Source organism: Legionella sp., assembly GCF_965140895.1.
GTDB lineage: Bacteria > Pseudomonadota > Gammaproteobacteria > Legionellales > Legionellaceae > Legionella.
This window is the reverse complement of sequence record NZ_CBCSKT010000063.1, coordinates 1-57,671: the sequence shown is the minus strand read 5'-3', so window position 1 is coordinate 57,671 and position 57,671 is coordinate 1. Positions and strand designations below refer to the sequence as shown.

Below are 57,671 nucleotides of genomic sequence, written 5' to 3'. Positions count from 1 at the left end.
TGACATATCACGTGAAATGCTTTTTTCATGGCGATTTCTTGCAAAATCCTTCCAGGAGGATTTATATTTTTGAAACCATTGATCAGCTATTAAGCCCAAAGTTAATTGTGCTTGCTCTGCTCCATCATGATTTGCTCTTGGGTCAATTCCCTTATTAACCAAATTTCGATAAGACAAAGCGATGTCACGAGCTTCAGCAAGACTAATACTTTGATAATTTCCAATAGTGATAGTCTGAGGCTTTTTATCCCACTGGAAACGAAAAATGAAGACTTTATTGAGTTTTTTCTTGCTGGGTCTAAGTTCTAACACTAATCCATCACGATCAGTATGACGTTTTCCATCTTCTATCTTTAAAGATCTGATTTGAGTATCTGATAACATTGTAATCACCTCAACAAAGCGGTGACCTTGGAGCAAAGGGATAAAAAAGTTTACCCAAAATCTTACCCAAAGTACGCGCGGTTAAATACGAAAATTAACGAATCGTTGAGAAAGATTTGATAGAGAAAAATCGATGTTATTTTATTATTAATCAATCAGTTAGATACTGATTTGAACTCTTGCGAACCATTACAAAATATGTAATTGGTGCCCAGGGCCGGAATCGAACCGGCATGGTGTTACCACCGAGGGATTTTAAGTCCCTTGCGTCTACCTGTTTCGCCACCTGGGCTTTTTTTCTTGTTTGGAGGCTGAGGCCGGAATCGAACCGGCGTCCACGGCTTTGCAGGCCGCTGCATAACCACTCTGCCACACAGCCAACTGATACTGCGATGCATGTACCACTTGTATGCTGCTCTAAAAAAAAAGCGACTTTTTTGTCGCTTTAAATTTGGAGCGGGAAACGAGACTCGAACTCGCGACCCCAACCTTGGCAAGGTTGTGCTCTACCAACTGAGCTATTCCCGCGTCTCCATGGGTGTGCATTTTACAGGATTATCGGATCCTGTCAACAAATAATTTAATTTTTTTTCGATAATTCTGGCCATGCTATAGAGAGGTAAATAACCATAGACCAAATGGTTAAAATCGCGGCCACATATAACAAAATAAACCCAAATATTCCCCACCAGGAATTTACAGGATTAAAAGCTAATAACAAAAACAATGCCGCCATTTGTAAAAATGTTTTTACTTTTCCAACATAACCCACCGCAACACTGGCTCGTTTACCAATTTCTGCCATCCATTCTCTTAATGCTGAAATTACAATTTCTCTGCCCACAATGATTATTGCAGGAATAGTGATGTAATTAAGATCCTTAACACCGACTAAAAGCAATAAACTGGTTGAAACCAGAAGTTTATCAGCCACCGGATCTAAAAAAGCCCCTAGCGGTGACATCATGTGTAACTTACGTGCCAAATAACCGTCGAGCCAATCCGTAAAACTGGCTGCAGCAAAAATACCTGCAGATACAGTGCCTGCCCATTTAACAGGTAAATAAAAAATAACTATCAACACCGGAATCAATACGATACGAAGTAAGGTTAATAAATTAGGTAAACTGGTTAATGTACTCAATGTTTGATACTCCCTTTGCAGACATAATCCTAGTAAACATCAGCAGATGTATTAAGGATGATATTAACGAAAAAATATAGTGCTCTCTCTGTCTTTCAATAATTTAAAACTTTATCTACTGACGCCTGGATAAAGCGCAGCGTAATCCGGGATGGGGATCAGGCCTCCCCCATTACGCCTCGCTAATACGGGCTACACTCCTGCAATCATCCCTTAATTTTCGGGCAATAACCTAAATAATCCGTTATATTTTATAAATGTAAATAGTCAGCAAATAATTTATAGTCATCAAATACGGCCAAAGCACCTGCTGCTTTTAATGCGCTTTCTTGTTGATGATAAAAATCAACGCCGATGGCATTAACCTGGATGCTTTTTGCCATTTCTACATCAGTAATGGAATCACCTATCATTAAGGTAGTCGCTGCACACCCACCCACTTCATCAATAATTTCTTCTAGCATCTGCGGGTGTGGTTTTGCTGGCACCTGCCCTGCGGAACGCGTAACCTTAATGAATTCATCAAGACCTGTAGTTTGTAATGCACGCGTTAATGACTGATGCCCCTTGTTGGTGGCAACAGCCATCTTTATATGTGCATCATGTAGTTGCTGAATAAATTCGCGGACTCCGGGAATTAAAAAAACATCCAACGACCGTGTATGCATTGAGCGGTGTACCGCATGTATTAACTGCTCATGTTCCAAAGCAGACAAATGCGGGTATGCTTTTACTAATGCGCGTTCTAAACCAAGGTCCACATGTTTCCTTGCCTCTTCAGGCTCAAAAGTTCCAAAACCGAGTAAATCTGCTTCTACAGCAACAGTATGAAATACTGCGCCTAAAGTGTCTGCAATAGTGCCTTCCCAATCAAACACTACCAAATCATAATGATTGCTCATTGCTCACTACACTCCTCGCACGCAATTGTTTTAGTGTGTTAGAAAAGACTTCATCTGCATCAGCTTGAAAGAAATGTTTAGTTCCATTCAATTCAAATTGGATGGAACGTGCATGCAAATAAAGACGATGATGTCGATTATCTATGCCTTCTACCTCTCCTGCAATAGATCCATACTTTTCATCACCAACAATAACATGTCCTAAATGTGCACTATGAACTCGAATTTGATGAGTACGTCCTGTTTTTGGACTTGCCTCAACCCAACATGCCTGTTGGTAATTCTCGAGTAATTTAAATCCGGTTTCTGAAGCTTTACCCTCATCGCTTACCGAAACTACACGCTCGCCGGATTTCAACGTATTTTTTTCTAGGGCTGCGCGCACGGTTAATTGTTTTTTTCCTTCCCAACGATGGGTTAATAATGCCCAATAAGTCTTCTGTACTTCACGGGCTTCCAGCAAAGCATGCATGGCTCTTAGAGTACTTCTCTTTTTAGCCAGCAAAAGACAGCCTGAAGTTTCTCTATCCAAGCGATGAATTAATTCTAAATACGCCAGATCGGGTCTGGTTTTTCTTAGTGCTTCAATAACACCTAGGCTTAAACCACTACCACCGTGTACGGCAATGCCCGAAGGCTTGTTAATCACTAAAAAACATGCGTCTTCATAAATAACGCATTCTTTAAGGCGTTTTGCCATGGCATCACCAACGAATACCTCTTTGGATTCTGAAATACGAATTGGTGGAATACGAACCATATCTCCCGCATGCAAACGAGAGCTAACCTGGGCTCTCTTCTTATTAACACGAACCTCGCCACCTCGAATAATTCGGTAGATGTGGCTTTTAGGTACGCCCTTTAAAATTCGGATTAAGTAATTATCCAGACGTTGTCCTTCTTCTTCATTACTTATTTCTCTATAACTTACTTCATTCATTGTCAATAAACCTGTTTTCTGGGCGTGTTTTTTTTGATATGATCGCCTGTAGCATGGGAATAATCCCATGCAACCGAATTATAACGCATAAATATAAAAAAAGCGTAACTATTTACCGCACTGCCAGGGTATCTGTTTATAATTCACTATTAGAGCCATTTGGCTTAGAACGTGAATTTATCATCAGGCCCAATTTTGAGTCTGCAAACACAACGCAGCACAAGGATAACAGGGTATAAGGCAATTAGTTACAGAAAAATCGCGCTTCCATTTAAGCTTAAAGATATAAGGAAGCGAACCAATATGCCAGAGACAAATTGATCACATACTTGACAGAAACCTACGCATGCCAGACATGCTTTATACCGACTGCGAATTATATTAAGACGTTTACACGTCTCCTTTTTACGTGTTTGATTCGTATTCAGTATATTATCCAGTATGCACCTCCGATGATTCAGGGAACATGCGTAAATTCTGTCCACTCGGCTGCGGATTCGCTTAAAGATCACATTTCTTACTGTTCAAAAAGTGAACCTCTAAGATATATAGAGCCTTACACTATCGGAACTTAAATGAAAGCGCCCTAAACATGGGGTTACAGATGGAAAAAATGTTAATTAATGCCACGCAAACTGAAGAAGTCCGCGTTGCACTTATTAAAGACAATCGTTTGTTTGACCTGGACATTGAATGCCCAGGAGAAGTAAAGAAAAAGGGTAATATTTATAAAGCAACCGTTACTCGTCGAGAGCCAAGTCTTGATGCTGTTTTTGTAGAGTACGGTTCAAAACGTCAAGGTTTCTTGCCGCTTAAGGAAATTGCACCTGAATATTTAAGCCGAAATCCTGATGATTTTGGTGATGATAAACCACCAATTACTTCGTTAATTCGCGAAGGCCAGGAATTATTAATCCAGGTAGACAAAGAAGAGCGCGGTAACAAAGGTGCGGCCTTAACCACGTTTATTACCTTGGCTGGATGCTATTTGGTGTTGATGCCGAATAATCCTCGTTCAGGCGGTATTTCCCGACGTATTGAAGGAGATGAGCGTGATGAATTACGTGAAACCTTGAATGCATTGACGCTTCCTGAAGATATGGGTCTTATTATCCGTACAGCAGGCGTGGGCAAAAGCCAAGAAGAATTGCAAGACGACTTGGATATGTTATGTAATCAATGGCAATCCATCAAACAAGCCTACAATAGCGAATTATCACCCTGCCTAATCCATCAGGAAGGTGATGTAATTATCCGTTCTATTCGCGATAATCTGCGTAAATCAATCAGTGAAATTATCATTGATGATCAGATTTCTTACATCAAAGCGAAGCAATATATTGAGCGCGTAAAACCTGAGTTTTTACCTAATTTGAAGCTATATAATAGTAGTATTCCACTGTTTAATTTCTATCAAATTGAAAGCCAAATAGAAACAGCTTATCAACGCCAGGTAATGCTACCTTCTGGTGGTGCCTTAGTTATCGATAGAACTGAAGCTCTGGTTTCAATTGACGTTAACTCAGCTAAAGCTACTGGTGGTTCTGATATTGAAGCAACTGCATTTAACACGAATATCGAAGCAGCAGATGAAATTGCACGTCAATTACGTCTACGTGACTTAGGCGGTTTAGTGGTTATCGATTTCATCGATATGAGCTCAAGCAAGAACCAGCGTGATGTTGAAAATCGCTTAAAAGAAGCATTACAAGCCGATAGAGCACGCATCCAGGTTGGTCGTATTTCTCGCTTTGGTTTATTAGAAATGTCGCGTCAACGCCTAAGATTATCATTAGGTGAAACAGCTCAAGAAGTTTGCCCACGCTGTGAAGGCCGCGGCACAGTTCGCAATATTCAATCACACGGGCTTTCCATTACCCGTCTTATTGAAGAAGAAGCATTAAAGGAGAAGACCGCTGAAATACAAGTGCAGCTTCCTCCCGAAATGGCTACCTACATCATGAATGAAAAACGTAACTTTATTCGCGAAATTGAAAAAAGACATAGCGTTTCAGTAATGATTATCGCTAATCCTTATCTACATTCACCACAGTATACGATTACTCGTTTGAAAGAAGATAACGTAGGTAAGACTAAAAAACCAAGTTACAGCCTAATTCAGCAACCTGAATTACAAGTCACAAGTAATGATCAAGAGGCGGCTGTTCGTGATGAACCTGCAGTAAAACCATTTGCAGGCCACCCTACTCCTAAAAACCTACATAACGGCTTTATTAAGCGTTTATGGTCAAGTTTGTTTGGTGGACATACGGATACGACAACAACTGCAGCACCTAGCCATGCGAAAAAAACGCATAACCGTAATCCAAACCAAGGGAAATCAACCTCCCGTGGAGCTGGTGGTGAGCGCAAACCCCAACAAAACCGCAGACGTCGTTCCGGTAGCAACCAACAACAACGTACTGGAAATACAGCTGCCAATGCAGGCAACGCAAGCAATGCGAACCCAGGCCAGCAACAACAACGCCGAAGATCGAATACCAACCAACAGGGTTCTCGTTCTTCCGCACCACGTGAAGGTAATAAAAAAAGGGAAGCCCCCCCTAAAGAACAAATTGAAAAGTAATCTTCTGTAGCCTGGTTGCTGGCAACTAGTGGCACTGGCTTAAAGTAGTTATCTTACCAATAATACTCTCGAATTACCGCGGTCAAGCTGCGGTAATTCGACTTTCTATAAGCTATGCGACACTTAAATCAGCACCATTAACCAGCATTCTCCCTTAGTCAAGACAGCATTTTTTTTAGGAACTCCAGGTGACACACGCCCCCTTTTCACCTAAAATCACAAGGCTTGACGATAAGATCAAAGCACCCTATCTTTAGATCCACTCTCACATCTTAAAGGACTAAAAATGATACCTGTCAAAGGATATGCAGCCCATGATACCAAATCACCATTAATACCTTATGAATTCAATCGTCGTGAAGTAGGAAAAAACGATGTCTTAATCGATATTCAATTTTGTGGCATTTGCCACTCAGACATTCACCAAGTTCGTGATGAGTGGGGTGGTTCTGCTTTTCCAATGGTCCCAGGACATGAAATCATTGGCACGGTAAGCAAGGTTGGTTCAGGAGTAACCAAGTTTAAAGAAGGAGATCGGGTTGGTGTGGGTTGCTTTGTTGATTCATGTCGTAAGTGTGTTAATTGCAAAGAAGATTTAGAGCAATATTGCGATGAGGGAGCAACACTAACCTATAACAGTAGAACGCGTGATGGTAGTGAGGCTACTCAAGGTGGGTACTCCACTAAAATCGTTGTGGATGAAAATTATGTGTTACGAGTCCCTGAAAATTTACCGATGGATGCCGCAGCTCCTCTTCTCTGTGCTGGTATTACCTTATATTCACCGCTTAGACATTGGAATACAGGCACTGGAAAACGGGTCGCCATCTTAGGTTTAGGTGGCTTAGGGCACATGGGAGTAAAGCTCGCCCATGCCATGGGGGCTGATGTGTCTGTGTTGAGCCATTCAATGAACAAAGAAGCAGATGCGAAACGTTTAGGGGCAGATCACTTTTATGCAACCTCTAATCCCGAAACATTTACTAAATTAAATAACTCTTTTGATCTTATCATTTGCACTGTTTCGGCTAAATTAGATTGGACTCAATACCTAGGCCTGCTCAAACGTGATGGGGCAATGGTTGTGGTTGGCGTGCCCTCAGATGAAATCCCAATACACGCATTTGCTCTTATTGGCAAGCGTTTAACTTTGGCTGGTTCAATGATTGGCGGTATAAAAGAAACCCAGGAAATGCTCGATTTTTGTGGGAAACATAATATCGTTTCTGATATTGAATTAATCCCCATGCAGAAAGTAAATGAGGCCTATGAACGCGTAATACAAAGTGATGTACGTTATCGTTTTGTGATTGATATGGCTTCGTTATAAGCGTTGTAGCCCGTATTAGCGCAGCATAATACGGGCTACATGCCCTTAAGGTACAACGTTCGGACTAGCGCCAAATAAACTCATAACCAGCATAACAATAAATATCACAATAAATAAAAAGAATAAGATCTTAGCTATGTTTGTAGCAGTTGAAGCAACACCTCTAAAACCGAATAAGCCTGCAACAATCGCAACTAGTAAAAATATGACCGCCCACTGTAACATAAAAATCTCCTTATTAATTTCACAACAGGAGTAAAAGGCTCACCACCTATTGTTTAATATAGCGTCATAATGTTCTTTTTAAGTATAGATTATTTTGAGCATTGGGTGACTAAAACTACCCAGCAGCAATTGGATTAACGCCGATGTTGGGATTAATACCGCAATCATCAAGAATCTTGAGTAAATTGTTCCCTTTTTTAGTGAAACGATTAATACAATACTCCGTCAGATAACTTTTTAAAATATAGTAATATTCATCCAAAGTTAAAATTCGTAGTATTTTCTCTGCTCGTTCTAAGTGCTTGATTTGACTGAATTCGCAAGCTTGAAATAAGACTCCACCCAACATCGCAGCGATACTTGCCTTTCGTTGAGGACTTGCCAAATAAAAACGCTGTATGCATTCATCCAACGCACGATCTTTATCCCATTCCACCCATTCATCATAGAGTTTCATAGCAGGTACTGGATTAAAGGCATTTTGCGTGATAATACCTTGGATGGCATATGCGACAGGGATTATCGCCTGTATGTTGGCCCAAGAACAGTTACCCGCAATTTGAGGACTAATTGGCATACGCGCTACGGGAATTAAGCCCAACTGCTGATTAATTTGCTGATGAAAATAACGCCGGCTTTGTTTCTTATACATAAAATTTTGTAAAAAACTTAGGTTAATGGCTTCAGGGCGGGTAATTTGGTAGATATTAACTGTGCCTTCTTTAGTGCTATTTTCACCCCGATCTATTTTTGCCCACCATTGCCCAAAGCGAATAAAACCCATGGCGTGTCCACGGCTTGCCGCAGGAAGAATCAACATGGGTGCCTGTAATATTTGCTGCATGCGGGAAAAATGTTGATCTTGTAACATGGGTATGTGTTGCAATTGTAATAATTCAGCTGCATCATTAAAAGCATCAATAATTACGTGCAACAGGGGAAAATAGTCGCGTAAATGACGTGTTGAATAACTACTGGTAAATCGTCTTAAAGAGTCCTTCAGTACGGCGACAGTAAACTCCAGCATAAAGCCTTCATAATCTAACTCAATAAATTCGCCTTGAGCATTGACTATATCGACGTCACCTTGTAATTCAAAACGATGGCCCAAAAGTTTGCCATTAATAAAGTCTAAAGCAAAATCGAGTCGTGCCCCATATTGATATAATAAATGTTTTAAGGGATCTTGGCCGCGCAATACGGGATAAACCAATATGGAAAGCCCATTGCGTGTGTAGGCATTCGCATCAGCGCCATGCTCTAATAATAATCGCACCATATCGATGTCATTATTATCGACAGCCCAGTGTAGCGGTGTATGCCCGGTCACGTCTTGTCCATTCACATCAACTTTACGCGCAAGCAATTGTGCGGCAATTTTAGGTTGACGGGTAATCGCGCATTCAATAAGCGGGGTAAAACCATATTCATCAATATCGTCTAAAGATTCGCCTGCACGTACATAGGCATCAAAATCAGGCATGCGATGACTGATAATGTCATTAGCAATGGTCATTAGTAAGGCCCTCTAGGTGTAGGTGCCTTATTAAATTTGGGCATATTACCCAAACGCAATTGCTTCTCCATTTCTTGCTCACGACGCTGATTATCGTATTCACGACGAGCGGCTGAATTTAAAGGAGGCTCGGGATTAACGTTCGGGTCAATACCATCAAAACGCTGATTATCTAGATAAGGGTGTTGAAGCATACCATTATCAGCGGCTTCTTCAGGAGTATCTCCAATATTATCCGAGGTGTTATGTTCACGCGCATTCACACGAGCTATTCGGCGCTCCCCATCTTGCTCCATGAGGCGTCGTCTGCGCTCCATATCTTTGGTTTCAGCAGCAAAATAGCTACCATCAGCCCCACGGGCTGTTGGCAAATTGGTATCTGGAATCGTTACTTTAGTGCTCATAATTACTGAGTATATACCTAAAAAAACTTTATGGCTAATTGCAGTACATTCTGTTAAATGTATCTGGGGTTAAACAAAATGTCACTATTAATTTAATGTGGGCATGGGGAATATTTTTCAAGGGACTGCTGGTAATTAAATTCCTCACTACGTTGCCTTGGGTTGCGTCACTACGCTCGCAATGACGATGTAGCGAGACAGAAGCAATGTGACAATAAGGACGGCACATTATGTATGCAACCATTCGTTGTCATTGCGACTGTAGTGACGCAACAGGGTGACAGGGTGAGGAATTACCAAATGCTACAAATATTCCCGCTGCAAAATCTCCGCTATTTGCACCGCATTTAATGCAGCGCCCTTACGGATATTGTCAGCAACTACCCACAAATTTAATCCATTAGGGTGAGAAAGGTCTTCACGGATACGACCAACAAATACATTGTCATTCCCTACTGCATTTTTTATCACCGTGGGATAGCTCGGTTTCGCAGTGTTATCGACTACTTGTACTCCAGGGGCTTTAGAAAGAAGAGTACGTGCTTCAGTAGCCGACATGGGACGTTTTAATTCCACATGAATTGCTTCTGAATGCCCATAGATGGCTGGTATACGCACCGCAGTTGGATTAACTAAAAGCTCTGCATCTTCCATAATTTTACGTGTTTCCCAGACCATCTTCATTTCTTCACGGGTGTAGCCGTTCTCTTCAAATTGATCAATGTGAGGAATCGCATTAAAAGCGATCTGCTGAGGATAAACATCAACTTTCGCAGGTCTGCCATTGAGCAAATCACCTACTTGTGAAATCAACTCACTAATTGCTTTTTTGCCTGTACCCGAAACTGATTGATACGTAGCCACATTAATTCGTGAAATCCCTGCTGTATCATAAAGCGGTTTTAGTGCAACCACCATTTGAATCGTGGAACAATTAGGATTCGCAATAATGTTTCTATTTCTATAGTCTGCAATACGATGCGGATTAACCTCTGGAACCACTAAAGGAATGTCATCTTCATAACGAAAGCAAGAACTGTTATCAATAACAATACAACCGGCTGCTGCAGCTTTAGGAGCATACTCTTTAGATACTGCGCCACCTGCAGAAAACAAAGCAATATCTGCCTGGCTAAAATCGAACTCAGCTAAATCCATAACGTCGAATTGTCGATTATTAAACGCAATGGTCTTACCCACTGAACGAGAACTGGCTAAAGGATAAAGATTCTTAATTGGAAACTGACGCTCTTCTAAAACAGTTAGAAAAGCTTCGCCAACAGCCCCTGTCACGCCTACTATAGCTACATTTAATTCTATGCTCATTATGCCCTCGTTTTATTGTATTGCCTTTTGCCGTAGATAATGATCCATCAGCACTATTGCCATCATCGCCTCAGCTATAGGCACTGCTCTAATTCCCACGCAGGGATCATGGCGACCTTTAGTCACAACAGTCACCTCTTCGCCAAAAACATTCATTGTTTTGCCAGGAGTAGTAATACTCGAGGTGGGTTTTAAAGCCATACTGACTTCGATATTTTGCCCAGTAGAAATCCCACCTAAAATTCCACCGGCATTATTACTTAAAAAACCTTCTTGTGACATTTGATCGCGATGAACCGAACCTAGCTGGTTAACCGCGGCAAAACCTGCCCCTATTTCAACACCTTTGACTGCATTAATCGACATCATTGCAAAAGCTAAGGTCGCATCCAGTTTATCAAATACCGGCTCCCCCAAGCCTATAGGTACATTTTTGGCAACAACTTTAACTCGAGCACCGACTGAATCACCTTGTCGACGTAAACTATCAACATATTCGGCCAGTGCGTCAACCTGCTGATTATTCGGACAAAAAAATGGGTTATTATTAATTTCCTGCTCATCATCAAAATGCAAGACTAAATCACCCATCTGTTCCAGATAACCAATAATTTCCACTTGCAAATGACGCTGTAAATACAAACGAGCGATCGCTCCGGCAGCGACTCGAGCCGCTGTTTCACGCGCCGAGGAGCGTCCCCCGCCCCTATAGTCGCGATGGCCGTATTTATGGTGATACGTAAAATCCGCATGGCCAGGACGAAACAAATTCTTTATTTCCTCATAATCACGCGAACGTTGATCCATATTCGGGATCAATAACGCAATTGGTGTTCCTGTCGTTTTTCCTTCAAAAACGCCAGAAAGAATTTGTACCTTATCGTCTTCTCTTCGTTGCGTGGTGTATTTAGATTGGCCTGGTTTACGCTTATCTAAAAAAGGCTGGATATCCTCTTCACGCAGCGCTAAGCCTGGAGGACAACCATCAACAATACAACCAATAGCCGGACCATGGCTTTCCCCGAAGGTAGTGACGGTAAATAAGGTTCCAAGGGTATTACCTGACATTGAAGTATTCGTCCAATTGCTGTTTCGTTAACAAGAACACACCTTGCCCGCCATGACTCATATCCAACCAGGTAAATGGTACATGAGGATAAGCATCATTTAGTGCTTCTTCACTATTACCCACTTCCACAACTAAAATCCCATGGTCACTGAGGTATTCATGAGCATTTCTTAATATGTCTTCCACAATGGCCAAACCATTATTGCCTGTTTCTAAAGCCAATACTGGTTCATGTCGGAATTCATCCGGCAACGTCTGCATTTCTTCCTTACCAACATAGGGAGGATTGCTCACAATTAAATCATAGCGGACCTTGGGCACGTTGGCGAAACAATCCGATTCAATTAAAGTAAGTTGCTCTTCAACACCAAGCTCTTCGCAATTAATGGCAGCAACAGCGAGTGCTTCGCTAGAAATATCTACCGCATCGACTTGGGCTTCTGGAAACGCATAGCAACAAGCGATAGCAATACAACCACTTCCGGTGCATAAATCCAATACACGCTCAACTTTACCCGCCTCAATCCAGGGAGCAAATTGCTGATTAATCAATTCAGCGATAGGTGAACGGGGAATCAACACGCGCTCATCCACGTAAAATGGTAAATCACAAAAATAAGCTTCTTTAATTAAGTAAGGAACCGGAACACGTTGATTAATCCGTTTCTCTAATTGCTCGCATAAGAATTTCTTTTCACTAGTCGTCAGACGACCATTTAGAAGCATAGGATCAATATCGTAAGGAAGGGACAGACTTCTTAGGATTAAAGAGCGCATGTCGTCCAAAGCATTGTCCGTACCATGACCATAATACAATTGTGCATCAATAGCACAAGACAAACTAAAACGTAAAAAATCTAAAACTGTAGATAATTCTTCCGTTTCTTTAAGAATATAGTTACTCATTCCTACTCCATGTTACCAGGATGTGGCTGTTATACAGAAAAGATACAGATTGTACCTCGTAAACCTGGCATTTTGAAGGATCTTAAGTATACTTCGAGCATAACTCTTAAATATTGATAAAAATGGTTGATGACTTTCTGTCTGATGAAGACAAAGCTTTGTTTCGCGAACACATGCGTAGCGTCAAACCATTAAATGAAAACAACAAACGGATAAAGACCGAATCCCCCCCCAAGCCCCCTATTCCACGAAGGAAAAGAATAGAACCCATTATTGAAGAAAGAACCGAATATTATTTATCCGATACCATTCAAGAAACAGTTTTGTCGCAAACCACATTGTCCTATGTGCAATCAGGCTTGACTAATCAGCGTTTCAAAGAGTTGAAACATGGCAAAATTCCCTGGGAGGGTCGTTTAGACTTGCATGGATTAAAAGCTGATAATGCGTGCGACTTATTATGTCGATTTATTCATAGCCAGGCAGAAAATGGCAAACGCTGTCTTTTGATTATTCATGGTAAAGGGGGGCACTTGGGTGCACCTCCTGTTATCAAAAATTTAGTAAACCGCTGGTTACCCCAATTAGATGATGTACTTGCCTATCATAGTGCCCTGCCCAAAGATGGCGGAACTGGGGCTGTTTATGTTTTATTGAAAAGAAACCGGCTCTAAATACTTGAATTGTTTATATGCATCCCCATTAATTGGCTATAAATTCGCGAAAAAAACTCCTTTACTTGCGTTAATACCGTATTCTGAGGATAATTCGCTTCATTATTAAAAATCATGAGTACAACATGGAACAATTAGGTCAATTTATAACAAATCACTGGCAACTGTGGCTACTTTTCATCGTCGTGTTATTTCTAACATTCCTTAATGAATTAATAACGCAAAAGAAAAAAGCAAAACAACTATCACCACAAGCTGCGGTTGATCTAATCAATAACGAAAATGCCGTAGTAATTGACTTGCGTGACAAAGAAGCCTTTAAGAAAGGACATATCATTGACGCAATCAATGCTAAAAATGACGATTTTGAACAAAAAAAAATGGATAAATACAAAAATCAACCCATTATTTTAGTTTGTGAGCGCGGCTTACAATCCCCTGGCTTTGCAACTAAAATAAGCGCCCAAGGTTACAAACCTTCTGTGCTCAACGGTGGAATGAACGCTTGGCTAAACGCTGATTTGCCCATCGTAAAAGGGAAGTAATTATGGCTGAGGTTATTATTTATACCACCGGTTATTGTCCTTACTGTGTCAGAGCGAAGGATCTGTTAAACAGAGAAAATGCTGTGTTTACAGAAATTCGTGTGGATTTACAGCCCGAACTCCGTGAGGAAATGATGCAAAAAAGTAACAGGCATACTGTACCTCAGATATTCATTAATGGTCATCATGTTGGTGGCTGCGATGATTTGCATGCCCTGAAAGCTCAGGGAAAATTAGATCAATTACTAAGAGGATAGAAACATCATGGCTGAACAAGCAAACCAAGAACAACAAAACCTTGAAACTCAATTCATGATCCAACGCGTTTATGTTAAAGATTTATCATTTGAAACGCCAAATACTCCTGCAGTATTCCAACAACAATGGGAGCCTGAGTTAACTCTTGATATTAATACTACATCAACCCAATTAGAAGCTGGTGTTTTCGAAGTGGTTTTAACCGTAACTGCTACTGTAAACAACCAAAAAGAAGTCGCATTCCTGGTTGAAGTGAAACAAGCTGGTATTTTCACTATTCAAGGCGCTCCAACTGAACAATTAGATCATTTGCTTAATAGTTTCTGCCCAAGCATTCTATTCCCTTATGCTCGTGAAGCAATTACATCACAAGTTATTCGTGGCAGCTTCCCGCAGTTGGTATTAGCACCAATTAATTTTGATGCTTTATACATGCAACAACTTGCAGAAAAGCAACAAAGCGCCCAAACTGAAGAAGAAACTACTACTCACTAAGACATATGGATAAAAAAACTATTGCCATATTAGGTGCAGGTTCATGGGGCACCGCTGTTGCAATTCATTTATCCCAGATAGGGCATCGTGTTTTGCTGTGGGCGCATAACCCTGCGCACGTTGCCCTTATGGTTAAAGAAAAATCGAACTCTCGTTATTTACCAGATATCAGTTTCCCTGAGACTTTAATTCCGACAGAGGATTTACATCACTGCATGCGTGAAGCCGATCATGTCATTATTGCAGTGCCTTCTCATGCCTTTGCAGAGATTATTTCCAAGATAGATAAACCGACAGCAACCCAAGGCCTAGCCTGGATAACGAAGGGAATTGACCCGCAAAGTCATTTACTACTTAGCCGATTAGTAGAGCAACGTTTTGGCCCAGATTTACCGGTTGCCATGATTAGCGGCCCCTCGTTTGCCAAAGAGGTAGCTGGCTTTTTGCCAACAGCCTTGACTCTTGCGGGGAATAATTTAGCGTTCCAAAAAAATATTCGCGAATTACTCCATCATAATAATATTCGAGTTTATCTCAGCGATGACTTAATTGGTTTACAAGTCTGTGGTGCCGTTAAAAACGTCTTAGCTATTGGTTGTGGGATTAGCGATGGTTTAGGTTATGGGGCTAATGCTAAAGCCGCGATTATTACTCGAGGTTTAGCGGAAATGAGTCGTTTAGGCCTAAGCTTAGGTGCTAATGCCGATACCTTCCTGGGCTTAGCAGGGGTAGGCGACCTGGTATTAACCTGTACAGACGATCAGTCTCGTAATCGCCGGTTTGGCTTGCTTTTGGGCAAAAATACCAGTATGAGTGAAGCAGAGAAACAAATTGGTCAAGTTGTGGAAGGAAAAAGTAACGCAGCACAAGTGTGTTTTCTTGCCCAACAGAACCGAATTGAAATGCCCATTTGTGAGCATATAAATGCACTGTTACAAGGGAATGTTAGTGTCAAAGAGGCGGTTCATAGTTTAATGAGCAGGCCCCCCAAGGAAGAATAACTCCTTATTGATTTGATGTAATAGGAAGTCCTGGTTGCACGCAACCAGGACACCACGCCAACGGCTTAACGCACATCAACTAATTCAATGTCTGCTACATTCAGGGCCTCTCCTAAAAAGATTTCACCGACAGACTGAAAGCGTTTAATTGAATCTGTTACTAAATAATTAACGGTTGCAACTGCAGATGAATCATTGAGTAATTGTTTCTGCTCGAGCAAGGTGCACAATGAATGGGCTGTTGCATGGGCCGAATCAACTATAGTAACCCCTTTAGGCAATAAATCAGTTAATAAGGATTTAAATACTGGGAAATGCGTACAGCCTAGCAATACAGTGTCTTCATCCTTAAATCCATCCAAATAATGCTTTAGAGCCTCACGAGCTACCTGGTTATTAATCATCCCTTCTTCTGCCAATGCCACTAAGACACTACATGCACGTGTACTAATTACCGCTTCAGGCAACTGTTGCACGATAAGCTCTTGGTATGCTTTAGAAGCAATCGTCGTTTCAGTAGCTAAAACAGCAACACGATGATTTTTGGTTGCAGCAACAACAGCTTGGGCGCCAGGCGTAACCACCCCGAGTACGGGCATATCTGGCAACATGGATTGCAAATAAGGTAATGCGGCAGTGGTTGCGGTATTGCAAGCAATTACCAAGGCTTTAATCCGCCGTTCTACAAGAAGCTTCGCCATTTGCATCGCATACTGCTTTACGGTATCCGGACTTTTGGTGCCATAAGGAAGACGAGCTGTATCACCTAAATAAATAAATGATTCTTGAGGTAAGCATTCTTTCAATACACGTAAAACGGTTAGCCCTCCCATCCCTGAATCAAATACCCCAATAGCTAATTGATTAGAATCCAATTATATCCCCTTTATTATTTAGGCCAAAATAAATCCATTCTAGCTAGAATAGAAGAAATAGCAACTCACGCTAGAACTCACAACAATTACGGCATTTACGGCTGGACGTTAAGATCCCGCGGTCAAACCGCGGGAAATTCCATAAATAGAATTACGGCTCAAGACGTCGGTCCTGTTCGGCTTTCGTCTCTGCTGCCACAGGCTGTGGGACGGATTGTTCTCTATTAGTATTTATAGTACTTCTATATAGCTGGCTTGTTTCTTTCATTTGCTCTTCAGACTTAGGGGTTCCTTTTCTATCTAATCGCTCACTAGCCTGTTCTTTTGATGCCTCAATTGCCGTAGTGACGCCGGCACTATGTTTTTTAAATACTTTTTCATAAAGAGAGTCTTTAGAAAAATTACTCCATCCCCAACCTAATTGAGCTTTCGGATTAAAAATATGCTCATTAACTACTCTAATTGCCTCAGGGCCAAATTTCATATTGGGTGTCTTTTCACCAAGAACAACCAAAGCAGTCCATATATATTTTAATTGCTCCTCATTTTTCCCACGCAAACGAATAGGACTGTCTTTGCTTGGTGGTCGGTCCATGGTAGCAAGAAGCTGAGTGGCCACTACCATAGCATAATCTACTTTTGCTTTTTCAAGTAATACAGGATCTTTTTCGCTTCCTGCTTGATAGTCCGGGAATTTATCGACAGCAATACGTCCAGCATTCATTCTATGTATGCCTCTATCCGTAGCTGTTGTAGGGACGCTTTTACTCGTATCATAAGTAAAACGGCTTTCAATAGTAACCATCTTGCTCGAATCACTTGTATGAGGGCGTTTCTGAACTATATCGAAATAACGAACTTCCGTACTTGCTAGTTTATCTGCAAGATTAAAGTTAGCTACCTTTCCTGGATCATGAGCATCAGCAACGACCATATCATCATCCGGATTGGCCTCTGCGCTCTGAATAGACCGTGCCTTTAATTCCTCTCGAGTTACCACCCCGCTGGTAATATCTGCGCGATTATAATACCAATAAGGCTGCTGCTTTACTCGATCAGCCTTAACGAGGATTCCTTCCGGGCCGTTAATACACTCTTTTATTTGCGCATATTGCATCAATTGTTGATCAATTTTATCGAGTTGGGCCTGCAATTTCGCCTTCAATGTCTCAATTTGAGGTCCTACTTTATCTTTAGTCTTACTAACCACTATGTCATCAGCAGTCCGAGGTAAGGCATTAATCAAGCTTTGCAAACGCGCATGCTCATGCCTTAATTCATTCATATTAGCATCGCAATCCTTTGCCAAAGCCCCATATTTCTCTCTGATGCGCTCCCCTGGTTTAGAAGCTTTCTCTTGCTCTCTAATAAGAAGATTATTTACATGTATTTCTTTGACATCAAAAACAAACTTTGCGCTATTAAGGTGTTTATCAATCTTTTCTTGAGATTGCTGCATCTGAACCAGAATTTTTTCTACACCGCGTACTGCTTTGTTTGCGTCCTCTGGACTGTATTTTGTGCTCGCTTGCTTTAAGAGTTCCGCCTGCATGTTATGAAAGACGGCAGGTGTTATGGCTCGCTCTAAAGATGCTTTAAATTCGCTTTTTCCTTTTTCGGATAATCTATTATTTCCAAAACTAGTAAAACACACACCAATAAATTCGTTTCGATCAGCGATGTTTAACACTGTATCTTGAAAAACCTTAAATTTACTTGGTGTATTAGGAATTGTCCCTTTTACAAGCGGTAGTGCGAGCATAGCCCCTAAAAAATCTTTATTAATAGTACTGTCAGTACTTTGGTATTCATCAAAGAGCTTTTGATATTTTTTATTATGATTATAAATTTCTGTGATAAACCCATCTGGATCTTTTATATTTTTCCCATCTGCTGTAAGTACAAAAGCCCCATCTGCTGCAAGTCCAAAAGCCTCATAAAATGCAGCCTTATTCTCTTCCGAAACCCCACAAACAACCCTTATCTCAGCAACCATTTGTATGTAACTAGCATACTGACTCCAATCTTTACCAGCCAAAGTCTCATTAATTAGCTTAACTTGCTCTGCGTTTAAAGCAATGGGAAACCGGCCCCCTAATGCTTTACATATTCCAGGGTTTTGAATTTTTTTCACTACATCAATTTGTTCTGAAAAGGCTAATACCGCTTGCAAATCGTTTTCGGCCGCACCTGGCATATAGTGTTTAAGCACACCAAGATCGCGCGCGTTCGCCAAGTATCGTAGATTCTGCATTCTTACCGCATCATTCCCATCCGCAGGCATTAATTTCTCTTGCGCTGCCACACTCATTTTGGAAAAAGCGTCAAACAAAGCCTTATGAGCTCCGCTTGGCAAATTAGTAACATTTGTAATAACTATTTCAAATGCTGCCATGCGCGCTTTTTGGCGTATTTCATCAAGCTGAACTCGATTTTCAGCAGTAAACAGAGCATCTACGATATCAGATACTTGCTGTTTTGCTTGCTGTATTGCCTCCTCTTTTTCCTCAGCTTTAGTCAAATTCTTGTCAGGAAAATGTGCGCGCAAATAATTATCATCAATCGTTATACTTGCCTTGATAGCATTTTTAGCTGCCGCATCAGATTGAGACGCAACCTGGAGCAACCACATATAATCTTTACTGGGATTAACTTTTTGAGCGATATTGGCAATCATATGTGGCGCCATTTGCGCTTTGTATTCTGTAAAGAATTTCGAAGAAACCGCTGGGTCAATATAGGTATGTGCTGGGTACAGCTTTTTTAATTCAGCTTCAAAGGCTTCCTTGGTGTCCGCCATAAATAGCTGATCCAAAGACTCACCATTTTTGAGACGGCGTGCTACATCCAATCTCAAATAACGTTCGCCTAACTGTTCTCTAAGCGCTTTAACATTTTCATCGCTTAAATCCTCTTTATGAGCGCTATGGGCCACTCCTGCATCAGGTAAGTTTGTGCGAAAATCAACATCATCTGCGGTTAAAAGACCACCCTTACTCAAAACTTCTGGGCCACTTAGGTCTTCAATATATTGGGCATATTCACTAAAGGCGACTTGCACCGATAACTCTTTTTGGCGTGCGAGAACTCGTTCTTTCACTAAATCCCAGATCTGCTCTCCTCCTATTAAATTTAAATCACCCGCTTCTTGAGGAAAGCCTGGCAAGTCGTTTATTGCGTCATCAAACGCATCACCATGCGTATCATTTAAGCGATTAAGCACCTCCAGATCAGCTGTTTCTACTACCATTAAAACCCAACGGGCTACCGCATTTTTTTGAATCTCTTCTAAGATCTCATCGGTTAAAATATTATCTTCTGATGGTTTTTGGAGATTCCAACCAGCACCAACAGCTATACTCGGCGCAATATGCTGTGCAATATACTCTCTTAGAGCCTCTTTATTGTTTTGCATAACATCTAACAAAACACTCTGATTCGCCACTTCACTCAAACCCAATTTAACGCGCTGCGCGGCCGCTTCCTGCTGGATGTTACGAAATGTAACATCATCATTCGCATCTAAAAAATCAGGCTTGGTATAGTAGTCGTTGGAATCATAGGTCAAAGGATTAAAGCGCGATGGAGTAGCCCACTTCTTGGCAGCCTCATCATCCAAAAGCCCCAATATTTCGGCATGTTCTTTTGCTACTTTTCTGAATTCGTCTGAGTCGCTAGAATCTACAGCTAATAAAGCATCACATGCTTTTACGAAGTTATCTTTATCAGTCTCATCGAGACTACTCCACTCCAAATTATGCAATACTTGCCATAAATATTCATTTTTAGCCATAGTCACACTCCAAAAAACATTATGTATTCATTTTAAACTTAAATTATTAATTTAACCTTAAATCGGTAGAAAATCCTCATTTTTATTGAATACTTGGTATAAGATGAATTAAGTTTATATATTAGTATAGCAAGTTTAGGGTCATTTAATGCGAATTGTTCTGTTGGGTTTATTAGTAATAGCAAATGTTGTTCACGCGCAAGGATGCATTGTTGGAAATACACCTTCACAGCCGCGTTATATTTGCTACGATGGTAGAACATTGGAACTCACTCCTCGAGGTTATGTCTGGAATGCCAAACGGGGTTGCTTTATCAGCTCCATCCCTTGTTGTGAATACAATGCAACCCATTATGCCTTTTACAATGACCCACGAAAAATAGGCGCAGGCTATGCGCGCTGTCGTCATACCTATCCATTCCGTTTAGGAGAGATGCAAACTCATTGAGGCAGATGGCAAAGTAGTTGCGTCACGTTGTGGTGCGACTCCCCTTTTACACCCGCTGAAAAATGAAAAATGACTCGTTCCTTGGGGATTAAGTTCATGCTTCGCCTGGTTAATAATTTGATTAATTTCCATCTGCGTTGAGGTCAAGCCATATAAGCCTCTTAACTGGCGCACAATCCACAACTGACTTCGTAATTGACGAATGTATTTTAATGGCGCAGCCTCAGCCTCAGACGACTGGCCATTAACATCCTGTTTTAACTGCGCTAATTCTTGCTGAAAATCAGGATGGGATTTTCTTACATCAATCCACTGCCGAATACAGTCAATGGCCATATTTTTTTTATACTTCAGACAAAACTGATGCGCCTCACCAATATCTCTTAAAGTCTGCTGCAAATCGGCATAAGAAAATGTGGCTATGATTCTCCCTTTAAACGGGTTTGCAAAAACATAAGTTTTAATTTCACGCACTAATGGATCAGGTTTAAATGCCGCGGTCTTTTGTGCCCCATTTTCCAGTAAATGCTTCATTACAAATCGCATGTCAACACCCACATCATTATCTGCGTCTGGAGCAAATCCACGAACTTGGGCCAAAGCCACATCCAAAGGTGTTTTTCCTTCTTTATTTTTTACATTAATAAATTGTCCAAACATGCGTATGGATTCTTCATAACGATACTCACCCAATTTAATCGCTGTATGCAATGGCGTATCTCCCTCGGAAAATCCATTTTCAGCACATAAGGTATGAAACCGCGCTAGAGTTTGCTTGATTTGTGGTTCTAAAGCATCATTGGTGGGAATAATTTCACGGAGCAGTTCCTCATTTTCCTCATCGCTCATACTCACAACAAACTCACGAAATTCTTTAATTGAGAATAATACGGCTCGTAAATGCGCCAGCCGAGTAACCATGACCTGGGTTAGTAGTGCAATATGGGCGCGATCCTCTGGATCTTGAATATTAGCGCATTCCTTTAAGGTCGTTTCAATTAACGTCCTTGGAATAGAGCAATGCTTAAAAAAGGTTTTCCATTTTGAGCGAATAAATGCAGGATTTGTTGCCAAGCGTGAAAAGGCCGCTATCTCAGCATAATTATGATATTCTTTATTATCAAAAGGATTGGCTACATAACCAAACTTTGTTGGCCAATAAGAATTGGCAGAGCGTTTCAAATTGGGAAATGATAATAGATCTTCCGCAAAAATATCAAAGGCGGAGGGGCCATGAAATAAATGAAACGGTCTACGTGTGTGGAACCCCATAATACTATCAACGAACATCAAATCATGGTCGATTTTAAAAAACACAACTTGAGGCTTGCCTGCTTTTTCTACCAGATAAAAACCAAAATTCCCTTTATGTAAATCATCCTCCTCCATGGTATAAGAGGTTGCCAGGATGCTTGCCAAAGAATCATAATCAATAGTTAACTGTTGCGCTTTTTCTGCTTTAAGCAATTGCGCATAAAAGCCCTGGGGTAACTTGTCTAGAAAATAGATGGGAATTTTTGCCAGATCAGAAATTCGATGTTTCGTAGTTTTGCAATTAGAGCTTGGGTTATTTAAGGTATAGAATGCATGTTCTAGCCCTTCTTTATTTTCAACAGCATAACAAAGATGTTGAACCGCTACCCCAACTACCTGGTTCTCATCATCCACAACGAGTCGTTGTGAAGGAGTTAAATCGGGAGATAAAAATAACTTAGCCAGCTGACTAAAGCTCTCTTCTAAGCGCGAAAAAGAAGCAATGCCATACTTGTTTTTTTTATAAACAATTTTTTGATTATCAACTTTATATTGGGCACCAAGATACGCCTCATGCCCAGAATGAGAAGGAAGACCTAAACTAATATCTTTAATGTTATAAAAAGCAGTACCCATTAAAAACCATCCGACAGCAGAATTTGTTCAATAATAACACAGACTTAAAAAAAAACAACTACCCTTGCCAATTATTTATCACATCAGAAAATAAATATAACACTTCACAATCCTGACACAATGACGCGTTTTTTGCAGCCCCTAACCACTTACAGTCCAGCGGCGGCAATACTAAGGGGGAATAAATAATATCTCAACTACTTCTATTCTATAATCACATTTTTTCTAAAACTTCATGTAAATATTTGACTGGTTCAATCACCATAGAATCACTTTGTTGTTTTGGAGCATTAGCGAAAGGAACAATAGCCCGCTTAAAACCATGTTTGGCAGCTTCCTTGAGTCGCTCTTGGCCGCTTTGCACCGGTCTAATCTCACCCGCTAAGCCAACCTCACCAAAAATAATGGTTTCGCTATCAAAAATCCGATTACGCAAACTGGAAACTACTGCTGCAAGTAGGGCTAAGTCGGAACCTGTTTCCGTAACTTTAACGCCTCCTACTACATTAATAAAAATATCCTGATCATAAGTTGCAATTCCGCCATGCCGATGCAAAACAGCAAGCAAAATGGCCAAACGGTTATGCTCAAGACCTACAGTGACCCGCTTGGATTGTTGACCATGCGCTTCATCGACCAAGGCTTGTACTTCCACAAGCATTGGTCGCGATCCTTCCCAAGTGACCATCACGGCACTACCCGGGGTTGGCTCTGGTTGACGCGATAAAAAAATGGCTGAGGGGTTAGCTACCTCTTTCAACCCCTTATCAGTCATAGCAAAAACACCTAACTCATTGACGGCTCCAAAACGATTTTTAATGGCACGGATGACGCGAAAACGACTATCACTTTGTCCTTCAAAATATAAAACACTATCAACCATGTGCTCTAAAACTCGCGGGCCTGCTAAAGCCCCCTCTTTGGTGACATGGCCTACTAGAAATACTGCAGTTTGAGTCATTTTGGCGAAACGTACTAATTGCGCGGCAGACTCACGTACCTGACTAACCCCTCCGGGAGCTGAGCTGATACTATCTGTAAAAATAGTCTGGATGGAATCAATAACAATAATCTTGGGATTTTCTTTCTGTGCGTGGGCAATAATTGACTCAACCTGAGTTTCCGCTAAAAGCCTTAAGCCCGCTAAAGGAAGGTTTAAACGCTTGGCACGCATGGCAACCTGTTGCAAAGACTCTTCACCGGTAACATACAATACTGTTTCTTGCCTGGAAAGATTCGCTAAGGTTTGCAGCAATAAGGTCGATTTTCCAATTCCAGGATCGCCCCCAATAAGTACTACCGAACCATAAACAAGACCGCCACCTAAAACACGATTTAATTCAGATAATCCACAGTCCATACGGACTTCTTTATCCATCACCACATCTTCTACGGCCGTAATAACTGAACGCTGATTGACCCAAGAGCCGCCACGAGCATTGCGGCTGGTGGGAACAATACCCTCTTCAGCAACTGAATTCCATGCCCCACATTGCGTGCATTGTCCTGCCCATTGCTTAAAAACTGCGGCACATTGATTGCATACAAATTGGGTTTTGGTTTTCATAGTTGAGGACCTTGATTAATGTGCTGGCATCATAGCCGAACTCTTAAAAAATTCCCAGTAGATTGGTACCCAGCACCAACCCACGTTGAGTTTTAATTTAATGATTGAATCCAGAAAACAACTCAATGTATAATTACAACTTTTTGCACAAACAGGGCAAAGTCTATGAGCAAAGGCATCCACTTTGAGCAGTCTATAGGGGAATTAGAGGAAATTGTTAGACAGCTGGAAAAAGGGGAATTAACTCTTGAGGACTCGCTAAAACAATTTGAAAAGGGGATCAGCTTAGCCAGACGCTGTCAGGATGTATTGCAGCAAGCGGAGCAAAAAATTGAAATGCTAACTACTGCACAATCCCCTGCAAAACCCTTTTCGGATGAAGAATTAAGTGATTAAAACCTATCTCGAACGCCAAGAACAATTTCTTAAGCAGATTACCCAAGAGGTATCGATACCTGCGGAACAAATTTATACTGCAATGACCTATTCTCTTTTTCCTGGAGGAAAAAGAATCAGACCCATCCTGGTCTATTTAACTGGTAACTTGATTAATCTAGACCTCCAGGTTCTGGATGTCATTGCTGCTGCAGTAGAATTAACTCATTGCTATTCTTTAATTCATGATGATTTACCGGCAATGGATAATGATGATTTTCGTCGTGGTAAACCTAGCTGTCATAAAGCTTTTGATGAAGCTACTGCAATTTTAGTCGGTGATGGAATGCAGGCGCTAGCAATTGAGGTACTGCTTTCTCATTTATCCCAACGCCTCCCCCCTGCTCAAGTGATTGCCATCACTCAAGAATTAGTTCGAGCCAGTGGTGTTACAGGAATGGTTAGCGGACAAAGCCTGGACCTATCCGAATTAGGCAAATCCTCGATTAGTGAAGAACTCCTTTGTGAAATACACCATCTGAAAACTGGCCGGCTTATTTCAGCCTGTATTGAAATGGTCTTAGCTGCCGATAACTCTACCAGCGAACAAAGTAAAGCGGCATTAAGATCCTATGCTCGTCATATTGGACTGGTATTCCAGTTGCAAGATGATTATTTAGATCGTTATGCACCAACAGAACTTTTAGGTAAAGGACGTTCTTCTGATCTGGCTAATGATAAAATGACATTTGCCTCTTTATATACTCAAGAGGAATTAGAAGCAGAAATAAATAAGCATTATCAAATAGCCTTTGATGAGCTTCAATCGTTTGGTGATAAAGCAGTTGATTTGATTTCTTTGACGCGCATGTTACAAGAACGTAGTGATTTGAAAAAAATTGCAGCGGCAAAATAACGTCATCCCTCACGATGTTAGGGATGACATCAGGCGGCTTAGGGATTGGTATGCACCGCCTTAGTCGTATTAATATCCAATCCAATAAGCGGCGAATACACTAAAACCGGGGCTTTAACCCCCAATAATTCACCAACCATCAGGTCAATAACTAATCCTTCATGTTCGATTAGGGGCACCTCGGGGTAATGCTTAAAGTCTGCTAGATACCAACCGGAACACAGTAACTGTACTATAATCACACAATCATGAGCGTGTCTTTTAGGAGCATTGTATGAGAAAGACAAAACTCACTATGGGCGGTTTGGGAATAATGCTGTTGCTCACAAACTGCGCCACCACCGATTCAAATGGCTTTGTAATCGATTCCGGAAAAAAAACTTATGTGGTAACTGATGCAACTAGTTATACTGACGAAAACCCAACAACCGCATACTCATCCCCTTATAAAAACATTAATTACATTAACCCAAAAGATCCTTTGATGAGGGGAACTATACGTAAAAATGATCCTGGAGCGATACATACAATAGAACAAGAACTGCAATCATTGCCTAGTGATTATTCGAATGAGTGGTAAGCCATAAACTGTCTTCTTTACGCTCTGCTCCTTCTGCATAGAGCTGTTTAATTGTATTGCGGCGACCGAAGTATGGCACCACAAATCAGGTAAAAGCTCGGGGCCAGTATATTGGTGGAATGTCTCTACTAGATAAGTTACAACCAAAGGGGTTAAACCGCCAAATCATCAAGCATCGAACTGATCTAATTTAATTCAATTGGGTAAATTATACCAAGTGAATCTTAAAACAATCTTAACGCCTAGATCGTTTGATTTGTGAAATAGGAATTAAGGTCTCAATTCCCTGTTCTGTCTTTCGTTGTTCTCCCTTCCATGCATGCCCATAAACGACCTCATAAGTCAGAGGATAACGTCCGGTATCTGTTTGTAAGGAAGTATAATTTTGCTCGAATTTTTTCCACGAATCACGACCAGTTAAACCTTGATTGCGCCCTGAATTAATATTTTTTACACCTTGGGCTTTTAACGAATGCACCAGCTTAGGTAGTGATTCATAATGAACGGCCAGCAACTCCATATCCATTACCGGCTCCAAGAAATGCTCGGCCATAAGGCAATCCCCAACATCATGCATGTCAGGAAATTCATTCACATGCGCATAGTCATTCGCACCAGACCAAGCATGTTTTAATTCTTTAAAGGTATCCGGGCCTAACGTGGTAAACATAAGGCAAGCATTTGGCTTCATTACCCGATTCAACTCCCGAAAAACAAGCTCTAAAGGCTCCCCCCAATGAATTACTTGATTCGCAAAAATCAAATCAAAGACTCCAGTTGCCAAAGGAAGCTGCTTCATATCAGCACTTACTAATGGCCATTTACGCCGCCAGCTGTGTTTTTTCTGTGCCTGCAGTAACATTGAATGCGCCAAATCCAAACCCACGATCTGCGCTTTAGGATACATCTGTGCTAATTCACGTGAAAAAATACCCGTGCCACAACCCAAATCAAGAATGCGCTGCGGTGCGATTTTTAAATAGTGGAGTCGCTCTAATAAACGAGTGCCAATTTCATGCTGAACTTTCGCAGCAAGCTCATATTCTGCGGCATGTTGGTTAAATGCCTTGCTAATTTCATGTGTACGGGTCATGATGAGAACCAGGAAAAGTTATTCAATATAATATGGAATCCAACACGCGTGCGCCAAAAACTATCCATTGTAACACAGAGTTTACGTTTGCCCTCTATATGCAGACTGTGCAGTCAGTTTCATAAAACTAATCATGCTGTTTGTGAGCATTGTATTGAGTTCATGCCTCTATTAGGCCTGACATGCCAACATTGTGCAACTCCTTTAGCTGATGCCGGCTCATTAACATGTGGTGGCTGTATTAAAAAACCACCACAATTTGAACATGCTTATGTTCGTTATAAATTTGAAGAACCCTTACGTGGCTTGCTTCATCAATTTAAATACCATAATGGGCTCTATCTTCATTCCTTTTTAAGTTATTTAATATTGAGTGGCGTGCCTGCTAATAATTTGCCTCAATGCCTCATTCCGGTCCCGATGCATGCGCGAAAAATAAAACAACGAGGATTCAATCATGCAGCGATTTTAACACGTGGCTTAGCTAAGAAGTTAGATCTACCCTACGATTTGACCAGTTGTCAAAAAATTCTTAATACAGCACCACAGGCCAGTTTGGATAAGGAGCAAAGGCAAAACAATTTACGTAATGCGTTTATTAGTAAAAAGCTTCCCTTTCAACATATTGCATTGGTTGATGACTTGCTTACAACAGGGTCCACTGCTAATGAACTTGCGTTAACGCTCAAAAAGGCTGGGGTGGAACGAGTGGATTTATGGTGTTGCGCGCGAACGGTGATAAATGTAAATTCATAGACGGAATATGCAACTGGCCCTCATTGAATCGCAGAAGCATACAAGTAACTCTAAGTATTGCTTGACTTATAGACGACCGAATTACCGCGGCAAGCCGCATGGCCTAAACAGGGTTAAATTCTTTGCAAATCATTCATCAGCAAATGCACCAACATGACGCAGAACACAATAAATACCAAACGATGCACTAACAATTCCATAGAAACCGAGATTGACTTGCCGCGAATCTTCTCCAGCACCGCATAGACAATAGAACCACCATCTAAGCCTGGAATAGGAAATAGATTAACCAAGGCAACAGCCAAGCTTAAGGTAGCAATGAAAAACATAAAAACCACAATTCCTTGCGTCAATGACGCAACCGAGGCAGCAAAAACACTCAGAGGCCCAAGCAGCATTGAGAATGGAATTACTCCGGTAAATAACTGTTTGAAAATCATTACGAAGAAGTACAACATACTTGCCATTACCGCATTCGCTTGATGTATTGCCGCCCCCAATGAAGGAGCGCGCAAGGTATCGCGGGGCGCAGAAAGATTAGCCTCTATACCCAACTGACTTAATAAGTTCAACTTAGTTCCACGGAAACTTACCTGGCTTAAATTGATGGTTACGTTTTTTAATTCATTGCCATGACTTAAAACCATTGGGATATCTTTTTGCCCCCAGAGGATAACCATTTGCATCCCGACATCATTCCAAGTAGGCGTTGCCTTATTGGCAATCGATACTACCTGATCTCCGACCGCAATTCCTGCTTGAGCAGCGATGCTATTCGGTTGTACGGTTTTAACTTGTGGCAAGGTATAAGTAAGACCGATGCTATAAACCAAGATTAGCGCAATCCATGCTGTAATAAGGTTCGCCACAGCTCCAGCCAATAAAATCAGAATTCGCTGCCAAACAGGTTTTTTATCAAAACATCCAGAATATTCGGAAGGTTCCACAGGACTAATGCGCGTGTTTTCTAATTGCACATAACCACCTAAAGGAAACATGGCCCAAACCCATTCACATCCACTGCCGCTTTGCCAACGCAATAATGGCTTACCAAAGCCAATTGAAATTTTTTTAATTTTAACCTGAAAATACCGAGCAACTAAGGCGTGCCCCGCTTCATGAATACCTATGACTAAAAGTAAAGTAAGGATTATGGCAATAATCGCCAAAAACATAATTAACTCCTTTTCCTGATTCATTTCAGAGTGCCTAGGTATCTTGCCTCACATTTAAAGCCACCACAAGCGCACGTCATGACGAACATAACATTCGGAATGACGTGCGCTTCATTTTCTGATGTTTGCTTCAAAGCCTAAGTATTTATTTTGTATTATCAACTACTAATTGTAGCATGGGTGTTCCTTTTCTACCCAATTCATATCCTTGACGAAACACCTCAAAAACACGATAAGCCTGGTTGGACTCACTATCCACCAACTCCACATCATCACCCTGCTCATCGATTAATGTTACCGTTAGGTGAATTTCACGAAAGCCAGCAATGTGATAGCGCTCTTTAAAGAGTTGCAAAACGCGCTCTAAACTTTGTGCAGCCTCATCACCGCTATGTTCACCTTGAAGGATTATATCCATGACCATCTCCCCATCAGTTAGCACCCTTAGTGCAAAAGCATTCTACTGTATGTTAGCGGCCAAATAATTTTGTACTTTAATTTTACAAAATATTTTCTAATATCCCTTTTATCGCAACCCGTTGCCCGAACAAAACGCAATTAATTGCAGCCATTACAGCAGAATTGTTGTTAAACCCTACAAATTTAGTGACTAATCGTTTACAATCCCCCGATTACTTTAAATATAGACTAATTCATATTTCTATGGTGTTTGTTGCTTGCGGACTCAATCATAAAACTGCGCCAATAAACGTGCGTGAAAAAGTCGCCCTATCTCCGGCTACCCAAGATTCACTACTTAACAGCTTAATAAGTCTTCCTGAAGTAAGTGAAGCAACGATTTTATCTACCTGTAACCGTACTGAAATTTATTGCGAGACCCAAGACACACAGGTACTTACTGATTGGTTAGCACATGAGCATCAACTAGTCCCTGATGAATTAACTCCTTATTTGTACATTCATAAAGGCAAACAAGCTATAAAGCATGCGTTGCGAGTTGCTATTGGTTTAGATTCCATGATGATTGGTGAGCCCCAAATTTTTGGCCAAATGAAGCAAGCCTACCAACATGCAAATCAACTCAGTTCGATAAAGTCCCAATTGCGCCCCATTTTTGAATATATTTTTAGTGCTTCAAAACGAATTAGAACGTTAAGTGGCGTTGGCATCAATCCGGTTTCCGTAGCCTATGCAGCAGTCCAGCAAATTGGCCAATTTTTTGCAGAGTACAAATCATTACGCATTTTATTAATTGGCTCTGGAGACACTGCAGCCCTCGTTGCTAAATATCTACATCAGCAAGGAGTACATCATTTTCTAGTTGCCAACCGTACTCTGGAAAATGCCGAGAAACTGGCCCAGACCTTTGGAGGCAAAACTGTTCCCATCAGTAACTTGGGGCAACATTTACCTGAAGTCGATGTAGTCATCACCGCAACGGCCTGTCCTATTCCATTTATTAATAAAGATTTGGTTGCGCATGCCATACAACAAAAAGCATCCGCCCCCATGTTCTTTTTAGATTTGGCAGTTCCTCGTAATATTGAAGCCAATATTACCGAACTTGAGCAGGTGCATTTGTATAATGTTGACGATTTACAAAATAAAATTGAACAAGGTATGGAAGAACGACGCCAAGCAGCCTTGCATGCAGAACAGTTGATCGAAGAAGAATTAAATAATTACCTACGTAAACAACGTTCTCTAAAAGCCAAAAAAGTTATCTGTGATTATCGTTTGCAGATGCAACATCTGGCTCAAAAAGAATTGCAGCGGGCCTTAAAAAAGCTTTCTGCAGGACATTGCCAACAGACCGTTTTAAATGAATTTAGCGAGCGCTTAGTTAATAAATTAACGCATACCCCCACTACCGGCTTAAAACAAATAGCTCGTGATGGGCGTGAAGATTTGTTTGTTCTAGCGCAATACCTCTTTAATACAACAACTTATCAATCACCATATGAAGAAATCTCTTGAGTTAAAACTGCAGCAAATGCTGGAACGCTTCCAAGAAGTGGAGCGATTATTATCTGAAGCCTCAGTGATTTCAGATCAGAATCAGTTTAAAGCCTTATCCAAAGAATATGCGCAGTTAGAGCCTGTGGCCAACTGCTACGAAACCTATATTGCGGCACAAGATAATTTAACGTCCCTACAGGAAATGCTGGAGGGAGGCGACCAAGAGCTTGCGGCAATGGCCGAAGAAGAACTTGATGATGCCAAACAACAAATTGAAGAATTAGATGAGCAACTGCAATGGCATTTGATTCCTAAAGATCCTGATGATGAGCGTAATATTTACCTTGAAGTACGAGCCGGAACAGGTGGCGATGAAGCAGCAATCTTTGCTGGCGATTTGTATCGTATGTACAGCCGCTATGCTGAGAATCGCGGTTGGCAACTGGAATTAATCAGTGCAAATCATGGCGAACATGGCGGCTATAAGGAAGTTATTGCCCGCATCAGCGGTGCTGCGGTTTATTCTCAACTTAAATTCGAATCAGGAGCACACCGTGTACAACGAGTTCCTGAAACGGAATCTCAAGGTCGTGTACATACGTCTGCATGTACGGTAGCCGTTATGCCGGAAGTTGACGAAATTGATGAGATTCCAATCAACGCCGATGATTTACGCATTGATACTTATCGTTCATCAGGGGCTGGAGGTCAGCACGTTAACAAAACAGATTCCGCCATCCGCATCACACATATTCCTACTGGGGTTGTTGTTGAATGTCAGGATGAACGTTCACAACATAAGAACCGCGCTAAGGCGATGTCTTTGTTAAAAACACGCTTATTGGATGCCGAACAAAGCAAACAAAGACAAGAACAAGCACAAACGCGGAAATCACTTGTGGGAACTGGAGATCGTTCAGAGCGCATTCGCACCTACAATTACCCTCAAGGTCGTCTGACGGATCACCGTATTAATCTGACCATTTATCAACTTGGCGATGTAATGGAGGGAAATTTATCCCTGGTTATTGATGCATTACAACGTGAATACCATGCAGAACTGCTCGCAGAGTTGGGACGCAATGATTAGCATACGCGCGGCTTTGGGTAATAACCCAGAGCTAGAGGCTGAGATTTTGCTCTGTTATGTCTTAGGTAAAAACAGAGCGTATTTGTTTGCTCATCCTGAAGAGCTACTCACTAAAGAGCTATATGCAAAATATCAAAGCTTCTTAATGCAACGAGCTCAAGGTATCCCTATTGCCTACATTACCGGTGAGCGTGAGTTTTGGTCACTGAACTTAAAAGTCAATGCGCATACATTAATCCCACGCCATGAAACCGAATTATTAGTAGAATTGGCTTTAGAAAAAATAACTCCAGATAGCGAAGCATGTATCCTTGAACTAGGAACAGGAAGTGGCGCAATCGCCATTGCTATTGCGAAAGAAAGACCAAATTGGAATGTTGTTGCTTGTGATTTTAGCCAAGAAGCATTACAGGTTGCCCAAGAAAATGCACAACGGCATCAAGTGCGCAATCTAAGCTTCTATCATTCCAATTGGTACAGTGCTCTTCCCAAGCGACAATATCATGCCATTATATCCAACCCACCTTATATTGCTGAGCAGGATCTGCATCTACAAGAAGGTGATTTACGCTTTGAACCACGCAGCGCTTTAGCGAGTGGTCAAGATGGATTAGCTGATCTTCACTTGATTATTGAACAAGGTTATGATTATCTTTTACCTAATGGCCTGATTTTACTCGAACATGGTTATGATCAAAAATTAAAAGTTAGAGCTATACTTAATGAACTAGGCTACAAAAACGTACAGTGCTGGAAAGATTTACAGGGTCATGACAGAGTAAGTGGTGGTTGGCGATAAATGTTGTTGATGATGCAACAGTTTTTTGGTATACCTACCGCCTTCTGAAAAGATCCCAACGAGTAAAAATCGTCTCAGTTGGTTTGCTATTATTAATATATTAATACGAAAACCATTGGACAGTGGGATGGAGGCCAATATGACCGAACAATTAATTAATAAAAATAATGAGAGACTATACAACGTGAAAAATGACACGATAGGTAGCATGGGAATTTCTCCTTACATTGAAAGTGAAGGGGAAGAATATATGAATGAAATGCAGCTAGCCCATCTTGAAAAGATTTTGCTAGCGTGGCGTCAATCATTAATGGAAGAAGTAGATCGCACAGTTACTCATATGAAAGATGAAGCGGCTAACTTCCCAGATCCTTCTGACAGAGCAAGTCAAGAAGAAGAGTTCAGCATTGAATTACGTACTCGTGACCGCGAGCGCAAACTCATTAAAAAAATTGAAGATGCGTTGGAACGTTTAAGAAATGATGATTTCGGCTATTGTGAAGCATGTGGTATAGAAATAGGCCTCAAGCGCTTAGAAGCTAGACCAACAGCTACGCTATGCATCGACTGCAAAACCTTGTCTGAAATCAAAGAAAGACAAAATCAGGGTTCTTAATCCCGCTTGATACTCAAACGTCCGCGACATTGCTCGCGGACTGTTATCCAGTACACTCAATCACCATTACCTAGCACATATTACGACCTCGTCTAATACGGGTAACATAGTCCATGAGGATTTATAATAAACTATCTATTTGCTGCATATGCCGCAGGACTGCGCCTTTGTTTTTTTCAAACACCGTGCTTGCATTATTAATAAGTTGTTGGCGGTAAGAGGGATCGGTATGCAACTTAATCAATTCATCGATCACCTCATTAGCCTGTTGCACTAAGATTATTGCCTTTGCCTTCGCTAATTCATGGCAAATTAACTTAAAATTATGAACATGAGAACCGCTAATGACAGGAACATTCATCGCAATCGGCTCAAGCACATTATGGCCACCAACAGAAACAAGGCTGCCTCCTACAAAAGCATAATCGCTAATCTGATACATGCCTAAAAGCTCACCTAAGCTATCCAGTACCACAATATCACTCTCAGTGCTTAAAGAAGCTAAATTAGAGCGCAACCCGGTGTTAAACCCTGCTTGAACGCATTGTTGATACACTTCTTGAAAACGCTCTGGATGTCTTGGTGCTATCAATAACACCACCCCAGGGATCGCTTCTTGCAAACATCGTAACTGGGCAATAATTTGAGACTCTTCATTATCATGAGTACTGGCAGCAATAACAGCAATCCGCTCAAGACCCCAATGACTTTTTAATTCATTAAATTTTTGACGATCGATGCTGTGGGTTTGTAAGTCATATTTAATATTGCCCAAGACGCGCACCTGCTCTGGTTGCGCCCCTAAAGCAATAAAACGCTGAGCATCCTCTTCACCTTGAGGTAAAATAGCCGAAAAGCGATTAAGTAGAGGTTTTATAATAAACTTAATCCATTTATAGCCTTGCATCGACCCATCAGATAAACGCGCATTAGCAAGCAATAAAGGGACTTTGGCTGCACGAGCTTCATAAATTAAGTTGGGCCATAACTCCGTTTCCATAATCAAACCAACCCGCGGGTTAATTTGTTTAAAAAACCGCTTAAGAATTAGAGGCAGTTCATAAGGCACATATTGATGCCCTACCCTATTGCCATAATGACTTTGCACACGTCCAGAGCCAGTTGGTGTCATGGTCGTAACGAATACGGACCAATTTCTCTCTAGCATAGCATCAATCAAAGGAATAGCGGCAATCACTTCCCCTAAAGAAACTGCATGCACCCAAACATCAACAGGCTTGTGTTCTTTTACTCCCAAACAAAAACGTTCCGCAATACGTTCTCTATAGGCTGGCAAGCGACGTCCTTTCCACCATAAACGGACTACAATAAATGGTGTAAGTAAATACATTAAAAAAGAGTACAAAAATCGCATATAAAGCCAAACCTAAAAGCCGACAGTATATACTTAAAATGTGGTATAAAGCGATAAGACTATTGCAGATGAGCGCAGCACCCTCATATACAGTGGAACTGACATTAATTTTAAGGTAATTCTCTATAATGAATTTTAAGGAATTTTTTACAATTAGCACCTGGTGGGGAAAACTTCTCGGTGCATTCTTTGGATTTTTATCCGCCGGCCCCACAGGTGCAATCTTTGGTATTTTAGTAGGAAATATCTTTGACCGAGGACTCGCGAATCATTTTTCTAACCCGCTTTTATTGTATTTGACTGAAAAACGCAGCAATGTACAAACAATCTTTTTTGAGGCAACCTTCTCCATTATGGGCTACCTGGCAAAAGCCGATGGCCGTGTTAGTGAAGAAGAATTGAATATGGCGCGTTCAATTATGAATGAAATGCATTTGGGCCAACAACAAAAGATGCTCGCTATGCGTTTATTTAATGAAGGCAAAGGGCCTCATTTTGATCTCATTAGTGTCCTTGTAAGACTGCGTCGTGCCTGCAATGATAATCGTAATTTATTGAAAGTATTTATAGACATTCAATATCAGGCAGCACAAATTGATGGCCTGACTACTCGTAAAATACAGTCCTTAGATATTATTTTCTCGCATCTAGGTTTTATGCCTTTTCATCAGCAATACCGTTTTTATGAGGATTTTGGCTCTGCTCATAAGCAACAAGATAGCCATCAGTCTTCATCTGACTCTTATTCGTCATACAGCAAGCACAATTATAAGCCCTCACAATCCAATTTGGATTCTGCCTATGCATTAATGGAATTATCGCCTAGTGCCAGCAAGCAAGAAGTTAAACGGGCCTATCGTCGTTTATTGAGCCGTAATCACCCAGATAAGCTAATTGCTCAAGGCTTGCCTCAGGAGATGATTAAGGTTGCTAATGAAAAGACGCAGAAAATAGTGAAGGCTTATGAATTGATTTGTGAAAGTAAGGGATGGTGACTCTGTAGTTCACGACAACTAATACAGGTCTCTATCCTTAAAAGGTAAGAAAAAAACTGTTAGTAACTTTTCTGCACAATAATCTCTTGTGTTGGCTCTGGAGGATCATTATTGTAGCCCGCCCAATCTTCAGGCTCTTCATCCAAAGCCACCTCTTCTTTGGGAATGAAGGCCGCTATAGATGCCACATAAGAAACCAGTACGGGTGGAGGTTTGGGTTTATTTTCAGTAAGTTTTTGCATCCAACCGCTGATAAATGATACCACCATAGGTTGATTGTATTCATAGTCATGATTGGCACCGGGTATTTGCATGGAGGTATATTTATTTTGTGCAAATTCTCTTTGACGCTCCTTCATCTGATCAAGGACCGCACCATAGTCGAATTGCCCAGCAATATCGAATAAAGGAACTTTTATCTCAATTTTTTTATCATCTTTTTTAGCAGATGTTTTCGATAAATCATACGCGGAAAGTAAAACCAAACCTTCAATGCCTCCCTGCTTATCAAAAGCCGCGAAGGTTTGCCCAACTTGATCTCCATAATGAATAACCACAATACGATTATTTTTTTGCTGACGTAATGTATTGATTGCTTCTGGAAGTGCTTTTACCCAAGGCTCTGTACTGCCACCTTGCTCACAATTCAACAATACCGTAGACCAACCATAATCTGATAAATGTTTTGCTGCGAACTCTAAAAAATCTGACCACTGCGCCTGTTCACCACCATGAATGATAACAATGGCACCATGTGGATCTTTTAATGCGGACCAGTAAGGCAGCTTAATGCTCTTGCCATTAAGTGTTACCTCCAACTGCTCTGCTTGAACTGAAGAGATAATGAGGAAAAATGCTAAAGCTATTTTTAAAATGTAATACATATCGTCCCTGAAAAAATTTGTAGCCCATATTAGCATAGCGTAATACGGACTACATTTTGTCCTATTCTGTAAATGTAACACCAGCTTCATCAAGCGCTTTTCGAGCTCGATCAGCTAACAATTCATGAGCTAATGCCGTTGGATGCACTAAATCAAAAAATAAATAACCATCACAGGCATCCCTCTTCATCTGTTGAGGCTTCGCTGCTCTAACCAGATTTAGCACTGATTTTTTAGCAAAATTATCGTCGATAAAATCAATACAAGCCCCATTAATATTATTAAATCCATACACTTGTGGATTAGTAACAACATCGCTAAACGATTGGTTCATATCAAAAAACAACCATTCAACATTCGGATACTTCTGTTTTAGATTAGTTAGAGTGTTATTCAATAGAGAATTATGTTCTTGTGAAAAATATGACATGGTTTCAATCGAGTCGAACTCAATAGCCGCCGGAGTACTTCCTAAATCAGGAATATTAACGACTAAAATATGTTTTGCACCCCTATCAGCCAAACGCTGTAAGCTCTCGGTAATTCCATCATTTACGTCACGTAGAGTTTTATCAACTTCAGTAGGCAATGCTAAATAATTATTGGATCCAATCCACACCACATAAAGGCTATCTTCACTTGCCTTATTTTGATGGGCGGCGAAGTAATCTTTGACTTCTCTTCTTAACGTAAACAAAACATCATCATCTTCTTCATCTGATGAAACACCTGCACCGCCATAAGCATAATCTAATAAATGCGCTCCTGGATCCTTAGGAAAATAAGAAGCGGCTAAATGTTCTACCCATACAGGCCCATTAGAAAAACGCCCCTTAAAATAAGGAGGAGATGGAGGCAATTGATGACTCATGAATTCATAGAGATTGCCGTTATCCGACAAGCTATCACCAAATACAACTATATTACGGAGAGGTGTTGCTAAAACAATTCCAGAAAATAAAAAAGCAGCTAAAGTTGCTAACAGTCTCATGTATACCCTTAATTATAATTGATTGTTTTTAAAAACAAAATTTATCGATAATTATATCATTAAATAATCTTTGTGTTTATTTAATTCGCATTACCGATCCCCAATACCTCTGAGTCCAACATAAGAACACATCTTCATCCATAAGGAAATACCCTATGCTCCTCTTCTTGCCCTAATTTCAAAAGATCCTTATAGTATTTCTTTTACGGTAAGGAGACCTTAAATGTCCATATTTGAACAAGAGTTCATCAAAAAATCCATCAATCTGCTCCATCAGATTCTTTCTTGTGAAACAAAATTAGCTGATGCAATCCATGCATTTACTCAAAATGATCCACATAATCACCGTTATCAGCTGAACTCAAAAATCGCTGATGCCCAAAATTGGGAACAGCTTGAATTACTTCAAGTGAGTGCGGCTTATTCTGAAACCCTATTCCTCACCATCTGTTCCTATAGCCAAGACACCACGATAAGCCCTCAACAAATAGATGCAGCAATCACATTATTTGAAAAAGACTATTTCAGCTTCATAACGTCTAATACCACTCCGAAGCAAAGAATTAGCTCGATTATAAATCAGATTGCGCAAATAAAGTTTGATAAGATTGGCACGGAAGACAGTAATCCAGTTACAGAGAAACCAACAGCCCATCCCTATAAATTTTTTACTCCTGAAACTACAACGGCAGGTTTGATTCTCACTGCATCACTAGCAGCGGCTGCAACACTCTATTTTGCAGCAAAATAGAAATAACACTTCTCCGCATTCAAGGAGAAGTGTCGTCTATAGCTAATTAGGCACCACTACTAATTAAAGTTAATTTTAACTGACGGCCACAAACCCATGCTTTAGTTAAATCACTCACGACCTCTTTAGACATACCCTTCGGTAAGCGAACAGTAGAATGATCATCATGAATTTTAAGACCAGTAATATGGCGACTTTGTAAACCTGCTTCATTCGCAATCGCACCGACAATATTGCCTGGTTTCACGCCATGAACTTTACCCACGTCAATACGGAATAAATCCTGTTCAGCGCCACCTTCATCATTAAATTTCTTACGACCTGTATCGCCAAAACCTTTTCGGTCATTAGAGCGTCGCTCATCCGAACGCGAGAATGAACGTTCACGATCAATTCGTGATCCTCGCTCTCCACGTCCTTCTTTTTCAGGACGAGTAGCTTTAGGCAACGATTGTTCTTTTTGATGCCATGACTGATCTTTATGAATTAACAAGGCCAAAGTAGCAGCAACATCAACAGCAGAGACATCATGTTCTTTAATGTACTCTTCAACAATCTTTTTATATGAATGTAAATGCTCACTCTCTAATCGCGCAGTGATATTTGCCATAAAACGCTGTTGCCGTGCAACTTGAATCATATGGTCATTCGGCACTGTTACTTTCGTAATGCGCTGACGTGTATGACGTTCAACACTGTTGATTAAACGTGATTCTTTTGGTGTAACAAACAAAATAGCAACACCAGAACGCCCTGCACGACCAGTTCGACCAATACGATGAACATAAGTCTCGTTATCATGTGGCAAATCGTAGTTAATTACGTGAGTGACACGCTCAACGTCTAAACCACGTGCAGCAACGTCAGTAGCTACTAAAATATCGATTGCTCCCTGGCGGAACTGAGAAATAATACGCTCCCGTAAGGCTTGCGTAATATCTCCATGGATTGCCATAGCACGTAAACCTTGTTGCTGCAGTAATTCGGCTACTTCTTCCGTGCTACTCTTGGTACGCACGAAGATGATGACGCCTTGATATTCTTCAACAGCTAAGACACGCGATAATGCATCTGGTTTTTGATAACCTGCAGCAAACAAGAAACGTTGTTCGATGCTTTTTACCGTTGCAGTTTCTGAACGAATTTCAACTGATACAGGGTCTTGTAAATAAGTGTTAGCAATTTGACGAATGCGATGTGGCATTGTTGCTGAAAACAACCCAATTTGTTTTTTCTCTGGGAGTTTTGCCATAATGGTTTCAATATCTTCAATGAATCCCATACGTAACATTTCGTCGGCTTCATCAAGGATAAAAGTACGTAAGTTATTTAAAACCAAGGTGCCTTTATCAATATGATCTAAAATACGACCAGGCGTACCTACAACCACTTGTGCACCAGCACGCAATTGTTTTAACTGACGGCCATACTCTTGGCCACCACATAAGGTAGCAACAGTCACCCCACGTTGTCTGGCACTTAATAATTCGAATTGTTCAGCAACCTGAATCGCTAATTCGCGAGTAGGCGCTAAAATTAACGCTTGGGTACCTTGAATGCCAGAAGATAGGCTTTGTAAAATCGGCAATGCAAAAGCCGCTGTTTTACCTGTCCCTGTTTGCGCCAAGGCAATAATATCTTTTCCTTCCAACAAAAGTGGGATTGTTTGAGCTTGAATGGGTGATGGGGTAGTAAACTTCATATCCTCCAGAGCCTTATTTATCGCATCTGAAAAATTAAAGGAGGCAAAGTTTGGTATATCTTGAATCATAAACTTCCTAATCGTGTAAAGCATAACCTAAAAAGGCTTAGCTATATAAAATTTGCTCAGTATAATAACAAAATAAACAGTGTGATGCACTATATTTGTTGCATTTAATTCAAATTCAACTAATGAAGTTTTGACTTTATCATTAATATTCATGCACTTTGTGAATTATATTTTGTCTTTACTTTATTCCTTTGTTACAGTTCTCAATAGCAAAACAACATTAAACTAGGGATTTTTATTATGCGAAACAAAGGGTTATTGGTATTGCTATTACTATTTGGGCAACAAATTTCTGCTGCTGTGCCTTCTTTTGCGGGGATATCACCCCACCAAAACTCAGGCTCTATCGCTGAGTTAGCAGTAACTGCTAATGAGCGAAATGCAGTCGTATGTTCCAATTTTGTTCAAAACTGTACGATAAATATCGGCACCACGGGTTGTGTTAATCCTCCAGGGTTCATTACCGTTACCAATAATTCCATCGTGAACGCAAGAAATATAGCAGCCTCTTCCACAAATGCAAATTATTTAAGTTATGTGCTGCAAAATAACAGATGTCCATCCATATTGAAACCTAAAGCCAGTTGCACTATATCATTCACATCAACTAACGCCAGTGCGTTTTATGTTCCCAATGTAGTGGTTAAGGGAAGTAATACAAATAGCACCTTTTTTAACATTAACGCGATTCAATGCGCCACACCACAAACGGGAGTGTTAGTGCCTATTCCTGGAAGTCCATTTGCAAGCGGAAATCCAAATAATCTTGCCGCAACACCAAACAGTAAATTCCTTTATGTTACAAACTTTGGGGGTGGCGTAACAGGTTATTCAATTAACCCAACCACCGGTGTCTTAGTCCCGCTAGCCGGAAGCCCTTACAATGATGGAACTTCCTATTCAGGTATTGCTGTAAGCCCTAATGGCCTCTATCTCTATGTTACCGACTCGTCAAATAACCTTGTTGCACAATTTACTATTAACCAAACCACTGGAGTTCTAACACCTGTAAATACCTACCCTACGGGATCTTCAACTCCGGTATTTATTGGATTAACCCCAAATGGACAATTTGCTTATGTAGCCAACCTAAATGGACACACTGTTTCCGCATACACAGTCAATTCGACCACTGGAGTATTAACTACAATTGCAGGAAGTCCTTTTTCTATACCCCCAGCAAGCTCTCAACCAATAAGCCTCACCTCGTCACCTAATGGCCAATTCCTCTATGTAATTGATTTTTTTGGTATGTTCGGTGGGAAAGTTCATGCCTTTACTATTGATCAAGGTACCGGAGCATTAACAGCTCTCGCTGGTAGCCCATATCAGACAGGAACCTACCCCTCATCAGTTATTACAAACTCTACAGGCTCCTTTATTTATGTCGCGGCCGGTAATGGACCAGGCTTGAAAGCCTCTGCGTTTAATACCTCTATTTGGATTTATTCAGCTAATACCACAACCGGAGCCTTAACTGATGTGACTCCCATCATGCCAGATACAGCAGCCTCAGGCATTGCTTTAACACCGGATGATAAATTTGCTTACGATACGCGCTATCAAGATGACTTAATCATTGCAAGTAGTGTTGATCCAACATCGGGCTTATTAACAATAATGCCCAATAGCCCCTATGCCACCGCCAGTGGACCTGAGGCAATTATCGTGACCCCTAATGGTTTATTTGTCTATGTGATTAACACAAGTAGCAACACAATCAGCGGTTATGTTATTCATTAACTCCCCCCCCGTATTACGACTTCGTTGAATACGGGGGTATCTTTTAAAAATGAGTATATCAGCTTATATTAACGCGGCTAAACGACAAGCTTGATCAATCGCATGACGCGCATCAAGTTCTAAAGCTTTATAAGCGCCACCAATTAAATGCACTATTTTACCTGCCTCTTTTAGTGGTGCCTGCAATTCAGAAAATTCAACTTGCCCTGCACAAATAACCACGTTATCAACGGCTAAAAGCTGTGGCACTTCATTGATCTGCACATGCAAGCCTTCGTCATCAATACGCTCATAAGTCACACCGGAAAGCATTTTAACGTGCTTATGTTTCAAGCTTAAGCGATGAACCCAGCCTGTAGTTTTACCCAACCGCTTGCCCAATTTTTCTTTTTTACGCTGCAATAAATAAACTTCTCGTGAGCTTGGAGCTACCTGCGCCGACTTAATGCCTCCTCGATGTTCTCCAGTCACATCAATCCCCCACTCATCATAAAATTCTGCTGCAGAAGTATGAGACTCGTGCGTTAAAAATTCAGCAACGTCAAAACCAATGCCACCAGCCCCAATAATTGCTACTCGTTCTCCTACCGATTTTTGGCCGGTAATCACATCGATGTAACTTACAACTTTGGGATGATCTATTCCGGGAATATCTGGAGTGCGTGGTTTAATACCACTGGCTAAAACAATTTCATCAAACTCGTTTAATTGCTCAACGGTCGCCTCGGTGTGCAGACGCACGTTTACTTCGTATTTTTCGAGCTGATACTTAAAATAATCTAAAGTATGCTGAAACTCTTCTTTACCAGGAATTCTTTTCGCTAAATTAAATTGCCCACCAAGTTGATCGGCTTTCTCAAAAACCGTGACTTTATGGCCGCGTTCGGCAGCAACTGCAGCAAATGCTAAACCAGCAGGCCCCGAACCAACCACTGCAATCGACTTAGGTTCGGAAGTTTCTTCATAAATCAACTCACGTTCATTACATGCGCGCGGATTTACTAAGCAAGAGGCAGTTTTATTAACAAAAATACGATCCAAACATGCCTGGTTACAGGCGATGCATACATTAATCGCCCTGCTTTCACCTAGTTTCGCTTTTTTGGCAAATTGTGCATCAGCTAAAAAGGGTCTTGCCATAGAAACCATATCTGCTACACCCGACTCAATCAGCTCATTGGCAAGCTCCGGTGTATTAATGCGGTTGGAGGTAATCACAGGAATACTGATTTCAGGCTTTAAGTGTTTCGTTATCGGAGTAAAGGCTGCTTCAGGAACCATCGTAGCAATGGTTGGGATACGTGCTTCGTGCCAGCCTATGCCCGTATTAATGATGGTCGCCCCTGCTTGTTCAATGGCTTTAGCTAATTGCACTACTTCTTCCCAGCTACTGCCATCTACAATTAAATCCAGCATGGATAAGCGATAAACGATAATAAATTTCTCGCCCACAGCTTCACGCACACTGCGTACCACTTCAACCGGAAAACGCATCCGATTTTCATAACTCCCCCCCCACTCATCCGTACGCTGATTGGTATGGGTAACAATGAATTGATTGATTAAATACCCCTCACTTCCCATGATTTCAATCCCATCATACCCAGCTAATTGAGCCAAACGTGCGCAGCGCGCAAAATGTTTGATGGTTTTTTTAATTCGGTATTTACTCATCCCCCAAGGTTTGAAGGGACTAATTGGAGATTTAATGGCACTAGGAGCCACAATAAAAGGATGGAAACCATAACGTCCAGCATGTAATGCCTGCAGCAGGATTTTTCCTCCTGCATCATGAACCGTCTGAGTGACCAACTCATGCAGCTGCTGTTCTTTACTATTGGTTAATTTTGCAGAAAAAGGAGCTAAACGCCCCGCCCTGTCCGGAGCAAACCCACCTGTGGTAATTAAACCCACCCCACCCAACGCACGTTCGCGATAAAATTGCGCTAAGCGATTCAAACTTCTCTTATCTTCTTCAAGGCCCGTATGCATAGAGCCCATTAACAAACGGTTTTTTAATTGAGTAAAACCTAAATCTAAAGGCTGGAATAAAGCTTTGAAGGGGGTATTGTCAATTCTCAAATCCATGAGCGCTCTCACTATAAGACTGCAAAATCAAAAGTATAAACCGGGTCAGGCTCTTTTTCACAGAAAATCTTTCGCGTTCGAAAAACCCAAAGCAGATTTGTGTTTTTTTTATAAATCCAGATACTTATAAGAACATATATACTCTTTGTATGCGATTGAACACGTACAATTCATAACATGCTCTTTTTTAATTAAATAAAAAACTACCGTCATTGCGAACAAAGTGACGAAAGTTGTATACCAAAGAAAAAACGCAAAACCCACAAACGGGTCAATTTATGTACATTTTAATTTTAATAAACTATAATGTTAAAGAGGGCTTATTTGGGGATAGATTTATGAAAGATCCTTTTGCAGCACTAAAAGATGCCTTACAGCCAGTTTTTCATAGAGCACCTATGAGAAATGAGCGTTTTATTTACTCTGAGATTCAGCAACTAAAACAATCTTTGGATAATTACCATCCTGTTCCACAAAGAAAGTTTATTGAGTTGTTAAAATTTCTAAAGGCGGTTATTCCTCATCTGGAAAAATGGCATCTGGACTTTGGTGTTATTAAAGCACAAATTGATTGCTTAACGAAGACGCTTAATTTGCCACCAATGAAGTGGGATAATTACCTGTCCCATTCTAACGCCTCCCTCAAATTCCAATTCAGTGCATTAAATCATAGGCCTCAAGAAGCAGACTTATTAACCTGGTTAACCCAAAAATCGGGGACTACGGTTAAACACGATAACCCAAACTCAATTATGACCATGCTGTTGGAGTACAGGGACCATTTTGGCTTCAGCCAAAGATTAAGTACTCAACTGAAAAAAGAACCGGATTTTTTAACTAACCTGATTATGGAATCAGAGCATAATTTTGTGCAAATAGTGCGAACACGCATGGTACTTCATTTAACTGATAGGCAATTAGCAGAAGCAATCATTAAACACATTCCCCACTTTGTACAAAATAATCCTGACCCGATTACGAAAGCCGCACAGCTAGTAGAAAAACTAAATGAAATTTTATCTAATGGTCGTTCAATATCAACCATATTACGTAATGCAGAGGCAAAATTTATTTTGGACAGCTCAGAGCTAATACAAAGATATCAAAGCGCAGAATTGACGAAGAAAGGATCGCAAAATCATCATCCGGTGTCGGATAACTCTCCCTCTTTATTAGAAGAAGGAGAGTTTAAACTAACATTCTAGTACTGAATTAATCTAATAATCCTAAAGACTTAACAGTATCGCGTTCCTGTCTCAGCTCATCTAAAGTCTTATCAAACATTTCACGACCATAGTCATTCATCGTTAAACCTTCAACAACTTTTAGCTCACCGTGTTCACGACGGCAAGGAACAGAGAAAATCAAACCTTTATCAACACCATACTCACCTTCGGAATGACGGCACATAGAGAACGTCTCACCAGCAGGAGTATCGAAAACAAGATGATTCACCCCGGTAATTACCGCATTTGCGGCAGATGCAGCTGAAGAAAGACCTCGTGCTTTAATGACTGCTGCTCCACGTTGTTGCACTGTAGAAACAAAAGTATCTTTCAGCCAAGCATCATCATTAATTACGTCTGCCGCAGACTTTCCATTGATTTTCGCGTTATAAAAATCTGGGTATTGTGTTGCAGAATGGTTGCCCCAAACAGTCATTTGACTTACGGCAGTAATATCAACACCGGCTTTTTGCGCTAATTGAGTACGTGCTCTTAATTCATCTAAAGTAGTCATCGCAAAAAAACGATCATTAGGAATATCACGTGCATGATGCATAGCGATTAAACAGTTAGTATTGCATGGGTTACCCACTACAAACACGCGCACGTCATCACTAGCATTATCGTTAATCGCGTGACCTTGCTTGGTGAAAATTCCGCCGTTAATTTGTAACAGATCAGAACGCTCCATACCTTGCTTACGTGGTACTGAACCTACTAATAAAGCCCAATTAACCCCATCCATTGCCTTATTCAAATCAGAAGTACAAACAATGCGCTTCAATAGTGGGAAGGCGCAATCATCCAACTCCATGGCAACCCCATGTAATGCTTGAAGTGCTGGCTCAAGCTCTAAAAGGTTTAATTCCACTTCAGTATCTGCACCAAACATTTGTCCAGAAGCGATACGGAATAGTAATGCATATCCAATTTGCCCTGCAGCGCCTGTAACGGCTACTCTAACTCGTCTCTTTGCCATGTTATCCCCTTTTTTTTTCTTATTCATTTTTGTGACAAAACGTATGTCATGATACTATTGCATTTCCAAACAAGCCAGTCTAAAAACGTAATGATTCCTTTATCGTTGTATATTCATATCCCTTGGTGTATTCGAAAATGCCCTTATTGTGATTTTAACTCCCATAAAAGTCCGGAAGTTTTGCCAGAACAAAATTACATTCAGGCGCTTCTTTCCGACTTAAAAACTGATTTACTGGAATTCCAGTCCCGTGAAATCAGTTCAATTTTTATCGGCGGAGGCACACCCAGCCTATTATCGGCTGAAGCCTATCAGACGTTATTTTCCGAACTAAAAAAAATATTGCCTTTTGCCTCAGATATTGAAATCACCATGGAAGCAAATCCAGGAACAGTCGAGCAACAACGCTTTACTGATTATCGACACAGCGGAATTAACCGTCTGTCTCTAGGCATTCAAAGTTTCAATCCCGAGCACTTAAAAATTTTGGGACGAATTCATGATGAGCAACAAGCACATCGAGCTATTGCCGCTGCACGCAATGCCGGTTTTGATAATTTAAATCTGGACATTATGCACGGCTTGCCACAACAAAGTATCGCTCAAGGGATGGAAGATTTACGTACTGCCTTATCCTATCAGCCCGAACATTTTTCCTGGTACCAATTAACCATAGAACCGAATACGGTTTTTTACAAAGAAAATCCACCCCTCCCCTCCGAGGATGATGCCTGCATATTAGAGGAACAAGGTTTAGCCTTGTTAAAAGAATCTGGATTTACCCGTTATGAGATTTCTGCTTTTTCTAAAGTAAATAAGCAATCACGCCATAATTTGAATTATTGGTTGTTTGGCGACTATTTAGGTATTGGTGCTGGAGCTCATGGAAAGATAACCGCTGAAGGTCGTGTTTTACGAACACGGAAACATCGCCAACCTAAAGATTATCTAAATGCGGAAAAACCTTTCCTTGCCGATATGCAGCAAGTAGAAAGTGATGAGCTGATTTTTGAATTCATGCTTAATACAACGCGTTTGGAACAAGCTATTCCCTTGGAGCTATTTACTGAGCGAACTGGATTAGCATTAGCTGAGCTATTAGGGCCATTACAAGTTGCCGCTCAGAAAAAACTAATCCATCTGACGGAAACGCATTGGCAGATTACCGATTTTGGCAGAAGATACACCAACAACTTACAAGCACTTTTTTTACCGGAAGCCCAGTAATACGCGAATTTTAGCTAAGAATCGCCTAAAATGTAAGGAAATCAGCTCTATTACGATTTAAGACTCCGAAAATGCAAAATAAGCAGCACTATCAGAGGATTTTTTAGCGGAAAAGGCATTGATTTATTAAATGTTTTAGGTAATTCTTATCCCAAAACTGATGTTAATAGTCTAAATAGAGGAGTAATCCGTGATTTTAGCTGCTTTTTTGATCATACTTGCCTATCTAATGGGGTCAATTTGCTCTGCGGTTATCGTATGTAAGGCCTTTGCTTTACCTGATCCACGTTCCGAGGGTTCTCAAAACCCAGGCGCAACAAATGTATTGCGACTTGCTGGCAAAAAATATGCCACCATGGTTCTAGTTACCGACCTACTCAAAGGTACCATTCCTGTTGTAATAGCCAAAATGCTTGGTGCTGATTCAACCCTTATCAGTTATGTTGCCTTGGCTGCCGTGCTTGGTCATATGTATCCGTTTTTCTTCGGCTTTAAAGGCGGAAAAGGTGTTGCTACTGCCATAGGAGCTCTTTTAGGCTTTCAATTTATTGTCGGAATGATGGTGACAGCAACCTGGCTATTGGTTGTTAGATTCTCCCGCTTCTCCTCACTGGCCTCAATGGTTTCCATCGGCTTGGCACCGTTCTATTCAATACTAATTATCGGTCGTATCAATATATTTCCACCCATATTTTTTATAGCCGTATTAATTTTAATCAAACATAAAGACAATATTCTTCGTTTAATTGATGGCACGGAGTCTAAGGTTAAATTCAAACAAAAAAGTGTCATTGAAGAAGTAATGGACGAACCTCCTCCTCCAGCTAATTCAGCCGATATTACCGCAGATGAGCATCTAGCAACGGCTGAGGTCATTGAATTATCTTCTGCACGCAAAACGGTAGAACAAAGAGCGGCAGCTACACAAGAACCCGCAGCGAAAGAAGAGCCAGTGAAAAAAGTAACTGCTGAAAAAGAGGATGGAAATAAATCTAAAGAAACTACGGCACCCAAGGCGGAAAAGCCTAAAGATGACGAACCCAAAGACAAAGTATAGATTAAATCATTCCAAGCCTGGTTGCTTGCAACTCTGTCTCTTGATCACATATCTTCAAGAGACAGCCACTAAACATCCCTCCACTCGTTCTCTCAGTCTAAAAAAACCTTTCCAAACGGTAGCCCAAGCTGCACTAGGAATAGTTTTAGGATACTCTTTTTTTTCTATCGCGTTCTATAATATCTTCCATTCTATATCTGATAGTAGGGTATTACAGGGCTGAGTCTCTTCTTCAAGCGAAATGATTTGTCCTTGCTGTTCAAAATGCTCTTTTAAAAGAAAGATTATGGGTATAAGCATGCAACAATATTTTAGTAAGCTACTAATTACCGCGATTAAACCTCCCACCCGAGAATTTTTAAGTTCATCCACATCAAAAATGGATATTTTATCATCTACCTGCATTAATTAAAATCAATAGCAATAGCAATTTTCCTTATTTTATGGCAAAATTTAACGCATAATATAACGATCTTCTAGATCAAAAGATGGAGAAGAAAGCATGTCGTTAAAAAAATTTACGGGAAACTATATCTCGGTAATAGACGCACTATCCTATCCCGCAAACTTTTATCAAGCCCAAAAAAGTATTGCAGTCTATAGTGATGAGATTAAGCGAGATATAAAACGTACGATGTATTTAAGTTATACTTCCACTGTTGCACAAATGCAGCAGCGCCTTAGCGCCACTGAGCACTTGGAAGGAAAAACGCATGCCTATGCTCAAGGTAATTTTGACGGGGGAGTTTTTTATTCTTTAGCGACCAAAAATGCGATGGAGATTATGTATCAACACACAGAACGCTTGAAAGAAGAACAACAAAATCTTATACAACAACGAAAGTCGGCATCAGCTCCCGAAGAACGCCTTGCGCTAGACGAGCGAATTAATGCTCTTGATGAGCAAATAGATGAGGCACCTCAGCCCTTTTCACAACAGCTTCGCATTAGCTACACTAGTGATAATAACGAATTAATGGCTCTCTGCGTATATTACATACGCGATGATTCGAATTTAGATATTCCATTAGCAGATCGCCCCTTAAATACTGCGGTAGCAATTATCCATAATCCTCATTTTGCCCCAGAAGAACGGCAAGTAACTTATTTTGCACCGGATGCTCTGCTTGATAAAAAAGCGATTGCTTTGGGTCAAGATATTTCAGATCATGAGTTCGAGGCTGAATTAGAACAAGCACTTGGCTCAACTCATTTAAAACAGTTGCTTACGAATATGTTTAATGGCACCCAAATATCACTCGAGCATTTTAATGACTTGTCAAGACGCCTAGGTACAGACAGAAATATTGATCATCGCGATGAGAAACAAAAGCAATTAGAACATTTTTTTCAATTTGTTGCGCATAATTTATCTACCGATCTAGCACTCCAAACCGACGTAGAACAAATAAAACTACGTGTCCATAACGAAACCGACTTCTTCCAAAAACAGCAGTTCGAGAATGAGCTTGATAAATTGTATAAGAGAATTGAACAAGCAATTGATGACATTGAAAAACATAGACAAACCAACCTTAAAACTCTCAATAAATTAAATCTTTGGGCAACCCAACTGCAGGCACAAGCAATCGAACTAAAGAAAGTATATGATAATAAAACTCATGCCTTTCCCGATGAAAAACCGCGTGCTCAAGCAGCTAACTTCATAACTTTAAAGCGCTTTTATCAATTCATCGCTGATAATCTATCTACAGACCTAACTCTAGCAGCCAACTTAGAAAAGATTCAACTACCAGCCCCTAACGTATCCGGCGTTGAAGATAAGCGGTTTATTGATGTAGTTGATGCGCTATATGAATCTATTGATCAAGCAATAAACGATACTGACCGTTCCAGACAACCCGCTCTTAGGGCAATTAATAAATTAAATTTGCGGTCAGCCAAACTGAAAATCGCAGAAACGATAAGCAGCAATAAACCTTCTAATTATATAGTATCATTGATTCGTGAAGCCTTTTCGGCTAAAGCGCAGGAGCTAGACCGACAAATAGCCTCAGATGCATTAGAAGCCCAGAGTAATCAACCCCTTAAGGAACTGATTGACGATATTTTTTTGGCTGTTGAACTACAAAGAAAGCAAACAATTGAGGAGAGAGCCAATACCCAAGCCCAAAGAATTCCTCTCGCTGAAAAACCACAATTTGATACCCATAATTTCTTCAGTCGTAATTGGCCAAGCCTTGGTTTGACTACAGCAACAACGCTTCTAGGCATAGGACTCTTTTTAGCGGCCTCCGGACTCTTTATCGCATTTACAGGTCTTGCCTTAATCGCTACGATAGGGGGGGCTGCCAGTGCATCAGCCTTAGCTCTTGGAGTGGGAATTAAAATTGTCATTGATGAAGTAAAACGCAAAAAACAATTTGACTCAGCAACTACATTATACAATAACTACACATCACGGTTAAATGATTTAACCATTGGAAAAAACGCTCAATTAGCGACACTAGAAGTTGAGTTACAGGAACACAAACAAAACATTAATAAGATGATTGTAGAAGTTAAACAACCAGAAGAAATACATGCTTCGGCGAATGATGCAGAAGCAGATGATGAACATTTATTATCATTAATTGAACAAACATTAGATGCTGGTGAACAGCACGTTATTAAAGGCTCTGGAATTACGGTGGAGTTGCCACAAGAAGAGGGCATAGCACACCTCTCAGCAGCGCGTGAGGTAGAGCAAAAGGTCCCAGAATATAGTAATAACCAACCCAAAATATGACATGACTATCAAATCAGGTTTATTTCGAGTGGGTAAATTAGAACTAGCCAAACCGTACCAGCAGCAACTAGCAGATAAAAAAAATCATCTGCTAGTTGCAAAACAGTGTTTAAAGGAGTCAGCTCAATTAATACAGCACTATCGGGAACAAATAGTCGCCAAAGAACAAGAACTTGCTCTGTTAGATGCGCAAATAGCTCATGGCAATGGTGAAAACGAACAGCATCTGCTACGCGAAAAACAAGCGCGGCTCTTGCTGTTTATCAGCGAAGCACCGGTGAAGTTAGCGCCCTATCTGCTTCGCTTCAAACAGCTGCAAGCAGACATTGAGCTATTTGAAACCCATATTCGTGAACTCATCAAACAAATTCAAGAAAAAAGATCGTTCAAGCTAACGGCCAACGCGCCTTAACCTCAACACCAACATGTGAATCCTTTTCCCCAGACACCATACGCAAACAACCTGCATAAGCAACCATAGCCCCATTGTCCGTACAATACTCAAGCGCCGGAAAATAAATCTCCCCACCAATACCCTGCATCCATTGCTGCAAAGCCAAACGCAGTGCTTTATTAGCACCAACGCCACCTGCAACCACTAAACGTTTGCATTCAGACTCTTGTACCGCACGCTTACACTTAATAATTAAGGTATCCACAACTGCTAGCTGAAACGCCTTGGCAATCTCTGCACGGGCTTGCTCATCTTTATTACTCTGATTCCAGGTATTCAGTGAAAAGGTCTTTAAACCACTAAAACTGAAATCCAATCCAGGCCTATCCGTCATCGGACGTGGAAAACGATATGGAGTCGATTCACATTGATCTGCAAATGCAGCTAATACCGGCCCCCCTGGATAAGGAATCCCCATTAATTTGGCGGTCTTATCAAATGCCTCCCCTACCGCATCATCCAAGGTATCGCCTAATAAACGATATTCACCCAACGCCTTTACTTCAATTAACTGACAATGACCACCAGACACTAAAAGTGCAATGAAAGGAAACGCCAAAGAAGGTGTCTCCATTTTGGCTGCGAGTAAATGTGCTTCCAAATGATGAATACCTAAGGCGGGGATATTTAATGCATAAGCCAAACTTTTAGCAAAACAAGCACCTACTAATAAAGCACCAATTAAACCGGGACCTGCGGTATATGCAATACCATCAAGATCATGCTTCTTAAGATTCGCTCGTAGCAATACTTCATCAAGCAAAGGAATAAGGTAATTCACATGGTCTCGTGAAGCCAACTCCGGCACCACACCACCATGCGCCCTATGCGTGTCAATTTGGGAATGTAAAGCATGCGCTAACAAGCCAGCGTCCGACTCATAAATAGCAACCCCGGTTTCATCACAAGAAGACTCAATACCTAATACCAACATGGGCAAACCTGACAATAATTAATCAACTTAAAATTATAACATAAAATAAAAAACAAAATAATTTCGTGCTATAATCTTGACGAGGGCTTCAAGTCGAACTAGAATTGCCCACCTACTCAGAATAAATTGTTAGAGGATAAACTTAATGCCTACAGTTCGCGTCAAAGAAGGCGAAAACCCAGAATACGCACTGCGCCGTTTTAAGCGCTCTTGTGAAAAAGCCGGAATTTTAACCGAGCTACGCCGTCGTGAATTTTATGAAAAACCAACTGCTGAGCGTAAGCGTAAACAAGCTGCTGCAGTAAAACGTCACCTAAAGAAAATTTCTCGTGACACGTCTTCACGACAAAATGTAAAACGTCGCCGTAAATAAGTTTTTCATTCTGTATTATTGACCAAGGTCACATTTTGTGGCCTTTTGGTTTTTGTACAAGCCTCATTTCCTTCACATAAGGATTAGATCATGACTATTAAAGAACGTCTCAACAATGATATTAAAGACGCAATGCGTGCAAAAGATAAAAATCTATTAACCACATTACGTTTAATTACTGCTGCAGTAAAACAGATTGAAGTTGATGAACGTATTGATGTCGATGAAGAGCGCATGTTAGCGATCTTGGATAAAATGAGTAAACAACGTAAAGAGTCTATTTCTCAATACGAAAAAGCGAATCGTGACGATTTAGTAGCCCAAGAACAATTCGAGCTTTCAATAATTGCCAAGTACCTGCCTGAGCCATTATCTGCTGCCGAAGTAGAAAAACTAGTCCAAGATGCAATTGCATCTACTGGCGCTGAAAAAATGGCAGATATGGGTAAAGTTATGGCGCAGTTAAAACCAAGTCTGCAAGGCCGTGCTGATATGTCGCAAGTGAGCACTCTCATAAAGGCCAAGTTAAGCTGAGGATATCTATGTCTGGCTTAATTCCGCAGCCATTCATTGACGATCTCCTGCAACGCACTGATCTGGTTGAGTTAATTGATAGCTATGTTCCCCTTAAAAAAAGGGGAAACAGCTATACTGCGTGCTGCCCATTTCACAATGAAAAGTCCCCCTCCTTCAACGTAGTTGCCAGGAAACAATTCTATCATTGCTTTGGCTGTGGAGCCTCAGGTAATGCGATTAGCTTTGTGATGAATTATCTAAACCAAGGCTTTATTGACGCAATCGAAACCTTAGCAACACGTGTGGGCCTTACCGTTCCCCGTGATGGGCAAAACGAAAAAAATAATGTATCGCAAGATTTATATAAACTCATGTCTGCAGTAAATCTTTATTATCAAAAACAACTCAAGCACGAAGGTCAACCTGCTATTAACTACTTACGTGGTCGAGGCTTAAGTGGGGAAATAGCGAAATTATACCAATTAGGTTTTGCCAATGAAGGTTGGCATAATCTGGATAAAGCATTCCCTCGCGACCAAAAAGAATTGATCACCACAGGAATGCTCATTAAAAATGATGACGGCAAAATTTACGATCGTTATCGCAATCGCGTCATGTTCCCCATTCATGATCGCCATGGGCGTATCATTGGTTTTGGTGGCCGCGTACTCGATGACCAGAAACCCAAATACCTGAACTCCCCTGAGACGGTAATCTTCCAAAAAAGCAAAGAACTCTATGGATTGCATCAAATTTTACAACAAAAAAAATCCATTGATTACATCATTGTGGTTGAAGGCTATATGGATGTGATTGCCTTGGCACAGCATGGCATTATGAATGCTGTAGCAACACTTGGCACCGCAACCAGTAGTTACCACATTCAGCTGTTAGCCAAACATACGAAATCACTGGTGTTTTGCTTTGATGGGGATAATGCGGGAAAACAGGCAGCATGGCGTGCACTTGAAAGCAGTTTGCCTTACTTAAATGAAGGCTTAGATGCTCGCTTTATCTTTCTGCCTGAAGAACATGATCCAGACAGTTTGGTGCGTGCAGAAGGCAATGAGAATTTTTTAAACCGATTAAAACAAGCAATACCTTTGCACCATTTTTTCCTCAATACTCTGGCTAAAAACATTAGCTTGCAAAGCCCTTCAGGGAAAACGCAGCTAATCAATCAGGTCAAACCTTTTGTACAAAAAATGGCAGAAGGCTCATATACGCAATTATTAATTGATGAACTTGCTCGTTTAACCCATATCGAAAGCCACCGACTCAACCTATTGCTAACCGATCAGGTTCCTGCATCTGCACCAAAAGAAAAAGCAGCAACGATTGCGCGCACGCCTATGCGCATCGCTGTGGCCCTACTATTACAGAACCCTGAAATCTATGCAAAATGTAAAGAGCAAATTGATCCTAACTTATTAGATGCTAACGAGCATGAAATCTTATTGAAGCTATTGCAACAGCTTGCAGAAAATCCACAAGCCAATACCGCTTCATTAATTGAAACCTGGCGCAACCATTCTTATTTTGACTTTATTAACCGACTGGCCGCTTGGAATCATCAGGTTCCTGAACAGGAATTGGTAAAAGAATTTATTGATATAATCTTATTTTTGCAAAAACAAAACCAAGAATTAATTATCCGTCGCCTTATTGAAAAATCCCGTCAACAGGGTTTAACCGAAGCCGAGCGGATGAGTTTGCAAAAAATGTTACAGGAGCGACACGTGTAAACATAAAAAATTTATCGGGGCTGTTTACATTTCTCTGACACGAGCCAAAATGGTGCGAGCAGCGAAATGTAAACAACCCCTACTCCACGCCTGGCGCGGGGTAGAACAAATCAGTGCAAATAGTTCAATAAACTACTGGCATGTTCCTGCTAGCCAGTTTATAATCAGAACATTTTGTAATGCTTAATAGTCCTTAAAAAGAAGTGCCTATGACCATGAATGATCAAGAACAGCAAAGCTCACAGATAACCAAAGTCATCAGCCTAGGGAAAGAACAAGGCTATTTGACGTACAGTCAAATCAATGACTTATTGCCTAACATCGTTGATACTGAACATTTCGATGTCATTATCAGCATGTTAGAAGGGATGAACATCAAGGTATTTGAACTCCCGCCAGGTGATGACGAATTAGCTCTTCTACTTAATACCGAAGAAGTACCTGATATTGAAGAAGCCGCGATGGTGCTTGCGTCCGTAGATAAAGAAACCGGTCGTACCACCGATCCAGTACGTATGTACATGCGTGAAATGGGCACTGTTGAGCTGTTGACTCGTGAAGGTGAAATCCGTATTGCGAAACGCATCGAAGAAGGGATTTATCAAGTTCTTAAATCTCTGGCTCACTATCCAGAAACAGTACAACTAATTCTTGATGATTACGAACGTGTCAGCACTCAAGAAATTCGTCTTAACGAAATCATTAGCGGCTTTGCCGATGGTGATGAAGAAGTTGCTCCTGCTGCTAGCATTGGCTCTATGCTTGATGAAGTACAGCAAGAAGCAATGATTTTAGCAGATGACGATGAGGCAAGCGAGAGTGAAGGTGAAGGCAGCATAGGCGAAGTCGATGACGGCCCAAATCCCGAACAAGCACAAATTTACTTTGACGAGCTACGTGCTTGTCTTGAGGTAGCAATTAACGCAGGAAACGAGCACGGCAGAGCGCATGCTAAAACATTAAAAGCTTTAGATGCAATGTCCGAATCCTTCTTAAAGCTGAAATTAACTTCACGTCAAGTTGATCGTTTAACTCGCCATTTCCGTCAATTACGTAATCATATTCGTGAATACGAACGTAATATAATGCGTCTATGTATTGAAAAAGCGCGTATGCCACGCAAGATGTTTATTGATACCTTCCCAGGACAAGAGACTGATCTTGAATGGTTAGGCAACGTCACGACTAAGCATGCTAAAAAATTAGATATGCCACGTATTGAAGAATACAAAGAAGAGATTCTACGCATCCAATCGCGTCTGGTTTCTTTTGAAGTTGAATACGGCTTAAGTATTAGTGAAATTAAAGATATCAACCGTAAAATGTCGATTGGTGAAGCTAAAGCCCGCCGCGCCAAAAAAGAAATGGTTGAAGCGAACTTACGTCTAGTAATTTCGATTGCCAAAAAATACACCAACCGTGGTTTACAATTCCTCGACTTAATTCAGGAAGGTAACATTGGTTTGATGAAAGCAGTAGATAAGTTTGAATACCGTCGCGGTTACAAATTCTCTACTTATGCAACTTGGTGGATTCGCCAGGCAATTACTCGTTCGATTGCGGATCAGGCACGTACCATTCGTATTCCGGTACATATGATTGAAACCATTAACAAGCTCAATCGTATTTCCCGACAAATACTGCAAGAAACTGGTCGTGAAGCAACTCCTGAAGAGTTAGCAGAAAAAATGGAACTGAGCGAAGACAAAATTCGCAAAGTTCTAAAAATTGCTAAAGAGCCAATTTCTATGGAAACGCCTGTTGGTGACGACGATGATTCACACTTAGGTGATTTCATCGAAGACAACAACATTGAGTCGCCCATCGATATGGCAACGGCTGAAGGCTTACGCGAAGCAACTCTGGAAATCTTGGAAACACTAACCCCAAGAGAAGCCAAAGTACTGCGTATGCGTTTTGGTATCGAAATGAATACCGACCATACTTTAGAAGAAGTTGGCAAGCAATTCGACGTAACCCGCGAACGTATCCGCCAGATCGAAGCAAAAGCTCTACGCAAGCTACGCCACCCATCACGCTCAGAGAAACTAAGAAGTTTCCTCGAAGGTGACGAAGGCTAATCAACATTCTCATAGCCTCAAAGCTATGGACTCTGCAATAACTGTAGGTTGGGCCCATGGCCTAATGGCGCTGCCTTAAGCAGCGTCATTTTTATCCATTCTTATTTCTCTTTGCCGCACTATCTTTTGCTGC

Annotated in this window: 54 protein-coding genes and 3 tRNA genes (1 of these 57 running past the window's edge); 28 read left to right on the top strand and 29 right to left on the bottom strand. The window is 40.9% G+C overall.

The annotated features are described in order from the left end of the window. The 7 genes from ACQY7T_RS08550 to ACQY7T_RS08520 all read right to left on the bottom strand — a co-directional run. On the bottom strand, positions 1 to 384 hold the 5' portion of the coding sequence (locus ACQY7T_RS08550) for a tyrosine-type recombinase/integrase (RefSeq protein ID WP_428412643.1). The gene continues 351 nt to the left of window position 1, outside the view; the window shows 384 of its 735 coding nt (coding positions 1-384); the start codon lies at positions 382 to 384; its stop codon lies off the left edge, out of view. Between the two features lie 205 nt (positions 385 to 589). After that, positions 590 to 676 (bottom strand) — tRNA-Leu (locus ACQY7T_RS08545). A 13-nt stretch (positions 677 to 689) separates the two neighbouring features. After that, positions 690 to 763: transfer RNA gene (locus tag ACQY7T_RS08540), tRNA-Cys, on the bottom strand. A gap of 73 nt (positions 764 to 836) precedes the next feature. Further along, positions 837 to 912, bottom strand: a tRNA-Gly gene (locus ACQY7T_RS08535). 52 nt (positions 913 to 964) lie between these two features. Next, complete coding sequence (gene pgsA / locus ACQY7T_RS08530) at positions 965 to 1,528, bottom strand: CDP-diacylglycerol--glycerol-3-phosphate 3-phosphatidyltransferase (RefSeq protein ID WP_428412641.1); 564 nt, start codon at positions 1,526 to 1,528, stop codon at positions 965 to 967. Positions 1,529 to 1,779: 251 nt separating this feature from the next. After that, positions 1,780 to 2,430, bottom strand: a complete 651-nt coding sequence (locus tag ACQY7T_RS08525) for an HAD family hydrolase (RefSeq protein WP_428412639.1) — start codon at positions 2,428 to 2,430, stop codon at positions 1,780 to 1,782. Further along, complete coding sequence (locus ACQY7T_RS08520) at positions 2,414 to 3,370, bottom strand: RluA family pseudouridine synthase (protein WP_428412637.1); 957 nt, start codon at positions 3,368 to 3,370, stop codon at positions 2,414 to 2,416. The genes ACQY7T_RS08525 and ACQY7T_RS08520 overlap by 17 nt, the downstream gene beginning before the upstream one ends. A gap of 604 nt (positions 3,371 to 3,974) precedes the next feature. Between ACQY7T_RS08520 and ACQY7T_RS08515 the strand changes: the two genes are divergently transcribed. Then, entirely contained in the window at positions 3,975 to 5,957 is a 1,983-nt protein-coding gene (locus tag ACQY7T_RS08515) for an Rne/Rng family ribonuclease (protein ID WP_428412635.1), read from the top strand. Between the two features lie 286 nt (positions 5,958 to 6,243). Next, positions 6,244 to 7,287, top strand: coding sequence for an NAD(P)-dependent alcohol dehydrogenase (locus ACQY7T_RS08510; protein ID WP_428412633.1), 1,044 nt, complete (start codon positions 6,244 to 6,246; stop codon positions 7,285 to 7,287). A 45-nt stretch (positions 7,288 to 7,332) separates the two neighbouring features. Here ACQY7T_RS08510 and ACQY7T_RS08505 read toward each other — a convergent pair whose 3' ends face one another. The 6 genes from ACQY7T_RS08505 to prmB form a co-directional block, all read right to left on the bottom strand. After that, positions 7,333 to 7,512 (bottom strand): DUF1328 domain-containing protein, encoded by a 180-nt coding sequence (locus tag ACQY7T_RS08505; protein ID WP_428412631.1) that lies wholly within the window; start codon positions 7,510 to 7,512, stop codon positions 7,333 to 7,335. Between the two features lie 115 nt (positions 7,513 to 7,627). Continuing rightward, positions 7,628 to 9,028 (bottom strand): Dot/Icm T4SS effector AnkH/LegA3, encoded by a 1,401-nt coding sequence (gene ankH / locus ACQY7T_RS08500; RefSeq protein WP_428412629.1) that lies wholly within the window; start codon positions 9,026 to 9,028, stop codon positions 7,628 to 7,630. Further along, positions 9,028 to 9,432: a hypothetical protein gene (locus ACQY7T_RS08495; RefSeq protein WP_428412627.1), complete on the bottom strand. Its 405-nt coding sequence runs from the start codon at positions 9,430 to 9,432 to the stop codon at positions 9,028 to 9,030. The genes ankH and ACQY7T_RS08495 overlap by 1 nt, the downstream gene beginning before the upstream one ends. 303 nt (positions 9,433 to 9,735) lie before the next feature. Beyond that, positions 9,736 to 10,758: an aspartate-semialdehyde dehydrogenase gene (locus ACQY7T_RS08490; RefSeq protein WP_428412625.1), complete on the bottom strand. Its 1,023-nt coding sequence runs from the start codon at positions 10,756 to 10,758 to the stop codon at positions 9,736 to 9,738. A 12-nt stretch (positions 10,759 to 10,770) separates the two neighbouring features. Next, positions 10,771 to 11,826: a chorismate synthase gene (gene aroC, locus ACQY7T_RS08485; protein ID WP_428412623.1), complete on the bottom strand. Its 1,056-nt coding sequence runs from the start codon at positions 11,824 to 11,826 to the stop codon at positions 10,771 to 10,773. After that, complete coding sequence (gene prmB, locus ACQY7T_RS08480) at positions 11,816 to 12,733, bottom strand: 50S ribosomal protein L3 N(5)-glutamine methyltransferase (protein ID WP_428412621.1); 918 nt, start codon at positions 12,731 to 12,733, stop codon at positions 11,816 to 11,818. The genes aroC and prmB overlap by 11 nt, the downstream gene beginning before the upstream one ends. 122 nt (positions 12,734 to 12,855) lie before the next feature. On the opposite strand from prmB, the gene ACQY7T_RS08475 reads away from it, so the two are divergent. The 5 genes from ACQY7T_RS08475 (at position 12,856) to ACQY7T_RS08455 (ending at position 15,706) form a co-directional block, all read left to right on the top strand. Next, entirely contained in the window at positions 12,856 to 13,407 is a 552-nt protein-coding gene (locus tag ACQY7T_RS08475; RefSeq protein WP_428412619.1) for a Smr/MutS family protein, read from the top strand. Positions 13,408 to 13,532: 125 nt separating this feature from the next. After that, entirely contained in the window at positions 13,533 to 13,952 is a 420-nt protein-coding gene (locus tag ACQY7T_RS08470) for a rhodanese-like domain-containing protein (RefSeq protein ID WP_428412617.1), read from the top strand. A 2-nt stretch (positions 13,953 to 13,954) separates the two neighbouring features. Continuing rightward, on the top strand, positions 13,955 to 14,209 hold the full coding sequence (gene grxC, locus ACQY7T_RS08465; RefSeq protein ID WP_428412615.1) for a glutaredoxin 3: 255 nt from the start codon (positions 13,955 to 13,957) through the stop codon (positions 14,207 to 14,209). 7 nt (positions 14,210 to 14,216) lie between these two features. Further along, complete coding sequence (gene secB, locus ACQY7T_RS08460; RefSeq protein WP_428412613.1) at positions 14,217 to 14,705, top strand: protein-export chaperone SecB; 489 nt, start codon at positions 14,217 to 14,219, stop codon at positions 14,703 to 14,705. Positions 14,706 to 14,710: 5 nt separating this feature from the next. Further along, positions 14,711 to 15,706, top strand: coding sequence for an NAD(P)H-dependent glycerol-3-phosphate dehydrogenase (locus ACQY7T_RS08455; RefSeq protein ID WP_428412611.1), 996 nt, complete (start codon positions 14,711 to 14,713; stop codon positions 15,704 to 15,706). A gap of 65 nt (positions 15,707 to 15,771) precedes the next feature. Here the strand turns inward: ACQY7T_RS08455 and murI are convergent, their stop codons facing one another. Then, the gene (gene murI, locus ACQY7T_RS08450; RefSeq protein ID WP_428412609.1) at positions 15,772 to 16,581 is read right to left on the bottom strand and encodes a glutamate racemase; all 810 of its coding nucleotides are present in this window, start codon (positions 16,579 to 16,581) and stop codon (positions 15,772 to 15,774) included. 151 nt (positions 16,582 to 16,732) lie between these two features. Then, positions 16,733 to 20,374 (bottom strand): hypothetical protein, encoded by a 3,642-nt coding sequence (locus ACQY7T_RS08445; RefSeq protein ID WP_428412607.1) that lies wholly within the window; start codon positions 20,372 to 20,374, stop codon positions 16,733 to 16,735. Positions 20,375 to 20,522: 148 nt separating this feature from the next. Here ACQY7T_RS08445 and ACQY7T_RS08440 point away from each other — a divergent pair, with 148 nt between their 5' ends. After that, positions 20,523 to 20,822, top strand: coding sequence for a hypothetical protein (locus tag ACQY7T_RS08440; RefSeq protein WP_428412605.1), 300 nt, complete (start codon positions 20,523 to 20,525; stop codon positions 20,820 to 20,822). On the opposite strand, the gene ankK is transcribed toward ACQY7T_RS08440, so the two are convergent. Together ankK and radA are read right to left on the bottom strand one after the other, a co-directional pair. Further along, positions 20,799 to 22,712 carry a Dot/Icm T4SS effector AnkK/LegA5 gene (gene ankK, locus ACQY7T_RS08435; RefSeq protein WP_428412603.1) on the bottom strand — a complete coding sequence of 638 codons (1,914 nt, stop codon included), beginning with the start codon at positions 22,710 to 22,712 and terminating at the stop codon, positions 20,799 to 20,801. The genes ACQY7T_RS08440 and ankK overlap by 24 nt on opposite strands. A 214-nt stretch (positions 22,713 to 22,926) precedes the next feature. Then, positions 22,927 to 24,279: a DNA repair protein RadA gene (gene radA, locus ACQY7T_RS08430; RefSeq protein WP_428412601.1), complete on the bottom strand. Its 1,353-nt coding sequence runs from the start codon at positions 24,277 to 24,279 to the stop codon at positions 22,927 to 22,929. 165 nt (positions 24,280 to 24,444) lie between these two features. Here radA and ACQY7T_RS08425 point away from each other — a divergent pair, with 165 nt between their 5' ends. Next, complete coding sequence (locus ACQY7T_RS08425; protein ID WP_428412599.1) at positions 24,445 to 24,675, top strand: exodeoxyribonuclease VII small subunit; 231 nt, start codon at positions 24,445 to 24,447, stop codon at positions 24,673 to 24,675. After that, a complete protein-coding gene (locus tag ACQY7T_RS08420; RefSeq protein WP_428412597.1) occupies positions 24,668 to 25,570 on the top strand; it encodes a polyprenyl synthetase family protein in 903 nt (300 codons plus the stop codon). Before ACQY7T_RS08425 ends, ACQY7T_RS08420 begins: the two co-directional genes overlap by 8 nt. 38 nt (positions 25,571 to 25,608) lie before the next feature. Here the strand turns inward: ACQY7T_RS08420 and ACQY7T_RS08415 are convergent, their stop codons facing one another. After that, positions 25,609 to 25,812 carry a hypothetical protein gene (locus ACQY7T_RS08415; RefSeq protein ID WP_428412595.1) on the bottom strand — a complete coding sequence of 68 codons (204 nt, stop codon included), beginning with the start codon at positions 25,810 to 25,812 and terminating at the stop codon, positions 25,609 to 25,611. 32 nt (positions 25,813 to 25,844) lie between these two features. Here ACQY7T_RS08415 and ACQY7T_RS08410 point away from each other — a divergent pair, with 32 nt between their 5' ends. Then, positions 25,845 to 26,150: a hypothetical protein gene (locus tag ACQY7T_RS08410; protein ID WP_428412593.1), complete on the top strand. Its 306-nt coding sequence runs from the start codon at positions 25,845 to 25,847 to the stop codon at positions 26,148 to 26,150. A 235-nt stretch (positions 26,151 to 26,385) separates the two neighbouring features. Here ACQY7T_RS08410 and bioC read toward each other — a convergent pair whose 3' ends face one another. Beyond that, complete coding sequence (bioC, locus tag ACQY7T_RS08405) at positions 26,386 to 27,243, bottom strand: malonyl-ACP O-methyltransferase BioC (RefSeq protein ID WP_428412591.1); 858 nt, start codon at positions 27,241 to 27,243, stop codon at positions 26,386 to 26,388. A gap of 48 nt (positions 27,244 to 27,291) precedes the next feature. Between bioC and ACQY7T_RS08400 the strand changes: the two genes are divergently transcribed. Further along, positions 27,292 to 27,999, top strand: coding sequence for a ComF family protein (locus ACQY7T_RS08400; RefSeq protein WP_428412589.1), 708 nt, complete (start codon positions 27,292 to 27,294; stop codon positions 27,997 to 27,999). A gap of 113 nt (positions 28,000 to 28,112) precedes the next feature. Here the strand turns inward: ACQY7T_RS08400 and ACQY7T_RS08395 are convergent, their stop codons facing one another. Together ACQY7T_RS08395 and ACQY7T_RS08390 are read right to left on the bottom strand one after the other, a co-directional pair. Then, complete coding sequence (locus ACQY7T_RS08395; RefSeq protein ID WP_428412655.1) at positions 28,113 to 29,174, bottom strand: M50 family metallopeptidase; 1,062 nt, start codon at positions 29,172 to 29,174, stop codon at positions 28,113 to 28,115. Between the two features lie 145 nt (positions 29,175 to 29,319). Next, positions 29,320 to 29,592, bottom strand: a complete 273-nt coding sequence (locus ACQY7T_RS08390; protein WP_428412587.1) for a hypothetical protein — start codon at positions 29,590 to 29,592, stop codon at positions 29,320 to 29,322. A 245-nt stretch (positions 29,593 to 29,837) separates the two neighbouring features. On the opposite strand from ACQY7T_RS08390, the gene hemA reads away from it, so the two are divergent. The 4 genes from hemA to dksA all read left to right on the top strand — a co-directional run bounded on the left by hemA (position 29,838) and on the right by dksA (position 33,599). Continuing rightward, complete coding sequence (gene hemA / locus ACQY7T_RS08385; protein ID WP_428412653.1) at positions 29,838 to 31,112, top strand: glutamyl-tRNA reductase; 1,275 nt, start codon at positions 29,838 to 29,840, stop codon at positions 31,110 to 31,112. Next, positions 31,096 to 32,184, top strand: coding sequence for a peptide chain release factor 1 (prfA, locus tag ACQY7T_RS08380; protein WP_428412585.1), 1,089 nt, complete (start codon positions 31,096 to 31,098; stop codon positions 32,182 to 32,184). Before hemA ends, prfA begins: the two co-directional genes overlap by 17 nt. Next, positions 32,177 to 32,983: a peptide chain release factor N(5)-glutamine methyltransferase gene (prmC, locus tag ACQY7T_RS08375; protein WP_428412584.1), complete on the top strand. Its 807-nt coding sequence runs from the start codon at positions 32,177 to 32,179 to the stop codon at positions 32,981 to 32,983. The genes prfA and prmC overlap by 8 nt, the downstream gene beginning before the upstream one ends. A 139-nt stretch (positions 32,984 to 33,122) precedes the next feature. Beyond that, the gene (dksA, locus tag ACQY7T_RS08370; RefSeq protein ID WP_428412583.1) at positions 33,123 to 33,599 is read left to right on the top strand and encodes an RNA polymerase-binding protein DksA; all 477 of its coding nucleotides are present in this window, start codon (positions 33,123 to 33,125) and stop codon (positions 33,597 to 33,599) included. A 121-nt stretch (positions 33,600 to 33,720) separates the two neighbouring features. Here dksA and waaA read toward each other — a convergent pair whose 3' ends face one another. After that, the gene (gene waaA / locus ACQY7T_RS08365) at positions 33,721 to 34,974 is read right to left on the bottom strand and encodes a lipid IV(A) 3-deoxy-D-manno-octulosonic acid transferase (RefSeq protein ID WP_428412581.1); all 1,254 of its coding nucleotides are present in this window, start codon (positions 34,972 to 34,974) and stop codon (positions 33,721 to 33,723) included. Between the two features lie 128 nt (positions 34,975 to 35,102). Between waaA and djlA the strand changes: the two genes are divergently transcribed. Beyond that, positions 35,103 to 35,969: a co-chaperone DjlA gene (gene djlA / locus ACQY7T_RS08360; protein ID WP_428412580.1), complete on the top strand. Its 867-nt coding sequence runs from the start codon at positions 35,103 to 35,105 to the stop codon at positions 35,967 to 35,969. A 59-nt stretch (positions 35,970 to 36,028) separates the two neighbouring features. Here the strand turns inward: djlA and ACQY7T_RS08355 are convergent, their stop codons facing one another. Together ACQY7T_RS08355 and plaA are read right to left on the bottom strand one after the other, a co-directional pair. Then, positions 36,029 to 36,853 carry an alpha/beta hydrolase gene (locus ACQY7T_RS08355; RefSeq protein WP_428412579.1) on the bottom strand — a complete coding sequence of 275 codons (825 nt, stop codon included), beginning with the start codon at positions 36,851 to 36,853 and terminating at the stop codon, positions 36,029 to 36,031. Positions 36,854 to 36,914: 61 nt separating this feature from the next. Continuing rightward, on the bottom strand, positions 36,915 to 37,844 hold the full coding sequence (gene plaA / locus ACQY7T_RS08350) for a GDSL family lysophospholipase PlaA (protein ID WP_428412577.1): 930 nt from the start codon (positions 37,842 to 37,844) through the stop codon (positions 36,915 to 36,917). A gap of 223 nt (positions 37,845 to 38,067) precedes the next feature. On the opposite strand from plaA, the gene ACQY7T_RS08345 reads away from it, so the two are divergent. Beyond that, entirely contained in the window at positions 38,068 to 38,595 is a 528-nt protein-coding gene (locus tag ACQY7T_RS08345; protein WP_428412576.1) for a hypothetical protein, read from the top strand. 46 nt (positions 38,596 to 38,641) lie between these two features. On the opposite strand, the gene ACQY7T_RS08340 is transcribed toward ACQY7T_RS08345, so the two are convergent. Then, a complete protein-coding gene (locus tag ACQY7T_RS08340) occupies positions 38,642 to 40,366 on the bottom strand; it encodes a DEAD/DEAH box helicase (protein WP_428412575.1) in 1,725 nt (574 codons plus the stop codon). 240 nt (positions 40,367 to 40,606) lie between these two features. Between ACQY7T_RS08340 and ACQY7T_RS08335 the strand changes: the two genes are divergently transcribed. Continuing rightward, positions 40,607 to 42,109, top strand: coding sequence for a beta-propeller fold lactonase family protein (locus tag ACQY7T_RS08335; protein ID WP_428412574.1), 1,503 nt, complete (start codon positions 40,607 to 40,609; stop codon positions 42,107 to 42,109). Between the two features lie 63 nt (positions 42,110 to 42,172). Here ACQY7T_RS08335 and ACQY7T_RS08330 read toward each other — a convergent pair whose 3' ends face one another. Continuing rightward, positions 42,173 to 44,197 carry an FAD-dependent oxidoreductase gene (locus ACQY7T_RS08330; RefSeq protein ID WP_428412573.1) on the bottom strand — a complete coding sequence of 675 codons (2,025 nt, stop codon included), beginning with the start codon at positions 44,195 to 44,197 and terminating at the stop codon, positions 42,173 to 42,175. Between the two features lie 338 nt (positions 44,198 to 44,535). On the opposite strand from ACQY7T_RS08330, the gene ACQY7T_RS08325 reads away from it, so the two are divergent. Next, positions 44,536 to 45,402, top strand: a complete 867-nt coding sequence (locus ACQY7T_RS08325) for a hypothetical protein (RefSeq protein ID WP_428412572.1) — start codon at positions 44,536 to 44,538, stop codon at positions 45,400 to 45,402. 7 nt (positions 45,403 to 45,409) lie between these two features. Here ACQY7T_RS08325 and ACQY7T_RS08320 read toward each other — a convergent pair whose 3' ends face one another. Beyond that, complete coding sequence (locus tag ACQY7T_RS08320) at positions 45,410 to 46,402, bottom strand: malate dehydrogenase (protein ID WP_428412571.1); 993 nt, start codon at positions 46,400 to 46,402, stop codon at positions 45,410 to 45,412. A 90-nt stretch (positions 46,403 to 46,492) separates the two neighbouring features. Here ACQY7T_RS08320 and hemW point away from each other — a divergent pair, with 90 nt between their 5' ends. Beyond that, positions 46,493 to 47,629: a radical SAM family heme chaperone HemW gene (hemW, locus tag ACQY7T_RS08315; RefSeq protein WP_428412651.1), complete on the top strand. Its 1,137-nt coding sequence runs from the start codon at positions 46,493 to 46,495 to the stop codon at positions 47,627 to 47,629. A gap of 190 nt (positions 47,630 to 47,819) precedes the next feature. Beyond that, positions 47,820 to 48,686, top strand: a complete 867-nt coding sequence (plsY, locus tag ACQY7T_RS08310; protein WP_428412570.1) for a glycerol-3-phosphate 1-O-acyltransferase PlsY — start codon at positions 47,820 to 47,822, stop codon at positions 48,684 to 48,686. 174 nt (positions 48,687 to 48,860) lie between these two features. Here plsY and ACQY7T_RS08305 read toward each other — a convergent pair whose 3' ends face one another. Then, positions 48,861 to 49,091 (bottom strand): hypothetical protein, encoded by a 231-nt coding sequence (locus tag ACQY7T_RS08305; protein ID WP_428412569.1) that lies wholly within the window; start codon positions 49,089 to 49,091, stop codon positions 48,861 to 48,863. 97 nt (positions 49,092 to 49,188) lie between these two features. Between ACQY7T_RS08305 and ACQY7T_RS08300 the strand changes: the two genes are divergently transcribed. Then, positions 49,189 to 51,435 carry a hypothetical protein gene (locus ACQY7T_RS08300; RefSeq protein ID WP_428412568.1) on the top strand — a complete coding sequence of 749 codons (2,247 nt, stop codon included), beginning with the start codon at positions 49,189 to 49,191 and terminating at the stop codon, positions 51,433 to 51,435. 1 nt (position 51,436) lies between these two features. Further along, positions 51,437 to 51,847, top strand: a complete 411-nt coding sequence (locus tag ACQY7T_RS08295) for a hypothetical protein (protein ID WP_428412567.1) — start codon at positions 51,437 to 51,439, stop codon at positions 51,845 to 51,847. On the opposite strand, the gene tsaD is transcribed toward ACQY7T_RS08295, so the two are convergent. Then, positions 51,822 to 52,823, bottom strand: a complete 1,002-nt coding sequence (gene tsaD, locus ACQY7T_RS08290; RefSeq protein ID WP_428412566.1) for a tRNA (adenosine(37)-N6)-threonylcarbamoyltransferase complex transferase subunit TsaD — start codon at positions 52,821 to 52,823, stop codon at positions 51,822 to 51,824. The genes ACQY7T_RS08295 and tsaD overlap by 26 nt on opposite strands. A gap of 145 nt (positions 52,824 to 52,968) precedes the next feature. Here tsaD and rpsU point away from each other — a divergent pair, with 145 nt between their 5' ends. The 4 genes from rpsU (at position 52,969) to rpoD (ending at position 57,538) form a co-directional block, all read left to right on the top strand. Next, entirely contained in the window at positions 52,969 to 53,196 is a 228-nt protein-coding gene (gene rpsU / locus ACQY7T_RS08285; RefSeq protein ID WP_058533547.1) for a 30S ribosomal protein S21, read from the top strand. 90 nt (positions 53,197 to 53,286) lie between these two features. Beyond that, positions 53,287 to 53,730 (top strand): GatB/YqeY domain-containing protein, encoded by a 444-nt coding sequence (locus tag ACQY7T_RS08280; RefSeq protein ID WP_428412564.1) that lies wholly within the window; start codon positions 53,287 to 53,289, stop codon positions 53,728 to 53,730. Positions 53,731 to 53,738: 8 nt separating this feature from the next. Then, positions 53,739 to 55,457: a DNA primase gene (dnaG, locus tag ACQY7T_RS08275; protein ID WP_428412562.1), complete on the top strand. Its 1,719-nt coding sequence runs from the start codon at positions 53,739 to 53,741 to the stop codon at positions 55,455 to 55,457. A gap of 209 nt (positions 55,458 to 55,666) precedes the next feature. Continuing rightward, a complete protein-coding gene (gene rpoD / locus ACQY7T_RS08270; RefSeq protein WP_428412561.1) occupies positions 55,667 to 57,538 on the top strand; it encodes an RNA polymerase sigma factor RpoD in 1,872 nt (623 codons plus the stop codon). Positions 57,539 to 57,671 lie beyond the last annotated feature (133 nt).

Bases quoted from the DNA above. Each gene is read 5' to 3' on its own strand.
- ACQY7T_RS08525 (WP_428412639.1), bottom strand. From the start codon at position 2,430: ATGAGCAATCATTATGATTTGGTAGTGTTTGATTGGGAAGGCACTATT.
- ACQY7T_RS08520 (WP_428412637.1), bottom strand. From the start codon at position 3,370: ATGAATGAAGTAAGTTATAGAGAAATAAGTAATGAAGAAGAAGGACAA.
- ACQY7T_RS08515 (WP_428412635.1), top strand. From the start codon at position 3,975: ATGGAAAAAATGTTAATTAATGCCACGCAAACTGAAGAAGTCCGCGTT.
- ACQY7T_RS08510 (WP_428412633.1), top strand. From the start codon at position 6,244: ATGATACCTGTCAAAGGATATGCAGCCCATGATACCAAATCACCATTA.
- ACQY7T_RS08505 (WP_428412631.1), bottom strand. From the start codon at position 7,512: ATGTTACAGTGGGCGGTCATATTTTTACTAGTTGCGATTGTTGCAGGC.
- ankH (WP_428412629.1), bottom strand. From the start codon at position 9,028: ATGACCATTGCTAATGACATTATCAGTCATCGCATGCCTGATTTTGAT.
- ACQY7T_RS08495 (WP_428412627.1), bottom strand. From the start codon at position 9,432: ATGAGCACTAAAGTAACGATTCCAGATACCAATTTGCCAACAGCCCGT.
- ACQY7T_RS08490 (WP_428412625.1), bottom strand. From the start codon at position 10,758: ATGAGCATAGAATTAAATGTAGCTATAGTAGGCGTGACAGGGGCTGTT.
- aroC (WP_428412623.1), bottom strand. From the start codon at position 11,826: ATGTCAGGTAATACCCTTGGAACCTTATTTACCGTCACTACCTTCGGG.
- prmB (WP_428412621.1), bottom strand. From the start codon at position 12,733: ATGAGTAACTATATTCTTAAAGAAACGGAAGAATTATCTACAGTTTTA.
- ACQY7T_RS08475 (WP_428412619.1), top strand. From the start codon at position 12,856: ATGGTTGATGACTTTCTGTCTGATGAAGACAAAGCTTTGTTTCGCGAA.
- ACQY7T_RS08470 (WP_428412617.1), top strand. From the start codon at position 13,533: ATGGAACAATTAGGTCAATTTATAACAAATCACTGGCAACTGTGGCTA.
- grxC (WP_428412615.1), top strand. From the start codon at position 13,955: ATGGCTGAGGTTATTATTTATACCACCGGTTATTGTCCTTACTGTGTC.
- secB (WP_428412613.1), top strand. From the start codon at position 14,217: ATGGCTGAACAAGCAAACCAAGAACAACAAAACCTTGAAACTCAATTC.
- ACQY7T_RS08455 (WP_428412611.1), top strand. From the start codon at position 14,711: ATGGATAAAAAAACTATTGCCATATTAGGTGCAGGTTCATGGGGCACC.
- ACQY7T_RS08445 (WP_428412607.1), bottom strand. From the start codon at position 20,374: ATGGCTAAAAATGAATATTTATGGCAAGTATTGCATAATTTGGAGTGG.
- ACQY7T_RS08440 (WP_428412605.1), top strand. From the start codon at position 20,523: ATGCGAATTGTTCTGTTGGGTTTATTAGTAATAGCAAATGTTGTTCAC.
- ankK (WP_428412603.1), bottom strand. From the start codon at position 22,712: ATGGGTACTGCTTTTTATAACATTAAAGATATTAGTTTAGGTCTTCCT.
- radA (WP_428412601.1), bottom strand. From the start codon at position 24,279: ATGAAAACCAAAACCCAATTTGTATGCAATCAATGTGCCGCAGTTTTT.
- ACQY7T_RS08425 (WP_428412599.1), top strand. From the start codon at position 24,445: ATGAGCAAAGGCATCCACTTTGAGCAGTCTATAGGGGAATTAGAGGAA.
- ACQY7T_RS08410 (WP_428412593.1), top strand. From the start codon at position 25,845: ATGAGAAAGACAAAACTCACTATGGGCGGTTTGGGAATAATGCTGTTG.
- bioC (WP_428412591.1), bottom strand. From the start codon at position 27,243: ATGACCCGTACACATGAAATTAGCAAGGCATTTAACCAACATGCCGCA.
- ACQY7T_RS08395 (WP_428412655.1), bottom strand. From the start codon at position 29,174: ATGTTTTTGGCGATTATTGCCATAATCCTTACTTTACTTTTAGTCATA.
- ACQY7T_RS08390 (WP_428412587.1), bottom strand. From the start codon at position 29,592: ATGGATATAATCCTTCAAGGTGAACATAGCGGTGATGAGGCTGCACAA.
- hemA (WP_428412653.1), top strand. From the start codon at position 29,838: ATGGTGTTTGTTGCTTGCGGACTCAATCATAAAACTGCGCCAATAAAC.
- prfA (WP_428412585.1), top strand. From the start codon at position 31,096: ATGAAGAAATCTCTTGAGTTAAAACTGCAGCAAATGCTGGAACGCTTC.
- prmC (WP_428412584.1), top strand. From the start codon at position 32,177: ATGATTAGCATACGCGCGGCTTTGGGTAATAACCCAGAGCTAGAGGCT.
- dksA (WP_428412583.1), top strand. From the start codon at position 33,123: ATGACCGAACAATTAATTAATAAAAATAATGAGAGACTATACAACGTG.
- waaA (WP_428412581.1), bottom strand. From the start codon at position 34,974: ATGCGATTTTTGTACTCTTTTTTAATGTATTTACTTACACCATTTATT.
- djlA (WP_428412580.1), top strand. From the start codon at position 35,103: ATGAATTTTAAGGAATTTTTTACAATTAGCACCTGGTGGGGAAAACTT.
- ACQY7T_RS08355 (WP_428412579.1), bottom strand. From the start codon at position 36,853: ATGTATTACATTTTAAAAATAGCTTTAGCATTTTTCCTCATTATCTCT.
- plaA (WP_428412577.1), bottom strand. From the start codon at position 37,844: ATGAGACTGTTAGCAACTTTAGCTGCTTTTTTATTTTCTGGAATTGTT.
- ACQY7T_RS08345 (WP_428412576.1), top strand. From the start codon at position 38,068: ATGTCCATATTTGAACAAGAGTTCATCAAAAAATCCATCAATCTGCTC.
- ACQY7T_RS08340 (WP_428412575.1), bottom strand. From the start codon at position 40,366: ATGATTCAAGATATACCAAACTTTGCCTCCTTTAATTTTTCAGATGCG.
- ACQY7T_RS08335 (WP_428412574.1), top strand. From the start codon at position 40,607: ATGCGAAACAAAGGGTTATTGGTATTGCTATTACTATTTGGGCAACAA.
- ACQY7T_RS08330 (WP_428412573.1), bottom strand. From the start codon at position 44,197: ATGGATTTGAGAATTGACAATACCCCCTTCAAAGCTTTATTCCAGCCT.
- ACQY7T_RS08325 (WP_428412572.1), top strand. From the start codon at position 44,536: ATGAAAGATCCTTTTGCAGCACTAAAAGATGCCTTACAGCCAGTTTTT.
- ACQY7T_RS08320 (WP_428412571.1), bottom strand. From the start codon at position 46,402: ATGGCAAAGAGACGAGTTAGAGTAGCCGTTACAGGCGCTGCAGGGCAA.
- hemW (WP_428412651.1), top strand. From the start codon at position 46,493: ATGATTCCTTTATCGTTGTATATTCATATCCCTTGGTGTATTCGAAAA.
- ACQY7T_RS08305 (WP_428412569.1), bottom strand. From the start codon at position 49,091: ATGCAGGTAGATGATAAAATATCCATTTTTGATGTGGATGAACTTAAA.
- ACQY7T_RS08300 (WP_428412568.1), top strand. From the start codon at position 49,189: ATGTCGTTAAAAAAATTTACGGGAAACTATATCTCGGTAATAGACGCA.
- ACQY7T_RS08295 (WP_428412567.1), top strand. From the start codon at position 51,437: ATGACTATCAAATCAGGTTTATTTCGAGTGGGTAAATTAGAACTAGCC.
- tsaD (WP_428412566.1), bottom strand. From the start codon at position 52,823: ATGTTGGTATTAGGTATTGAGTCTTCTTGTGATGAAACCGGGGTTGCT.
- rpsU (WP_058533547.1), top strand. From the start codon at position 52,969: ATGCCTACAGTTCGCGTCAAAGAAGGCGAAAACCCAGAATACGCACTG.
- ACQY7T_RS08280 (WP_428412564.1), top strand. From the start codon at position 53,287: ATGACTATTAAAGAACGTCTCAACAATGATATTAAAGACGCAATGCGT.
- dnaG (WP_428412562.1), top strand. From the start codon at position 53,739: ATGTCTGGCTTAATTCCGCAGCCATTCATTGACGATCTCCTGCAACGC.
- rpoD (WP_428412561.1), top strand. From the start codon at position 55,667: ATGACCATGAATGATCAAGAACAGCAAAGCTCACAGATAACCAAAGTC.